The following is a 55,340-nucleotide window of genomic DNA, read 5'->3' on the forward strand; positions in this document are numbered from 1 at the left end:
CGCGCCGGCTGCGACCGAGGGCAGGGTGGCGGCGATCAGCGTTTCCGGCAGACCAATGTGTTCCGGCCGCGCCAGCCAGCGTGCCGCTTGGCGGCGGTGTTCGCTGTGCTCCAGCCAGCGGCAGGCTTCCAGCAGCGTCATGATCAGCGCAACGGAGGCGGCCGGCTCTTTTTGCGCGAAATCGCGGCGGCAGAGCAGGGCTTTCTCCGGGTGGCCTGGCCAGATCTCGCCGCTGACGACGACGATGCGGCCGGCCTGACGCGCCGCCGCCTGCTGGTGCCAGGGCTCGCCCGCGCAAAAGCCGTCCAACTGGCCGGCTTCCAGCGCCGCGCCCATCTGCGGCGGAGGAATTACCACCAGGCGCGCGTCGCTCCGTGGGTCCAGGCCTTGCGCGGCCAGCCAGTAATTGAGCCACAAGGCATGGGTGCCGGCGGGGAAGGTGTGAGCCAGCGTCAACGGCGGGCCGTCTTGACGGACGCGGCGGCGCAGTGCCTGTTCCGGCGACGCGGTCAGCGCGTCGGCCAGCGGGTGGCTGAGGGTGATGGCCTGGCCGTTTTGGTTCAGCGTCATCAGCAGCGCCATGTCGGCTTGCGGGCCGGCGAGGCCCAGTTTCATGCCGTAGGCCAGGCCGTACAGCGCCGCGGCGGCGTGCAGGCGGCCGTCCAGCAGCTTGTCGCGCACCGCGCTCCACGAAGGCTGGCGCAGCAGTTCCAATTCCAGGCCGTGGCGGCGGTCCAACCCCAGCTGGCGCGCGACGATCAGCGGCGCGCTGTCGGTTAGCGGCAGATAGCCCAGGCGCAGGCGGTACGGGGCGGTCATGGGAGTGTCCTTATGGTTCAGCCCAGCAACTCGGCTGCTTTGATCAGTTGCCGGGCAAGCTCGGCGATGCGTAGGCCCTCGCGCATTGCCTGCTGGCGCAGCGCCTGGTAGGCGTCGTTTTCGCTGAGCCGGCGTTTGTCCATCAGAATGCCCTTGGCGCGCTCGATCAGCTTGCGTTCGGCCAGCTGTTGTTCCGCCGCCGCCAGCCGTCGCCGCAGCCTGCCATCCTCGGCGAAGCGAGCGCGGGCCAGGTCGATGATGGGCGCCAGCCGCGCGGCGTCGGCCTGGTCCACCACGTAGGCGGCCACGCCGGCGTGGACCGCGGCTTCTATCGTGGGCAGGTCGCCCTGATCGGCGAACATCACCACCGGGTGCGGGGCGATTTCGCCTAGCAGCGCCAGCTGCTCCAGGGTGTCGCGTGATGGCGATTCGGTGTCCACGATCACCACGTCGGGCCGCAGCCCTTCCACCGCCTGCAGCAAGGCCGCGGCTCCGTCCACTTCGGCGGCGACGGCGTAGCCGGCGCGCGCCAGCGCCTGGCGCAGCGAAGCGATGGTTTTGGCGTGGTCGTTGACCAGCAGCAGGCGCAGCGGCGGAGGGGCGGACATTGCGGCACCGGGGAGAACGGGACGGCTTGGTTGAAGCAAGCGCCGTGCCCGCGACCCTGTCCAAAGTCCGCTGGGCTTTAGAACCTGTTTACGATCAGCTGCGCGTCGGCGATACGGCGTTGAAATCGCTTTCGAGATGCTTATGTACCACGTGCACACTCCGCTCTCTCAGTGGTTTTCGCCTTGTCTCGCCCTCGCTCGCGGGACTTTGAACAGGCTCGTAAGAGCAGGGCTCAGGAAGTACAGCGGACTTTGCGCAGGGGCTGAGGTTCTTGATGCGATTTTTAGAGTGGTCGCCGCCGGATTGACGCGGCGTTTAGCCGTGATGACCTATCGTGGAGCCGAGACATGGCCAATGGACAGGGAGGTGACGCACGGGTGAACAAGAGTCGTTGGCGAGGCCGGCCCCGCGTGAGCGGAGCCGGCCGATTTCATTTCAGCTTGACGTTCCAGTTGTCCTCGACGCAGCGCTGGTAGTTGCCGGCTTGCAGCGCGCTGTACGGTGTCTGGTAATTCACCAACTGGCATTTGTAGTCATTGCCCCATTTCCAGTCCTTTTCCCAATAGATGTTGTAGGCGGCGGAGCTGGCGGCGCTGAAGCGCTGCATATTGGCGCAGGACAGTTGTTCGTTGCCGTAGTCCCAGCCTAGATCTTTGGCGAATTGGCGGTAGTAGTCGATGCGATTCTGCGCCGCTTGACGTTCGGTGCCGCCGCCGCACTCGGCGTTGACGATCTGGATGGTGGTGGCGAAGTTGTTGCCGGCCCCGGCGGCCTTGTCCGCGGCGTTGGGCACCCAAGTGCCGTCCAGCACGTGCAGCATCGATGGTTTCGGCGGCTGCGGGAAGACGAAGAAGAAAGTGGCCGAGGTCAGATTGAGCCAGGTGGAGGCCACCAGGTCCGGGTTCTTCAGCAGCACCGACTGGTCGCCGTTGTACATGGCCTGGGAGAAGGGGCCGTAGTTGTAGTTGTAGGACAGCTGTTTGGCGCCGCGGCCGAAGTATTTCTTCCAGCTGCCATCGGCGTTCTTGCCGCAGGTCCACACCTTGTTGAACACCGGGTCGGCGCATTCGGTGTTGTAGCCGCAGCCGGGGCCGGTTTCGTCGCAACCCATCTCGCGTAGATATTTCAGGCCCTGGCGCCATTCCGGCACCGTGTCGCTGCGGTTGTGGTCGCCGGTTTCCTGGGCGAAGTGGGCGAACATGGTGGCCAGGCTGTGGCGGCAAATGGCGTCACCGTCGCGGCCGTCGCTGTAGTCGTCGCAAATGGCGGGAAACTTGGCGATGGCCTGCAGGAAGCGCTGGTAGCTGTAGCTGGCGTCGCGGCGCGAGAAGTAATACTCCCACTTGGCCGCCGGCAGCAGCCGTTCCACCCGGCGCACGTTCAGCGGATTGGCTGCGCTGCCGGGCGCAACTTGCTCCACCTGAGCGTTGGGCAAGGTGCGGATCGAGGCTTTGACGTTGCGGAAGAAAGCGGTATCGGTCAGGGCTGCCTCGTATTGCAGCGCTTGCTGCAGAGTGGGCGGCTGAGGCTGGCCCGGTTCGGCCTGCGCCGCGGCTTTGGCCGCCGCCACCGGCGTCCAACTGCCTCTAGGATTGGCGGCCGGCGTTTCGGCGCGGGTGCGCCATTTCGCCTGCCAGTCCTGGCCTTGCCATCGGACTTGTTGTCCGGCTTGGTAGGCAGCGCCGGCGTTCCAGGGCGCGGCGAATACGGCCTGGCAGGCCAGGCCGAGCAGCAGGGCGGAGAAGGGTTTGCGCATGTTGGCTCCTTTGTCGAGCTGCCGACGCGGTGGGTGCCGCGTGGAATCGGGGCAGCCGTTTATGGGGGCCTGGACAAACCCAGTGCGCGGTCCGGCAGCGTCGTCGCGCCGTACTTAACAAACCGCTCGCGATGGTTTTTTCGAGGCCCCTTAGGTGGTTTTCTGCCGTGCGCGACGCACGGCATAGATACCACTATGGAACCAATTTTTGATATGTCAAATGACTTTTTTAGGGAGAATCAGATTGACGCGGCAATGCGGCCGACCCGAGGCTAAGCCGGGTTCGGACAAACAAGGCGGAAGCGGCCGCGGCTGGCGCCGGGGTGAGATCCCGGGCAGGGTGCGGCTTTAGGCGTCAATCGTAACTGTGCGGCCGTCTCAGGGGCGAGAGGCGTTGATCCAGGCGTCGTGCGGGTAACTGGCGGAATCCAGCCCCAATTCTGACGAAAAGGTGATGTGACAGTGACGTCCTGCTGCATGGACCGCAATCACGGTAAAAGTGATCGCGGCGCTATCGTGTTGTTCGGCGATGTAATCGCCTGGTTTGAGTTCATTGACTCGCAAATGTTGCTCCAGGGCATGACCGCGATAGCGGATCATGCCGGCAGATCAACGGCGTCGGTTGTGATGCGGGCGAGGAGTGCCGCCGCCGGCCGGCGCCGTCGGATGACGGAAATTGATGCGGCCCTTGGTCAAGTCGTAGGGCGACATCTCTACAGTGACGCGGTCGCCTACCAGAACGCGAATACGGTGCATCTTCATCTTGCCCGAGCCATAGGCAAGGATTTCGACGTTGTTGTCCAGGCGCACGCGGAAGCGGGACTCGGGCAACATTTCAATGACAACACCTTCCAGTTCGATCATGTCTTCTTTGGACATTACGATTCCTTTCTAATACGGTAGGCCAACAGCCACAGCGGCAGTCACGTGGACTGCCGCGAGCGGGTGCTATTGGCGCGTCTATTCGGTAACCAAGCTAGGGAGGGGCTGGCTTCACAGGCAGCCCTCAGGCAAGGCGGAGCGTCCAGCAGGCAGCTGCCGGAACGATCAGAAAATCTGAGGCGAACGGTATTATATATCTAACGCACTGATTTGTCAGAAAAATACAAGGATTTTTCCGGCAATGGCCGAATCAGGCGCGGCGAAGAGGAGGTTTTCACAAAAAAATCAGGGAGATGGATTTATCCGCCGCCGCCGTCGCTGTGTTGAAAATCTGATCGGCAAGTCGGTTTCTTCGCCTTGGCGGCATGGGGTCTGTTCAGCGTCACACCCTGGCGCGCGAGACTTTGAACAGGTTCTCAGGGGCGGAGCGGGGCCAAGCCGCCGTTTTTGACCAGTTCTGCGAACTCGTCTTCCGGCAGCGGCCGGGCGTAGAGAAAGCCTTGTCCGTGCTCGCAGCCGGCGTCCAGCAGGAAGCGACGCTGAGCCTCGTTCTCCACGCCTTCGGCCACCAAGCCGAGACGCAGGGTTTTGGCTAGCGAGATGATGGCCAAGCTGATGCTGGCCTCGTGTTCGTGGTCCGGCAGGCCGCGCACCAGGGATTGGTCGATTTTCAGCGTTTGCACCGGCAGTTGGCGCAGATAGCTGAGCGAGGAGTAGCCGGTGCCGAAATCGTCGATGGACAGGCCTACTCCCAGCTGGCGCAGTTCGCGCAGCACTTTCAGATGCGCGTCCGGATTGCTCATCACGAAGCGTTCCGTGATTTCCAGTTCGATCTGCCTCGGCGGAATCCGGCAGTCGCGCAGCGCCTGTTTCAGCGTTTGCAGGATGGGGGCGCGCTGGATTTGCGCCCCGGCGATATTGAGGCTGAGCACGCCCGGAGAGATGCCGGCATCCTGCCAGCGGCGCAAGATGCCGCAGGCGTGGCGGATCAGCCAGCTGCCGATTGGAATGATCAGGCCGGTTTCCTCCGCAAGCGGAATGAAAGTGTCCGGCCCAATCAGACCCAGGCTTGGATGTTGCCAGCGCAGCAAGGCCTCGGCGCCGACTAGGGCGCCGCTTTGCAGGTGGTATTTGGGCTGGAACACCAGAAACAGCTCTCGCCTCTCCAACGCCAGGCGGAGTTCTCGCTCCTGTTCCACCCGTAGCCGCGCGCGCTGGGTCAACTCCTCGGTGTAAAAGCGGAAGGCGCCCTTGCCGTCGTTTTTGGCCTGGTACATGGCGGCGTCGGCGTTGCGCATCAGGGTGTCCGCGTCTTGGCCGTCGCGCGGGTAGATGCTGATGCCCACGCTGCAGCCCACTTCCACCTCTTGTTCTTCCAGCCGGAACGACCGGGCGCAGGCTTTGACGATTTTGTTGGCGATGTCGATGACCGGGTTGTCTGCTTTCTGGTTCTCCAGCAGGATCAGAAACTCGTCGCCGCCGATGCGGGCCACTGTGTCGTTGGCGCGCAGGCAGTCCTTGAGCCGGGCGGCCACTTCCACCAGCAGGCGGTCGCCGGCGCCGTGGCCGCGGGTGTCGTTGATCTGCTTGAAGTTGTCCAGATCGATGAACAGCACCGCCACACGGCGGTGCTCGCGCTTGGCGGTCTGAATGGCGTGCTCCAGCCGCGACAGAAACAGCAGCCGATTAGGTAGAGTGGTCAAGGAGTCGTAATGCGCCAGATGCGCCATTTCGGCGGCGGATTTCTTGATCTGGGCGATATCGGAGAACACGCCGACATAGTTGCGCACCGCGCCGTAGCCGTCGCGCACCGCGGTGACGGTGAGCCAGGCCGGCTCCACGCTGCCGTCCTTGTGCCGATTCCATATCTCGCCTTGCCAGCGGCCGTGTTCCGCCACCGCCTGCCATAGCCGGCGGTAGAAGCCGGCGTCGTGGCGTCCGGAGTGCAATAAGCGCGGGCTTTGCCCCAGAAGATCGGCGCGGGCGTAGCCGGTGAGCGCGCTGAAGGCGGAGTTGACGTCGAGGATGCGCAGGTCGGCGTCGGCGATCATCACGCTTTCCAGCGTGTGCTCGTAGACCGCCGCGGCTTGTTGCAGGGTCTGCTCGCGGAGCTTGAATTCGCTGATGTCCTGCAAGGTGCCGCTCAGGCGGAGGACGCGGCCGCGGTCATCCTGTTCTAGCGCGATGTGATGGCGCACGTAGCGGTTGCCGCCGTCCGGCAGCAGGATGCGATGGTCCAGTTGAGCGGTTTCGCGCCGGCGCAACACTTGGCGCAGGCAGCGGCGCAGCGGATGCCAGTCGCCGGGCGGCAGCAGCGCGGGCAATTGCGTCAGCGGCGGGGGAGGCCGCGCAGGGTCCAGCCGCCACAGTTGATACAGCTCGTCGGACCAATGCGGCGCGGAGTCGCCGCGTCGCCATTCCCAATGACCGATGCGCGCCTGGGCCAGCGCCTCGCTCTGGCGGCGTTGGGCATCGCTGTGGTACTGGCTGCGATCCAGGAAGTTGGACAGCATGTCCGCCACCGATTGCAGCATGTGCTGTTCTATCCACAGCCAGCTGTGGGGGGCCGGCGCGCTGACCGCCAGCACGCCGCGCCAGCATTGGCGAGGCCGCAGCGTGGCCAGCAGCGCGCTCTGTCCGTTGTCGCCCAGCAATTGCCGCAGGACGGCGGCGGCTTCCGGCGCGTCGGCGCTGTCGTTCAGCTGCAACGTGCGCTGCTGGCCCAGTTGTTGTTCCAGCCAGTAGAGCTTGGAACGAGGAATGACCGGCGTTTCGGCCGGAGGGCCGGCTCCTCGCGCCTCGCGCCGCCACTCGCGGGCGATGCGCACTTGCTTGCCGTCGATATCAAGCAGGGCCAACAGGCAGTGATCCGCGCCGAGGAAGCGGCCCACGCGCTCCAGCAGGCCGCTCATGCGCGCCCACAGCGTTTCGGCCGGCTGGCTGGCCAGTTCCGCGGACAGGCCGGCCAGTTGGGCGAGAATGTCCAGATGGCGTGTCAGCAATTGTTCAGAGGTGAGCCGGTCGGTGGCGTCGTGAAAGGTCAGCAACAGGCAGTCATGATCATCCGCCCGCAACGGCCGCGCGCGGATGTCGGCATGGCCGACTTCGCCTCCCGGCCGACGCAGCGGGGTAGCGGCGATTTGGCTGGGCTTGCCCTTGGGCAAGGCCAGCAACGGACGCAACGCTTCGGTCAGCCCGCTGCCGGGCGCCAGCGCGGAGAGTGCGACAGGATAGGCGGGGGCGTTGGCGAGGCCCAGCCACTCCATCAGCGCGGCGTTGGCGTACAGCACTTGTTGGCCTGCAGGCTCTAGCAGCAGCACGCCGTCTTCCAATTGTTCCAGCATGGCCTGAGCCGGCGACAGCGGCTTGGCGGAGGAGGGCTGCGCCGGCTGCAGCAGTTGCCGTCCCAGATTGTGAGTCATGTCCGTCAGCATCTGCCGCGCCTGCCGTCCGGCGGCGCTGTCCTGAGGCAGGAAGGGTTGGGCGGCCAGCGCGGACAAGATTTGCGCTTCGCCGATGGCGTGGCGCAGCGCGTAATCGCGCAGTTGTTCCAGTTGGCGTAACAAGCTGTCCAGCGACGCGCCAGCGGAGAAGGCGGCGTCGTAGCGATTCAGCAGATCGCGCAGACGGCGCTGGTGTTTGCCGGCGGCGGACCTGCTGTCGGCGGCTGGTTTCTTGGTCGTCGGCATGAAGTCTCTTTCTGCGCTCGCGCCCGTTGCGGGCGCGGTCAGGTCTTGCTTCATTGTTAGGCATGGATTGCAAAAAGGCCAACTACTTAATAGCAATATGAGCGGTTCATAAAAACCCTCGCGCGGCTTGAAAATGTCTTCGCGCGCGGCTCGGCGCGGGCTCGCCCGACGCCCACCGCGTGGAGGCGCCGCCGGCGGGTCGTCAGGAGCGCCGGAGCTGGCCGGCCAGAACACCGACGCGCGCCAGCGCCGCCAGATAGCGTTCGTCCAGCGGATAGCAGCAGGACAGCCGCAGGGCGTTGGGATAGCGGCCGCTGGGGGAGTACAGCGGGCCGGGCATGATGCTGATTTTCTCCGCGATGGCGGCGTGGAACAGCGCCACCGCGTCGATGTCCTCGGGCAGCTCCACCCAGATCAGAAAGCCGCCGGAAGGCGCCGTGGCGTGAGTGCCGGCCGGGAAGTGGCGCGCGATCATGCCGCGCACCTTCTCCACGTGGGCGGCGTAGCGCCGCTTCAGCGCGCGCAGATGATGGTCGTAGCCGCCGGACTCCAGGAAGGCGCCCAGGGTTTCCGCCAGCACCGCCGGCTCCGCCACGGAGGAGGCGAACTTGAGCTGGCGCAGCGTGTGACCGAAACGGCCCCCTTCCATCCAGCCGATGCGGAAGTCCGGCGCCAGCGTCTTGGTGTAGCTGGAGCAGACGATGACCCAGCCTTCGTCGTCGAAGGCCTTGACCGCCGGCGCCAGGGTGTCGCCGAACTGCAGCTCGGCGTACAAGGCGTCCTCGATCAGCGGCACCTGGTGGCGGGTGATCATCCGCGCCAGCCGCTTCTTGGCTTCCAGCGGCATGGTCGAGCCCAGCGGGTTGTGCACATTGGGCATCGCCACCAGCGCGTTGATGCGCTTTTCCGCCAGCAAGAGTTCCACCGCGTCGATGGACAGGCCGGTTTGCGGATCGGTGGGAATTTCCACCGTTTTCAGACCCAGGCTGGCGATGAGCGGCAGCAGGTTGAAATAGGTGGGCGATTCCAGCCCCACGGTGTCGCCGGGCCGGGTGACCGCGCGCAGCGCCAATTGCAGCGCTTCCATGCAGCCGTGGGTGAGCACGATGTCCTGAGCCTGCAGGGTCATGCCCAGTTCCAGGCCGCGGCGCGCGATCTGGGTGCGCAGCCGCAAGGAGCCCGGCGGTAGTGCGTAACGGCTGACCATGCCGGGCTGGCGGCGCAGTATCTGCCCCATCAGCCGGCCCAGCTTGCTGCCGGGATAGAAGTCTCCTCCATGCGGACAGGCCAGCGCCAGGTCGATGTAGTCCTCATTCTGCTGCGCCTCCAGCACGGTGTCGATCAGGCCCAGGACCTGTGGGCGGGTGGGCGCGGCGGGGCTGCTTAGGGTGGCCGCCGGCCGAGCCGGCGACGGCAGCCGCGCCCGCACGTAGTAGCCGGATTGCGGCCGGGCCTCGATCAAGCCGCGGTCCTCCAGCACCCGGTAGGCGGCCACCACGGTGTTCAGGCTGAGCTGGCGGCTTTGCGAGGTGCGCCGCACCGACGGTAATTTGGCGCCGGGCGGCAGCGTGCCGCGCTTGATGGCCAGCGACAGATCGTCGGCCAGTTGCTGATACAGCGTGGGGGCTTGGGGAGCGACAATGGGTTCCATGAGGACAGCTTGCCGCGCTTGGGCGACGGGAGACAGACACAGTACCCATGATAGGTGATGGTGACAGTTTGAGGAAATGCCGCGCTGTCACCACTGCGAAAGGTGACAGCTGCGGCTGTTGGCGTTGCGAGCCGCTGCGTAGCATGGATGGGGAAAACGGGGCCGCGTCGGCCCCTTGCATCGCCATGCCGCGTCGATGGACGGCGCGGAGCAAGTGAAAGAGAAGCCCGCCATGCCTGAATTCGCCCTATTGTCCTACGTTGCGGTGATGTCCATCACCCCCGGCCCCAATAACCTGATGTTGACCGCGTCCGGGGTCAATTTCGGTTTTCGCCGCACCATTCCTCACATGCTGGGCATCAGCCTGGGTTGCGCCTTCCAAGTGTTCCTGGTGGGCAGCCTGTTGTCGCTGTTGCTGGACGGCATCCAGACCGCGCGCTTGCCGCTGGCCTTGATGGGGTGCGCCTATCTATTGTGGCTGTCCTGGAAGATTGCCCGCGCCGGCCAACCTGAGGCGGGTGCGGCGGCGCGGCCGCTGGGTTTTGTCGGCGCGGCACTGTTTCAATGGTTGAACCCCAAGGCCTGGGTGATGGTGATCAACGCCGCCATCCTGTTCATGCCGGCTGCGGACGGTCAGCGCTGGCTGGGCGCGGTCATGCTGGCGGCGGTGTTCGCCGTGGTCAACCTGCCGTGCATCGGCGTCTGGGCTTGGGCCGGCGAACGTTTGCGCGCTTGGCTCGCCAGCCCGCGCGCCTTGTTGGGTTTTAATCTGAGCATGGGGGTATTGATGGCCGCCACCGCGCTGTGGTTGCTGTACGACGAGTTCCAGCCGCACGGTCCGGCCAGGGCCGCCGAGATCGCGGCCGCGCCGGCGGCGCCGCAAGCGGTGGGCACGATGTCCGTTTTTGACAGTGGCTTGTCCGTAATCAGCGTTAAATAAAGGCGCGCGAGTCCGTAGCATTCGGGCTGTGTTCAACAGCGTCCAGCCTGGACGCGAGGGAGAAACCGCCATGAAGAAAACCGCCTTGCTGGTGATTGACGCACAAGAATCATTCCGCCACCGCCCGTATTGGAAGGAAGACGAGATCCCGGCTTTTCAGGACAAACTGCAGCAATTGATCGCCGGTGCGGAAGCGCTTGGCGCGCCGGTGATCAACATCCTGCACGAAGACGGCGACGAGGCCTTTTCCGCCGCCTCCGGCCTGGTGCGGCCGCTGGAATGGCTGCGCCACCGGCCGGCCGCCACCTTCGTCAAGCACGTGCACAACGCGCTGACCGATTCCGGCCTGCAGCCCTGGCTGATCCGCCACGGCGTCCAGCGCTTGATCGTGTCCGGCATCCGCACCGAGCAATGCTGCGAAACCACCACCCGGGTGGCGTCCGACCTGGGTTACGAGGTGGACTTCGTCACCGAGGCCACGTTGACCTTCGCGATGACTCATCCGCATAGCGGCCAGGTGTTCAGCCCGGCGGAAATCCGGGCCAAGACCGAGCTGGTGCTGGCCGGCCGCTTCGCCGATATCGTCAGCGTGGAGCAGGCGCTGGCCAAGCTGGCGCGCTGAGCGAGCGGGTATTTGACCGTCGCCATCGCGACTGTCTGATGGTACTGTGAAGCGCTATCTAAAATGAATGCGGCGGGCAGGGCCCGCCGCGCAGCCATGGGAGAATTGCATGCGGCCCACCCTTCCCCCTGACGGCATGCCGGCCTATCGTCTGCTGAGCGGCCCGGACGACGCCGGCTTCTGCCGCCGCGTCAGCGAGGCGCTGGCCTTGGGTTACCGGCTGCACGGCTCGCCGGCGGCAACCTTCGACGGCGAGCGCGTCATCGTCGCCCAGGCGGTGTTGTGGCCGGGGGCGTCGGCGCAAGGAGACGGCGATGTCGTGGAGTGATTTGCTGCAGGCGCTGGCCATCGTGCTGGTGTGGGGCGTCAACTTCGTGGTGATCAAATGGGGCGTGTCCGATGTGCCGCCTCTGCTGCTGGGCGGCTTGCGCTTCTGTCTGGCCGCGGTGCCGGCCTTGTTCTTCATCCGTCGGCCGGCGTTGCCCTGGCGCTATCTGCTGGCCTACGGCCTCAGCGTGGGCGTCGGCCAGTTCGCCTGTCTGTTCACCGCCATCAAGCTGGGCATGCCCGCAGGCTTGGCCTCGGTGGTGCTGCAATCACAGGCTTTCTTCACCTTGATCCTGGCCGGTTTGTGGCTGCGCGAGCGCTGGCAGGCCAGCCAGATGGCCGGGCTGCTGCTGGCCCTGGGCGGCCTGGTTTTGATCGGCCTGAGCAAGGGCGGCAGCATGACGGCGGTGGGTCTGGGGCTGACCATCGCCGCCGCCTTCAGCTGGGCGCTGTCCAATGTGGTGGTGAGGCAGATGGGCCGCGCCGGCTACCGCGTGCAGCCGTTGGGACTGGTGGTGTGGTCCAGCCTGGTGCCGCCGATTCCGTTCTTCCTGCTGTCCTGGTGGCTGGAGGGGGGCGAACGCATCGCCGCCGCTCTGGGGCATTTCACGCCGCAGGCCTGGTTCGCGGTGGCCTATCTGGCCTTTGTCGCCACTTTGTTCGGTTACGGCTTGTGGAGCCGATTGCTGTCGCGCCACCCGGCCGGCAAGGTGGCGCCGTTTTCGCTGCTGGTGCCGGTGGTGGGCGTGTTGGCGTCCGGTGTGTTGCTGGACGAGCGCTTGAGCGCGCTGCAAGCCGCCGGCAGCCTGCTGCTGCTGGCCGGCTTGGCGGTCAACGTGTTCGGCGCGCGCTGGCTGGCGCGCTTGCGCGGGGGGGAGGCGACGCGTGGCGCTTGATGTCTTTTTCGTGTTGCCGCCCAATCTGCTGCTGGTGGATCTGGCCGGCCCGGCCGACGCTTTTCGCATCGCCGCGCAACTGGGGGCGTCGTTTCGATCACACTTCATCGCGCCGGTATCCGGCGTGCCCACCTCGCTGGGCCTGAGCCTTGAGGGCGCCTCGCCATTGCCTGAGGTTCTGCCGGACGAGGCGCTGGTGGTGATCAGCGGCGCCGCCCATTCGATCGAGGCTTACGCGCGGCCAGAGGCGCGCGAGATCGTGCGTTGGCTGCGTCGCAAGGTGGACCCCAGCCGCCAGCGCGTGGCCAGCATTTGCTCCGGCAGCCTGCTGACGGCGGAAGCCGGTTTGCTGGACGGCCGCCAGTGCACCACTCACCACACCTTGCTGGAGCGCCTGCAGCAACTCGCGCCGCAGGCCAGGGTGCAGCAGAACCGCGTATTCGTGCAGGACGGGCCGATCAGCAGCAGCGCCGGCATCACCGCCGGCGTGGACCTGGCCTTGCAGTTGATCGCAGAGCTGGCCGGGCCGGGGCTGGCGCGCGATGTGGCGCGCCACATGGTGGTGTATTTCCGCCGTTCCGCCGGCGACCCGGAGTTGTCGCCGTGGCTGACGCACCGCAACCATTTGCACCCGGCGGTGCACAAGGCGCAGGACCTGATCGCCGCTGATCCGGCCCGCGCCTGGAGGGTGGAGGACTTGGCCGGCCAGGTGCACGTCAGCGCCAGGCATTTGTCGCGCTTGTTCCGCGAGCACGCCGGCGTATCGGTGCACGACTATCACACCGGGCTGCGGCTGGCGCTGGCCAGTCAATGGCGCGGCGCCGGGCTGTCCAAGGAGAAGGCCGCGCTGGCTGCCGGGTTTTCCTCGGCGCGGCAGTTGAACCGGGCCGGCGTAGGCGCTTGCTGACGCGATCTGGATTTTGTTTTTATTCAAGTTTTGCATAGGAATGCCGATGTTGCGGTTGACGTTCGCTTAGATCGCTTCATAATTCCAGCAACATCCAACGGTATTTGCCATGAAAACGATTCCCAGTATTGCCTGCTTTCTGTCCGTCTTGCTGGGCTTGTCCGCCTGCGCCACCGCCGAGCGTCCTCCGCAGGCCGCCGAAGCGCCGCGAGCCGCCGCGGGAATGACGCCGAGCGGCGTCGGTTTCGTCGGCCCGGGCATTGAAACCGAGGCCCCCAAGGTGGTGGTCAAGGAGGTGAACCCCTATCAGCCCATCGTGGTGCGGGTGGTGGGCAGCGGCGCGGCGCCGTACACCTCCAGCCTGACGCCGTCGCAGCGCAAGCTGCTGGCGCTGCGCGCCGCCCGGCTGGACGCTTTCCGCGCCATCGCCGAACAGGTGCAGGGCATGAAGCTGGTGGGCAACAGCTCGGTGTCCAATATGATCGCCAACAGCGACAGCTTCCGCACTTACGTGGACGCCTATCTGCGCGGGGTCAACATCGTTTCCAACAGCATGAAGCCGGATGGCACCAGCGAGGCCGTGGCCGAGATCACGCTGGATCAGGATTTCTACAAACAATTCCGCCAGGCGCTGGACAAGACCGGCGGCAGCGTGATGAAGGCTTCGCAGGAGAACGCCACTTCCGGCCTGCAGTGCGCGGAAGGCAATTGCGGCGCGGCGCGCTACAACAGCAACTACTACATGGCTCAATGATGCGGTTTCGTTTCCGTACCCTGTTGGCCGCCGCGTTTGCGGCGGCTTTTGTTTGTCCGGTCGGCGCCGAGGTCATGCGCGCCGAAGGCGTGGCCTCGCTGGACAACGGCGTGGCCGCCGCGCGCGAGCAGGCGTTGCAGGACGCGCTCAAGATGGTGGCGCTGCGCCAGGGCGCGCGAGTAGAGGCTTCGCAGGGGCTGGATTACGGCAAAAGCAGCGAGTCCGGCTCGCTGACGCCGTTGGCGCCGGCGCAGGGCGCGGTCAAGGTGACGCAGGAATTCCAGCAGGGCAAGCTCTACCATGTATTGGTGGAGGTGGACACCGGCAAGCCCTCCGGCGCCGCGCGCGGCAAGGAGCCCGCCTGCGCGATGCCGCCGGGCCGCAGCCTGCGTCGCAAGATCGTCACCACTTATTTCCAGGTGGACCGGCCGGCGGAGGCGTCCGACATGCCGGAGCTGGCCACCGGGCTGCCCACCGAGCTGTCGCGGCGTCTGGGCGCCAACCGCATGTACAGCCTGCTGGACGCCAACACGGTGTCAGTGCTGCCGGATTCGCGCGTGGCCGAACCGGCCGCCGGCGCGGAGATCGCCCGACGCATCGGCCAATCCGAAGACGCTCAGTTCGTGGTGGCCGGGCGGGTGCTCGCCACCGGCGCCACCGCCAAGGGGCTGCGCAAATCCCTCTACGAGTCCAATAACACCAGTCAGCAGGGAACCTTCTACAACGGGCCGTTCGCCGGCCTGTTTGGCGGCGGGGTCAAGTACGTGCCCACTGAGCGCCAGTTCGACGCCGAAGTCTGGGTTTACGACGCGCTGACCGGCGCGCTGCTGGCCAGAGACCGGGTGTCGGAACTGGCCAAGGGCGACGTGACGCCCAATCCGCCGCGGCCATTTGCCTCGGCGGCGTTCTGGCAGAGCGATTACGGCCAGGCGGTGAACCGGGCGCTGGATCAGGCGGTGAGCCGGATTGGAAACGTGATCTCTTGCATTCCGTTCTCCGCCCGCATCGTCAAACTGGTCGACGCGCGTCAGGTGTATATCAACGCCGGCTCGCTGGACGGCGTTGCGGTCGGCGACAAATTCCTGGTCTACCAGCGCAAGAGCGCGCAACCGGTGCGGGATCTGATCTCCGGGCGCGAACTGGGCGTGCTGGAGACCTTGGCCGGCGATGTCATCATCAGCCAGGTGCAGCCTAATTTCGCCGTCGGCGCGGTGCAGTCGCAGGGCAAGGTGAGCGAAGGGGACTACGTGCGCTTCATGCCGCGGCGTTGACGCGGACCCGGCGCGTGCCGCGCCGGCTTGTCATGACATCGGGCTGTCCGTAGACTGCTGCGTATGCCGAAGCCTCCCTTTACCCCCCGTCCCGTCCCTCCCTCCACTGTCGATCCGCTGCGCCGCGCCCTGCTCAAAGCCGGGCTGTTGAGTGCGGCGGCGCCGCTATGCCAGCCGCTGCTGGCCTGGGGGGCGACAGTCACCGGTGGAGTGGTCAACGACATCACCGGTATGAATCCGGTGACTGTGACGCAAGTGGCGACGCCGCGCAGCAATGCTGACATTCAGCAAGCGCTGCGGCAGTGGCCCGGCCCGGTGTCGATAGGCGGTGGCCGCTTCAGCATGGGCGGGCAGATAGCCAGTCCCGGTAGTTTGCATCTGGACATGCGACGCTTCAATCGCCTACTCAGCCTGGAGCCGCGCTTGCGCTTGGCGCGGGTTCAGGCCGGCATGAGCTGGCGTGAGCTGCAGCAATGGATAGACCCGCATGGGTTGGCTGTGAAAATCATGCAGAGCTATGCCAACTTCAGCATTGGCGGTTCATTGTCGGTAAACGCCCACGGCCGTTACGTCGGCCTGGGGCCGCTGGTGAACGCCGTGCGCTCCATCGTGATCGCGTTGGCCGACGGCAGTTTGCTATCGGCCAGCCGCCAACAGCGGCCGGAGGTGTTTTTTGCGGCGATAGGCGCTTATGGCGCGCTAGGCGTGATCTGCGAAGTAGAGCTGGAACTGACGGACAACCAGCGGTTGGAGCGGCAGGTCAATCGCATGAGTCTGAATGACTACCGCGATTTCTTCTTCAAGCATGTCCGCGCTGACAGCCGTGCGTTGATGCACAACGCCGATCTGGCGCCGCCTTATTTCCAGATGGCGACCGCAGTGACTTGGCGCGTGAGTGATAAATCGCTGACGGATAGCCGCCGGCTAACGCCTCAAGGGCAGCGCTATTGGCTGCAAGAGGGCGCGATCCGTGCCTGGGCAGAATTGCCTGGCGGGCCAGTCTTGCGCAAGAAGATCGCGGATCCGTTGCGCTTCGCCCGCGCCGCCGTGCTCTGGCGCAACAGGGAGGCCAGCCTGGATGTGGCCTCGCTGGGCCGCATCGCGGATGCTGAGCACAGCTTCGTGTTGCAGGAGTACTTTGTCCCGGTGGCTAAGCTGGAGCATTTTGTCACCGCGATGGCGACGATTCTGGAAACGCACAAGGTGGCCGCACTCAATGTGTCGATTCGGCATTCACCGGCGGACGCTGGCACCGTATTGGCCTGGGCGCGGCAGGAGGTGTTCTCGCTGGTGCTGTATTACCGGCAAGGAAAGGACGAAGCCGCGCGGCGCCAAGTGGGGCAATGGACCCGCCAATTGATAGACGCCGCGCTGGCTCAGGGCGGCAGCTATTACCTGCCTTATCAGCTGCATGCCAGCCGCGAGCAATTCCACCAGGCCTATCCCGACGCCGGAAAGCTGTTGGCACTGAAGCGGGTATTGGATCCTGCCAGCCGTTTCCGCAATCAGCTGTGGAATAAATATCTGATGGTCTAATAGTCTGTTTAAAGCCTGCTGCGCTTGAACAAGTTCATGGCGGGTTGGCTCCGCCTCAAGCGGGCAGGAAGGCGGTGGCCTCGATCTCGAACAGCATGCCGTCCAAGGCCAGCCGCGGCACCGGGATCAGCGTGCAGGTCGGCGTTGGCAGCGCGCCCCAGGCGGCGCTCAACAGCGCGCCGAAGGCCTGCAGCCGCGCCTCGCTGTGATCGACGATCAATACCGTCAGCTTGGCGACGTGGACGAGATCGGCGCCGCCGGCGGCCAACGTTGTGCGCAGATTGGCCAAGGCTTGGCGCACTTGCGCCTCGAAGCCGTCTGCCAGCTCGCCGGCGGCGTTTTCGCCGCCCTGGCCGGCCACCAGCAACATGCGGCTGCCGGGGTTGACGATGGCCAGATGGGAATAGCCGTTGGGCGCCGGGTCGTAGAGGCCGGCGGGATTGCTTAGGCTGAAGGGGATTGCGTTGCTCATCTGCTTTCTCCTGCTGGTTTGCCGGGCGGCGTAGCGCCGCCCTGGGGTTAGCGGGTTTGCGCGGCGACGGCGGCGGGGGTTTGCATCGCCTCGGCGTAGCCCTGCGGTGCAAAGCGACGGGTCAGCACCAGCAGGCCGGCGATCAACAGCGCCAGGCACAGCCAGGCCAGGTTGAAGCTGGAGGTGGCATCGCGGATCCAACCTGCGGCGAACGGCGCCACCGCGGCGATCAGATAGCCGATCCCCTGCACGAAAGCCGACAGCTGGCCGGCGTTGCGCGCGTCTTCATAGTGGTGCAGCGTCAGAATCATGGTCAGCGGGAACAGGCCGCCCACGCCCAGGCCCAGCAGCGCCACCCACAGCAACAGCAGGCCACCGTGCGGCGCCAGCACCATGCCCAGCAAGCCGGCCAGCACCGCCAGCAATACCAGGGTAAGCCAGCCGCGCATGTCATGGCTGCGCGCAGACAGCAGCGGAATGGTCAGGCCGGACACCACTTCCATGCCGGTCATGAAGCTGAGCATCAGGCCGCCTTGCTGCTGGCTCCATCCCAATTGCACGAACAAGGCCGGCAACCAGGCTAGCGAGCTGGCGTACACGGCGGTGCCGATGCCGAAATAGAAGGCCAGCAACCAGGCGCGCGGAATCTGGCTGAATTGCGGCGCGCGGGCGGCGGAGCCGCCGCCGGGGGCGCCGCGCGGCGCGCTCAGCAGCCAGCAGGGCAGCGCCAATATGGCCAGCGCGGCCCAGGCGGCCAGCCCGTTCTGCCAGTGCGCGCTATGCGAGGCCAGCCACGGCGCGCCGGCGGCGGCCAGGGAGGCGCCGCCCATGATGGCGGTGATGTAGAAGCCCATCAACGCGGAGACCTTATGCGGGAAATGCTGCTTGATGAAGCCGGGAATCAAAGCTTGGGCCAGCGCGATGCCGACGCCGGCCATCAAGGCGGTGGCCAACAACGCGCCGAAGCTGGCGGGCAGCCAGCGCAGCGCACTGGACAGCAGAATCAGCAGCAGGGCGATGACCACCCCCTGGCGCGCGCCTGCGCGGCGTTCCAGCCAGCTGCCCAAAAAGGCGCCGGCGCCCATGGTGGCCACCGGCAACGTGGTCAGCAGGGAGGCGTCGCTGAAGCTCATGCCGGTGGCGTGGCGCAACTGATCCAGCAGCGGACCAATGGCGGCGAGGGTGGGGCGCAGGTTGAGGCCCACCAGGATGATGGACAGCGCCAGCCACAGCGGGCGCTGAACGGGAGTGTCTTGCTTCATGAGGTTTTTCTTTCGGTGGGGGCGGTGCTGGGCATGACGTCCGGCTCGGCTTGCGCTTCTCCGGGGAAACTTTGCAGCCATTGGCTCAGCAGCGCGGCCAGTTGCTCGCGTTGCGGCTCGGCCAGCGCGGACAACGCGGCTTCTTGGGTGGCGATGTGGGCGCTCATCGCCCGTTCTATCAGCTCCAGCCCGGCCGGACTCAAACGGATCAGCATGCCGCGGCGGTCGTTGGGGTCGGGCAGGCGCTCCACCCAGCCGGCGTTTTCCAGCCGGTCCAGCCGCTTGCTGACCGCGCCTGAGGTCAGCAACAGCGTGGTGTACAGCATGGTGGGGGAGAGCTGATAGGGCGCGCCGGCGCGGCGTAGCGTGGCCAGCACGTCGAATTCGCCGTCCTTGAGCCCGAAGCGGGCGAAGTTGTCGGCCAGCGCGCGCTCGACATGAGTGACCAGCCGCGCCAGCCGGCCGATGACGCCTATGCTGGCGCTATCGAGGTCGGGACGCTCGCGTCGCCACTGGGAAATGATGGTGTCGATCTTGTCCATGGCGGCGATTATGTCATGGATATGTGTTCCTGGGAAGATATTTCATATCAAGTATCTTTATATGAAATTATACAGATGCATGAAGCTTCGTTGTCATCCTCCGTTTCAGCTGTCCGGGTGCAGCCAAGCGGATTTGAAATCGAACCAGCCCAGGCTGTTGAGGCGCACGCCCTGCATCTGGGCCGGGCCCTGCAAGCGCAGCCAGTTGTGAAACAGCGGCAGCATCCAGCGTTGTTGGACCACGGCGGCGGACAGGTCCTGGGCGTGGAACAGGCCCTGGCGCCAGCCTTGGCGCCATTGCGCCAGCGGCAGCGCCGGCTCCAGGCAGCGGCGCAGCAGCGGAGTACCCAGCACCCAGGCGGCCACAGAGTATTCCGGCCGGGTGGCGAAGTTGACCGAACCCAGCCATAAGTCGGCCTCGGCCTGTCCCTGTTCCCAGTCGGCGTAAGGCAGCGCGCGGCACTCCAGCGCCACGCCGCGGCTCAGAAGACAGCGAGTCATCGCGGCAGCGATCAATTGGTACTCCGGATGCTGTTCGTAATAGGCCAGCCGCAGCATGCTCAGCCCCGCCGGCGGCTGCAGGTTCAGGGGGGGCTGGGCGTGGTGCCAGTTGGGAAGCAAGCCCGCGGCCGGGGCCCAGTACTGGCGCACCGCCGGCGCGGTTTCGTGCATGACGGCCAACGGGGTCAGCGTTTGGGCCAGCCAGTCGCGCAGCGCTGTATCGCGCATGAGGGGCGAGCGGCTGTCGGCAAGCAAGAAATACACGCCGGACTCCAGCGCCATCTCGGTTTGCACGCTGGGCTCTCGCGGGTTGATACGCACTTCCAGGCCGCAGACTTGGCCGTCGCCGTGCTCCAACTGCTCGCCCAGCTCCGGCACCATCCAGATATCCACTTGGTCCAGCAGCGCGCGGTAGCCGAAGTAATCATCGAAGGCTTGCAGGCATAGCTGATGGCGGGTATTGGCGGCCACGCGATAGGGACCGGTGCCCACCGGGCGGGAGGCGAAGTCGGCGCGCGAGGCGTGGTCGGCGGGCAAGATCAGAGCGGCGCTGTCGGCCAGCAGCCAGGGCAGCCACTGGTCGGGCTCGCTCAATTCCAGCGCCAGGCTGCGCGGCGACAGCGGCCGCACCGCGGCCAGGTGGGAAAACAGCGGCTGCGCGCGCAGCCGCAGCAGCGAGGCCTGGACATCGGCGACGCTGAGTTCGACGCCGTCATGCCAACGTACCGCCGGGCGCAGGTGAAAATGCCATTCCAGCGGACTGTGCTGGTTCCAGTGATGGGCGAGATCGCCTTCTACTTCCCCTTTTTCCTCGTTTATCCGGGTTAGGCCGTTGAAAATCTGCCCAACCAGATGGCGTTCCGAGCGGCGCAGCGGCGTGCCGGGGTAGAGATTGGGCAACGGCCGGTAGTAGGGCACGCCCAGTACCTGGCGGTCCTGGCTCCAGCGTTTACCCAGCCGCGCCAGCAGCAAGGGCGCCAGTTCGCCGCGGTCGTCGCCCAGCAGGTCCACCGCCTGTTCCACCTTGCCTTGCTCCAGCAGTTGCGCGGCGCGTTCCCGTTGCAGCTGCTCCGGAGCTTGCAGAAAGCTCAGCCGCGAGCGCATGCCTCGGCCGGCCCGCGCTTGCCATGCTATCCAGCCTTGAGCCTGCATCTGTTGCAGCAGGCTGCGCATGTGTCGGCGGGTGCAGAACAGCAGGTCCGCCAGCTGCTGCAGCGAGACGGCTTCGGCCTGGCCGGCGAAATGGCGGTGGAGTTTTTGGTATTGCTGGGTGAGCCGCGCGGACATAAGGGGAAATTTCCTGATTAAAAGTCAGCAATTTTTATTGCCTCATATTGCGCCGACAATACTCGCATCCACAGCGGGAGTCCACAGCGATGAAAACCGAACAGATCTTATTGTTTTACCGACGCTTTCTCGACGGCAAAAAGCCGGTGCTCGGCCTGACGCCGCAAGCGGCGCTGGCCAGCTTGAACGAGCTGATGCAATGGCAACTGCCGTCGGAAGACGGCGCAGAAAAAAAGCCGGGCGAACCCGGCTTGGAAGGTACTGAGGAGAACGAGGGAGTTCAGCGTAAGTAAGGCAGGTAGGGCGCCTCATCGCGGATGGCATAGGTCTTGCCGGCCAGGGTCACGCTGAAGTTGCGCGGACCGGAGATCGGCAGATAGTAGACCACGGCCAGGCTGACGCTCTGACCCGGGGCCAGCGTTTGCCACGACGGCAGCTTGACCGAGACACGATGAGCGTCGCCCTTCAGGCCGCCGATATTGTTGCCGCTGTGTCCGACGCTGATCACCTTGAGCCCAAAGCCGGACTGGTCAGCGAAATTGGACGGCGCCGAGGTGGGCACGTCGAACTGGAACTCAGTGCCGCCAGGCAGGCTGCTGCCGGAGCGGTTGGTGATGGTCAGCTTGGGGTTGATCGGATAATTGCTGTCGCCCAGCGCGAAACCGTCAAGCGAGAAGCCCACGTCGATCGCCGCGGTGGCTGCCGGCGCGGCGGCGGCGGGCTTGACGCTGACGGCGGCCGGTTTGCTGAAGGCGTTGTACAGCAGGCTGGTCAGCGTGGTGCCAATGAAGTACTCGCCCTTGCCGCCGTTGCGGTCCTGTTTCCAGTCGTAGTCGCCGGCCAGTTCCCAGAACATCACGCCGCCGACGTTGTTGGCGTCGACCCAGGCGGCTTTCTTGGCGATGGATTGTTCATCCTCGGTGGACAGGAATACCTTCTTGCCGGCGTTCCATAGCCACGGCGCGCTCAGAGTGTCGTTGTAAAAGCGCTGGTAGCTGCCGTTGAGCTGGTTTTCCGGCTTGCTCGGGTCCAGATACGCGGACAGATAGCTGCCGGCCTGGTTTTTCTCCAGGTTTTTGGCGTGCCACATCGGGTTGGAGCCAGCGCCCACTTCACGGCCTTGTTCGTCCAGGTCGTGCCACAGATTGTCTATGCCCACTGCGCCGTCGCCGCAGGTTTTCAGCCCGGTCGGGCAGTTGCCGCCCACTGAAGTGCCCCACAGTCCATTGCTGCCGCCGTTGACGTTTTTCCAGCCGCGGGTGTAGTAGGGCACGCCGATATTGACGCGCGCCGCCGGCAGGCCGCCGCGGTAGTAGTGGTAGGACCAGTCGGTGTTCAGATAGCCGATGCCGCCGTATTGCGCGGTGGTGTACACGCTCCAGCGCGCCAGTTCGGCATCCTTGCCGTCATCGTAGAGCGCGGCGTTGGGGCCGACGAACTCGTTCCAGGCGCCGTGCAGGTCATAGGACATCACGTTGACGAAGTCGAAGTTGCGCAGGCTTTGGAAGGCCTCCATGCCGCGCAGCAGATAGCCGGATGCCGGCACCGCGGCCGTGAGCTGGTAGTAGCGGCCGTCTTGGGCGGCGGCGCGGTCCAGCCGTTCGCGCAGCGTTCGCGTCAGCGCGTTGAAGCCCTTGTTCAGCGAGCCGCGGCGGGCGTTGGCCACGCTCCAGTCCAGCGGGTTGCCCGCGTCGTTCATCGAGGTTGGGTATTCGAAGTCGATGTCCACGCCGTCGAAGCCGTATTTGCGCAGGAAGGCGACGGCGGAGTCGGCGAAGGCGTCGATGCCGGATTGGTTGACGCTGCCGTCGGCGTTGATGGTCATGCTGTAGAAGCCGCCGCTGTTGACCCGTTTGCCGTCCGCGCCGAAGTAGCCGCCGGTTTCGGCCCAGCCGCCCACCGAAACCAGGGTTTTGACGCCCGGATATTTGCGCTTGTACTGGGTCAGCAGGTTGAAGTGGCCCTTATAGGGCAGGCTGGCGTCCATCTCAGCGCCGGGCACGCCCGGCCAACTCATGTCGGTTGCCGGGTTGCCGGGATTGTTCTCGCCGACCGACAGGCGGTTGTTGCCGTCCACGTGGGCGAAGGCGTAGTTGATGTGGGTGAGCTTGCCCCAGGGGATGTCGCTGGCGAGATAGGCGGGCTGGCCGTTCTTGCCGGTGCGCCAGCTGGTGAAGTAGCCGATCAGACGCTTGCGGCTGCCGTTGGCCAGTTGTTCGGCGCCCCCTTTTTGGTAGACCGCGCAATACGGCACGTCCACGCCGTCGGTGCGCGCCAGACCTTCCGGCCGGCACAGCGCGTTGCCGGTGGGCGGCGGCACTTGCACCAGCGGCGGTTCGGTCGGGTTTCCGCCTCCGCCGTCGCACTGGCCTATCAGCTTCCACGGGCTGGCATCGCCGGCTGCGGGCGTGTTGCCCTGAGTCCACCATTTGGCCTCCCAGGTCTGGCCCTGGTAGCTGACGCGCTGGCCGCCGGTGTAGATCGATCCGGAGCTCCAGGCCGGGTCGGCGCAGCTGGCGGCCGCGGTTCTGATCAGGCTGTCACGCGCGGCGGGGGCCGGCGCTTTGGCGGCGGTGGGGGCGTGCTGGGCGGCCAGCAGCGCGGCGCCGGCCACGGCGGTGCCGGCCAGGCCGGTTTTCAGCAGCAGTAAGGCTTTGCTCACAGTCCATCTCCTTCTTGGAAAAAGGCGGGGGCGAAAGGCCGGCGGGAAGCGCCGACTTGTATTTAAGTTGTATTAAAGTTGTATGTAAGTGGTATTGGGTCTAAGCATGTGCATGGAGGGACTAAGCACACACCTGTTCTTTTTTTCAGGTGTATTTACGCGGCTGTTTGCTAGTGCCAGAGCGGGAGCGATTTTCCCAACCGGTCAAAGCCCGGCTGGGCGGCGCTTACGCTGTTTGGAGGCTTGGGATAGGGGAGGCGCGGCGGGCGGAATGCTGCAATGCGGCACGTCGGCCGTGAATAATGGCGAAGCGAGGGAACTGTCGTTTTTTCGCGGCAGGAACTGTCGAAACCGGTTTAGTCGAAGCTCAGTTGACTGCCGGCGGCGATGGAGTGCTGGCGCGCCAGCGCGTGGCGGGCGTAGCCGGTGCAGTGGCAGGCGTGCAGGCGCTCCGGCGCCAGCTGCTGGAAGTAGCGGCGGGTCCGCCAGACGCGCCACGGCGCCGCGCTGCGCAGATGAAAGCCGCCTATCACCGCGTGGACGCGCGGCTCGGCGCAGACTTCGCGCGCGTAGTCGACGATGTGGCGGATGCCGGAATGAGCGCAGCCGCTGAAGATGATCAGGCCTTGCTCGCCGCGGCGGACCAGCGCCGAGTCGTCGGCCACCGGGTCCGGCCGGCTGCCGCGCGCGTCGACGAGGCGGCCCAGCGCGCCGCGCCCTTCGGCGTGGCGCAGCCGCGGAATCTGACCGAGGAAGACATAGCGGTCGGCGAAGGCGTGAGGCTGGGCGTGCAGTTGCAGCTCGAAGCTGGTTTCCAGTTCGGAGGCGGCAAGCGGCGCGCCCAGCTTGCGCAGCGTGATTGGCCCCAGCCGCGCTTCGCGCGCTCGGAAGGCCTCGGGGTGGGCCAGCAGCGGGAGCGGCGGCGCCGCGCGTTCGCGCAGCAGCCGGCTTAGCGCCGGCAGGCCGCCGCTATGGTCGTAATGGCCGTGGGAGAGCACTACCCGGCTCAGCGTGGCGAGATCGACGCCCAGCTGGCTGGCGTTGTACAGCAGCGCGTCGCTGCGGCCGGTATCGAACAGGATGCGCTCTTCGCCGTCCTCGATCAGCAGCGCCAGGCCGGGTTCGGCGATCAGGTCCGGCCGCAGGCTGTGGTTTTCCGCCAGAACGGTGACGCGCATCGTTTATTGGCCGCGCATGAACAGTTTGTCCAGCTCGCGCATGGACAGCCGGGTCCAGGTGGGGCGGCCGTGGTTGCACTGGCCGGAGCGTTCAGTGGCTTCCATGTCGCGCAGCAGCGCGTTCATCTCCGGCAGCGTCAGCTGTCGGTTGGCGCGCACCGCGCCGTGGCAGGCCATGGTGGCCAAGAGTTCGTTGCGGCGCTCGGTCAGCACCTGGCTGAGGCCGAATTCGCGCACGTCCTTCAGCACTGCGCGCGCCAGATCCACCGGGTTGCCGTCCTTCAGCCACACCGGCACGCCGCGCACGGCGATCTGGGTGGGGGACAGCGGCGCCAGTTCTATGCCCAGCCGCTTCATTTCCTCGCCGTGTTCGTGGGCGGTCGCCACTTCCATGCGATCGGCGGCGAAGGATACCGGCAGCAGCAAGGGCTGCATTGGAATGGTGTCGGCTTCCAGCGCGGTTTTTAGTTGTTCGTAGACGATGCGCTCGTGGGCGGCGTGCATATCCACCAGAATCAGCCCGTCTTCGCACTGGCTGAGGATATAGACGCCGTGTAGCTGCGCCAGCGCGAAGCCCAACGGCGGAATGCCGTCCGTGCTTTGCGGCAGCGCGGCCACGCGCTGCGGCGGCAGGCTGTATTCCACGGGCGCCGGCGCGGCGGCCTGGGCGCGCTCTTCCTCGCGAAGACCGCCGAACAGCTTGTCGTAGATGCCGGTGGCTTCCCTGGCCACGTGCAGCGGCATCGCCTGCTGCTGGTAGCGGAAGCCGGTTTGCGGCGAGGAGCCGCCGGGAGGAGGAGCGGCGGGGCGGCTGAATGATTTGTCGAACAGCGGCGCGGATTCGCCCTGGGTCAGCGCGGGAGCGGCCGCCACTTCGCTATCCGCATTGGCGATCTGAACGGTAGGCGCGGCGCCGGCGGTGGTGCTGGCCAAGGCCTTGTGCACGCTGTGGAACAGGAATTGGTGGATGGCCTGCGATTCGCGGAAGCGCACCTCGATTTTGGTCGGGTGCACGTTGACGTCGACGCCGGACGGCTCCATGGTCAGGAATAGCGCGTAAGCGGGGTGGCGCTCGTGGTGCAGCACGTCGCGATAGGCCTGACGCAGCGCGTGCAGTGCGGTCTTGTCGCGGACGAAACGGCCGTTGACGTAGAAGTACTGGGCGTCGCGGCTGGCCTTGGAATAAGTGGGAGAGGCGACGAAGCCGCTGAGCGTCAACGGACCGGCGGCGGTGTCGATTTCGATGGCGGCGGCGACGAAGTCCTTGCCCAGCATCGCGGCCACGCGTTCGGCCAGGCTTTGCGCCGGCAGGCGCCAGATGACCTTGCCGTTGTGACGCAGCATGAATTCAACGTGCGGATGCGCCAGTGCGATGCGTTCGAAAACGGCTTCGCAATGCGCGTATTCGGTATTCTCGCTTTTCAGGAATTTGCGCCGGGCCGGAGTGTTGAAATAGATATCCACCACTTCCACGCTGGTGCCGGGCGAGTGGGCCGCAGGCTCCACCGGGTGCAGCGCGCCGTCGATGGCGATGACTTGATGAGCGTGTTCCGCGTTCGGCGGCCGGCTGACCAGGGTCAGCCGCGACACCGAGGCGATGCTGGCGAGACCCTCTCCGCGGAAGCCCAGCGTGGAGACGTTTTCCAGATCGTCCAGCGAGGCGATCTTGCTGGTGGCGTGGCGGTCCAGCGCCAGCGCCAAGTCTTCCGCCGCGATGCCGCTACCGTTGTCTGTGACGCGCAGCAGCTTGATGCCGCCCTGGGCCAGGTCCACTGTGATCTTGGAGGCGCCCGCGTCCAGGCTGTTTTCCAGTATTTCCTTGAGCGCGGAAGCGGGGCGTTCCACCACTTCGCCGGCGGCGATCTGGTTGACGAGGTGGTCGGGCAGGCGTTGGATGCGTTTCATGGGCGGCATTGGGGCTTGATGTCAAAGCAAAAGGCCGCGCGAAGAGCTTGTTCAATGTCTGCTGCGCGTCGGCGATACGGCGTTGAAATCGTCTTCAGAATGCTCATGTACCGTCTGTACACTCCGCTTCTTCAGTCGTTTTCGCCTTGCCTCGCCTTGGCTCGCGAGACTTTAGAACAGGTCTTGGGCGGCCTTGTCGATTCTACTACGGATCAGCCGCGGGCGGCCGCGCGCTTGTGGCGCCAGATTTCAATCAACCCCGGCAGGAAGGAAACCAGGATGATGCCGAAGATCAGCAATTCCAGGTTTTTTCGCACAAAGGGCAGGTTGCCGAAGAAGTAGCCGGCGTAAGTGAAGCCGACCACCCAGGCGATGGCGCCGACCACGTTGTAGCGCAGGAACTGCGGGTAGTGCATTTTGCCGATGCCGGCGACGAAGGGCGCGAAGGTGCGCACGATGGGCACGAAGCGGGCGAAGATGATGGTCTTGCCGCCGTGGCGTTCGTAGAAGGCGTGGGTCCGGTCCAGGTATTGCGGTTTCAGGATGCGAGGGAATTTCTCGAACAGCTTCATGCCGACATTGCGGCCGATGGCGTAATTGGTCGCGTCGCCGAGAATGGCGGCGACGATCAGGAGCAGCACCAGCAAGTGCGGGTTCATCTGGCCCATGGCCGCCAGCGCGCCGGCGACGAACAGCAGCGAGTCGCCGGGCAGGAAGGGGGTGACCACCAGCCCGGTTTCGCAGAACACGATCAGGAACAGGATGGCGTAGATCCAGGGGCCGTAGGCGGCCACCAGCTGGGACAGATGAGTGTCGATGTGCAGGATGAAGTCGATCAGAAAAGTGATGGCTTCCATGATGTCGTTGCGCTCGGTCTGGGGGTACTTGGGTTGGAAGTAACGCTGGCCGGACAAGCCGGCCAGCGTTTGGAGAAATGATCAGACGACCGCTTCTTCTTTTGGTTTCACCGGCTTGATCATGTGCTCGCGTTTCACGCCCAGCCACAGGGCGATCGGGCTGGCCACCAGCACCGACGAGTAAATGCCGAACACGATGCCGATGGTCAGCGCCATGGCGAAGCCGTGCAGCGCCGGGCCGCCGAACAGCAGCATGGACACCACCATCATCTCGGTGGAGAAGTGGGTGATGATGGTGCGGCTCATCGTGGCGGTGATGGCGTTGTCGATGACCTCGGCCACGCTATGGCCCTTCATGCCCGGTTTGCGGAAGTTCTCGCGAATCCGGTCGAACACCACCACCGATTCGTTGACCGAGTAACCCAGCACCGCCAGGATGCCGGCCAGCACGGTCAGCGAAAACTCCCAGCGGAAGAAGGCGAAGCAACCCAGGATGATCACCACGTCGTGCATGTTGGCGATGATGGCCGCGATGGCGAAACGCCATTCAAAGCGAATGGCCAGGTAGATCATGATGCCCACGCACACCAGGATAGTAGCGGTCAGGCCATGAGTCACCAGTTCCTCGCCCACGCTGGGACCTACGAAGTCCACTTTGCGCAGCTGTACGCCGCTGTCGGCGGCCTTGAGCATGCCCATCACTTTTTCAGACAGCTGGGCGGAAGTGACGCCCGGCTTGTTGGGCAGGCGTATCATCACGTCGCGGCTGCTGCCCAAGCTCTGCACTGTGGATTCGCCCAGCTTCAGCTCATCCACTTTGTCGCGGATGGCGCCCAGATCGGCGGACTGCTGGTACTGCACTTCCAGCACGGTGCCGCCGGTGAACTCCACGCTGTAGTTCAGGCCGCGGGTGGCCAGAAAGAACACGGCCAGGATGAAGGTCACCAGCGAGATGGTCGTGGTGAGCCGGCCGTAGCTCATGAACGGGATGTCCCGTTTGATGCGGAAAAGCTCCATGTCCGGTCCTTATCCTTTGTTTTCCGGTTTCCACACTTGGCCAATGGCCAGCGTGGTGAGTTTGCGGCGGCGGCCGTACCACAGGTTGACCAAGCCGCGGGAAACGACTACCGCGGAGAACATCGAGGTCAGGATGCCCAGGCTGTGCACCACGGCGAAGCCGCGAACCGCGCCGGAGCCGAAGATCAGCAGGGCAAGGCCGGCGATCAAGGTGGTGACGTTGGAGTCCAGAATGGTGTGCCAAGCGTGGGTGTAGCCGGCCTGGATCGCCGAGTGCGGCGGCACGCCGTTGCGCAGTTCCTCGCGGATGCGCTCGTTGATCAACACGTTGGCGTCGATGGCCATGCCCAGCGCCAGCGCGATGGCGGCGATGCCGGGCAGGGTCAGCGTGGCCTGAATCATCGACAACAGCGCCAGCAGCAGGAACACGTTGATCGCCAGCGACAGCGCGGAGAACACGCCGAACATGCCGTAGTACAGGATCATGAAGGTGGCGATGGCGGCGAAGCCCCACAGCGTGGCGTGGAAGCCCTTCTCGATGTTTTCCTGACCCAGGCTAGGGCCTACGGTGCGCTCTTCGACGATATTCATCGGCGCGGCCAGCGAACCGGCGCGCAAGAGCAGCGCGGTGTCGTTGGCTTCGGCCGGGTTCATGCTGCCGGAGATCTGTACGCGGCCGCCGCCGATTTCGGAGCGGATCACCGGCGCGGTGACCACTTCGGCGCGGCCTTTTTCCACCAGCACCATCGCCATGCGCTTGCCGATGTTCTCAGCGGTTACCTGACGGAAGATGGAGGCGCCGGCGGAGTCCAGATTGATGTGGACGGCGGGCGCGCCGTTTTCGTCGAAGCCGGCCTGGGCGTCGTTGATATTGTCGCCGGTCAGCTCAACGTCCTTGCGCACCAGGATTTTCTGCACGCCGCGCGAAGAGGCTTCGTCCAGCAGCTCGTAGCCCGCAGGCACGTTGCCGGCCATGGCGTCGGCCATCTTGCTCGGGTCATCCTCCACCATGCGCACTTCCAGGGTGGCGGTGCGGCCGATGATGTCCTTGGCGCGAGCGGTGTCCTGAATGCCGGGCAACTGCACGACGATGCGGTTCGGGCCGTTTTGCTGAATGATGGGCTCGGAAGTGCCCAGTTCGTTGACGCGGTTATGCAGCGTGGTGATGTTCTGTTTGACCGCGTCGCCTTGGATCTTGGTGATCTCCTCCGGCTTCAGGGTCAGCGTCAGCCGGTAGTTGCTGTCGTCGCTCTTGACGGTGAGCGAGGGCAGGCTGCGGTAGACCACGTCCTGCGTGGACTTCAGCGTGTCGGCGTCGCGCAGTTGCACTTCCAGCGTATTGCCGTTGCGTTTGATCGCGCCGTAGCGGACTTTCTTGTTCTTCAGCTCGCGGCGCAGGTCGCCGGCGTAGCGTTCCATCGTCTTGTCGATGGCGGCCTTCATGTCCACTTCCAGCAGGAAGTGCACGCCGCCGCGCAGGTCGAGGCCGAGGAACATCGGATGCGCCTTCAGGCTGGTCAGCCAGGCGGGGGAGGCGGACAGGAGGTTCAGCGCGATGATGTAATTGTCACCCAGCGCGTGCTGGATGGCGTCACGCGCCTTCAACTGGGTGTCGGCGTCCTTGAAGCGGACTCGCAGGCTGGCGCCGTCAAGGAACAGGCCGTCGGGAGAGATGTTCTGCGCCTTCAGCGCCTCTTCCACGCGCGTCATCACGGCGGTGTCCACCGGAATGGATTGGCGCGAGCTGGAGACCTGGACCGCGGGAGTCTCGCCGTAGAAATTGGGCAGCGTGTAGATCGCGGAAAGGATCAGGGCCACCGCAATGACGAGGTATTTCCAAAGAGGGTAGCGGTTCATGTTTTAGTTCGGGAAAAGAAAATGAACCGGCCACCGGCAGCGCGCTGCGGTGGCCGTCGGCTGAATCCTTAAAGCGACTTCAGCGTGCCTTTTTCCAGCTTGGCGGAAACCGAGCCGCGCTGAACGGTAATTTCCACGCCGTTGGCGATTTCCAGGGTCAGGAACTGCTCACCGATCTTGGCTACGCGGCCAACGATGCCGCCTTGGGTGGCGACTTCATCGCCCTTCTGAATTTCCGACAGCATCTTCTGATGCTCTTTCATGCGCTTCTGCTGAGGGCGAACCATCAGGAACCAGAACAGCACGAAGATGGCGATCATCGGCAGGAAACCCATCAGATCGAAACCTCCTGCTGCGGCGCCGGTGTTGGCGAAGGCGGGGCTGATAAAGGACATCAAACTACTCCCTTAGATTATGTATTGTTATGGCTGGTCAAAATAAACGGACCATTGTAGCCATGCTGGTCCGCTTTTTCCAATGCTTGCAACGGTCAGGCCTGTGACAGGCCGACCGCGCAGGTGGTTCCTCAGTTGACGCCGCGGGCGCGCTTGGCGGCGAACTCCAGGCGGAAGTCTTCGAAACGATCCTCCTCGATGGCGCGGCGCATCTGGCGCATCAATTCCTGGTAATAGTGCAGGTTGTGGATGGTGTTGAGGCGGGCGCCCAGAATTTCGCCGACGCGGTGCAGGTGGTGCAGGTAGGCGCGGCTGAAGTTGCGGCAGGCGTAGCATTCGCACTCTTCATCCAGCGGGCGCTTGTCGTCCTTGTAGCGCGCGTTCTTGATTTTGACGTCGCCCCACTGGGTAAAGATCCAGCCGTTTCGCGCGTTGCGGGTTGGCATTACGCAATCGAACATGTCCACGCCGTTGGCCACGCCGTGCACCAGATCCTCCGGCGTGCCCACTCCCATCAGGTAATGGGGTTTTTCCGCGGGTAGCATGTCCTTCAGCTCGGTCAGCATCCGGTACATTTCCGGTTTGGGCTCGCCCACCGACAGGCCGCCGATGGCGATGCCGTCGAAGCCCACCTGCATCAGGCCTTCCAGCGACTCCTGGCGCAAATCGGTATATAGGTTGCCCTGAACGATGCCGAACAGCGCGTTGGGGTTTTTCAGATCGTCGAAGGCGCGGCGGGAGCGCTCGGCCCAGCGCAAGCTCATCTGCAGAGACTTCTGCGCGGTGGCGTGGTCCACCTGGCCCGGCGTGCATTCGTCCAGCTGCATTACGATGTCTGAGTTGAGCACGGTTTGAATCTTCATCGAGATTTCCGGGCTCAGAAACAGCTTGTCGCCATTGATCGGGCTTTGGAAAGTGCAGCCTTCCTCGGTCAGCTTGCGCATATCGGACAGGCTGAATACCTGAAAGCCGCCGGAGTCGGTGAGGATGGGCTTGTCCCAGCCGATGAATTCGTGCAGGCCGCCGAACTGTTCGACGATCTCCAGTCCCGGGCGCAGCCACAAGTGGAAGGTGTTGCCCAGGATGATCTGGGCGCCGATGTCGTTCAACTCGACCGGGCTCATCGCCTTGACCGAGCCGTAAGTGCCCACCGGCTGGAACACCGGCGTCTCCACGGTGCCGTGGTTCAGCTCCAGCGTGCCGCGCCGCGCGCCGCCGGAGGTTTTATGTACGGTAAACTTCAGCATGATTCGGGGATTGCTCTGGTATGTTTGTTTAGCAAAATCAGCCGGCTAGTATACCGTAAGCCGCGTCCGCTGGGGCTTTGTTCCCATTTCTCCCTTGAGGCCGATGAAAAAAAACGCTTGCCAAGACGGGTGGGCTTGTTTAGTATTCGCAACTCGACGACAGGCACGTAGCTCAGCTGGTTAGAGCACCACCTTGACATGGTGGGGGTCGTTGGTTCGAGTCCAATCGTGCCTACCAAATTCAAACGCATGGAGCGTTACAAGTGTACAACTTGCGAACTACCACAACCCGACATACTCACGCTAGCTGAGCCTTGCGGGTTGTTCCATGCAAAAAAAGTGCGGCTCAGGCCGCACTTTTTTTTTATCCTTCGCTTTCTAAAAATTTCTCTCTCGCCTTGTTGGAGTTGACATGCCAGACATTCGCTTGCCGGACGGCTCGATCCGTTCGTTCGATAAACCGGTGACGGTTCATGAAGTGGCTGCGTCCATCGGCGCCGGGTTGGCGCGCGCGGCGCTGGCCGGCCGCGTCGACGGCGTGCTGGTGGACACTTCCCACACCATCGCTCGCAACGCCGATCTGGCCATCATCACCGATAAGGATGCGGACGGTCTGTCCATTATTCGTCACTCCACCGCTCACTTGCTGGCCTATGCCGTCAAGGAACTGTTCCCGGAGGCTCAGGTCACCATCGGGCCGGAGATCGAGAACGGCTTCTACTACGACTTCGCCTACAAGCGCCCGTTTACGCCGGAAGACTTGGCCGCCATCGAAAAGAAAATGGCCGAGCTGGCGAAAAAGGACATTCCGGTGGAGCGCTACGAGCTGCCGCGCGATGAGGCCATTGCCTACTTCAAGAGCATAGGCGAGGCCTATAAGGCCGAGATCATTGAGTCCATCCCGCAAGGCGAGGTGTTGAGCCTGTATCGCGAGGGCGAATTCACCGATCTGTGCCGCGGCCCGCACGTACCGTCCACCGGCAAGCTCAAAGTGTTCAAGCTGATGAAGGTGGCCGGCGCTTACTGGCGCGGCGACAGCAAGAATGAAATGCTGCAGCGGGTTTACGGCACCGCCTGGGCCAAGAAGGAAGACCTGGACGCCTATCTCTATATGCTGGAAGAGGCGGAAAAGCGCGATCATCGCAAACTGGGCGTGCAGTTGGACCTGTTCCACCTGCAGGACGAGGCGCCGGGCATGGTGTTCTGGCACCCCAAGGGCTGGCAGTTGTGGCAGAGCGTCGAGCAATACATGCGCGACAAGCTGAACCGCGAAGGCTATAAGGAAATCCGTACCCCTATGATGATGGACGCCCATCTGTGGGAGCGTTCCGGTCACGCCGCCAACTACCGCGAAAACATGTTCATCACGGAGTCGGAAAAGCGCGACTACGCGGTCAAGCCGATGAATTGCCCCGGCCATGTGCAAGTATTCAACAGCGGCCTGCGTTCCTATCGCGACCTGCCGCTGCGTTATGCGGAGTTCGGCTCCTGCCACCGCAACGAGCCCTCCGGCGCGCTGCACGGCATCATGCGCGTGCGCGGCTTTGTGCAGGACGACGGTCACATTTTCTGTACCGAGGATCAGATCAACCAAGAGGCCAAGGATTTCCATCGTCTGGTGATGGAAGTGTACGAGCGCTTCGGCTTTGACAAGGTGGCGATCAAGCTGGCGCTGCGTCCGGAAAAGCGCATCGGCGCCGAAGAAACCTGGGACAAGGCTGAAGAAGGCATGCGCGAAGCGCTGCGCGCATGCGGCGTGGAGTGGGAAGAGTTGCCGGGCGAGGGGGCGTTCTACGGCCCCAAGATCGAATATCATATCAAGGATGCGCTGGGCCGCTCCTGGCAGTGCGGCACCCTGCAGTTGGACTTCATGCTGCCGGAGCGTCTGGATGCCGAGTACGTGGCCGACGACAATAGTCGCAAGCGCCCGGTGATGCTGCATCGCGCGGCGTTGGGTTCGCTGGAACGTTTCCTCGGCATCCTGATCGAAAACCATGCCGGCGCCTTCCCCTTGTGGCTGGCTCCGGTGCAAATGGTGGTGATGAATATCACCGAAGCGCAGGCCGAATACGCGGCCGATGTGGCCGCGAAACTGCGCGAACAAGGCTTCCGCGTTGATCTTGACTTGAGAAACGAGAAGATCGGCTATAAAATTCGCGAGCACAGCCTGCAAAAGTTGCCGTACCAGATTATCGTCGGCGACAAGGAGAAGGCTGGCGAGTTGGTTGCCGTACGCTCCCGCGGGGAAGACCTGGGGCAGCTTACGCTGGATGCGCTCATTGCGCGCCTCAAGGCTGAGATGCCTGAGGCCTGATTCCGGCGGCGGCAGGCATTGAGTTTAGATTAATAGGAGATTTGGCTATAGCTCAGGAACGCGAAGCACGGATCAACGGCGAGATTACCGCCCGTGAAATTCGTCTGGTAGGTAAAGAAGGTGAGCAGATTGGTGTTGTCAGTCTGCGTGAGGCAATGGCGCTGGCGGAGGAAGGTGACGTGGATTTGGTGGAAATCTCCCCAACCGCGCAGCCTCCGGTATGCAAGCTGATGGACTACGGCAAGTACAAGTACGAGCAGTCCAAGAAGCGTCACGAAGCCAAGCAGAAGCAGAAACAGGTTCAGATCAAGGAAATCAAGTTCCGTCCGGGTACCGACGACGGCGACTACAACGTCAAGTTGCGCAACTTGACCCGATTCCTGGCTGACGGCGACAAGGCCAAGGTCACCCTGCGCTTCCGCGGTCGTGAGATGGCCCACCAGAACATCGGTTTGGAATTGCTTAAGCGAGTCGAAGCCGACTTGTCCGAAATTGCGGTTGTTGAGCAGTTTCCCAAGCTCGAAGGCCGCCAGATGGTCATGATGATTGCGCCGAAGAAGAAATAATCGGTATAATCATCAAATCGACACGGCAGGGTTCGCTCTGCCGTGTTGATTTTGTAGGTCGGCAACGATCTGCCCAAAAGCGTGACACGATGGTTTTTCAAGCGTTTCCAGATCCGTCTGGCAACCACCTCGCGTCTAATCTAATCAAAATTCAGCAGGAGCAGTCCATGCCGAAAATGAAAACCAAGTCGAGCGCGAAAAAGCGTCTCAAAGTACTGGGCAATGGTGGTGTAAAGCGCTCTTACGCGTTCAAGCGTCACATCCTGACCAAGAAAACCACCAAGAACAAGCGCCAACTGCGTGGCACTACCATGGTAGATAGCACCAACATGGCCTCTGTTCGCGCAATGATGCCCTACGCTTAAGGAGACTAAAATATGCCACGCGTAAAACGCGGTGTAACCGCTCGTGCTCGTCACAAGAAAATCCTCGCACTGGCGAAAGGCTATCGCGGCCGCCGGAAGAACGTCTATCGCATCGCCAAACAGGCGGTGATGAAAGCCGGTCAGTACGCTTACCGCGACCGTCGTCAGAAAAAGCGTCAGTTCCGTCAACTGTGGATTGCTCGTATCAACGCAGCTGCTCGTGAAAACGGCCTGCCGTACAGCAAATTCATGAACGGCCTGAAAAAAGCCTCTATCGAAATCGACCGCAAGGTCCTGGCCGACCTGGCCGTGTTCGACAAGCCGGCTTTTGCACAGATCGTCGAAAAGGCGAAAGCAAGCCTCGCTGCTTAATCGCCCGGACGGATCAAAAGGGAGGCACATGCCTCCCTTTTTTTAATGCGGCCAAGCCGCGAGCATGATTCAAGATCAAGACGGTTGGCCAGACTCGCTCGGGTTCTGGGGCGCGTGTGGCCAGCTTTCTTTCGCATACGGTGTGGAACACGATGAACAACGTTGACGCGATTCTCCAATCCGGCCTGACCGCGCTAGCCGCGGCGGCCGATCTCGTTGAATTGGAGCAGGTCAAGGCCCGCTATCTGGGCAAGAGCGGCGAGTTGACCGAACTCCTGAAGCAGCTGGGCAAACTGCCCGCTGAAGAGCGCAAGGCCGCCGGCGCCACCATCAACGTGGCCAAGCAGGCTTTTGAGGCCGCGCACAAACAGCGCCTTGATCAAATGAACGCCGCCAAGCTGGAGGCGCAACTGGCTGCCGAGGCGCTGGACGTGACCCTCCCTGGGCGCGGCAGCAACGGCGGCGGCTTGCATCCGGTGGCGCTGACTTTGGAGCGCATCGCCGGCCTGTTCCGCACCATGGGTTTCGAAGTGGCGGACGGTCCAGAGATCGAAACCGATTTCTATAATTTCCAAGCGCTGAACATCCCGGAAAACCATCCCGCGCGCGCGATGGCCGACACCTTCTACGTGGAAGGCGGCGACGTGTTGCGCACGCATACCAGCCCGATCCAGGCGCGCTTCATGATGAGCAATCAGCCGCCCATCAAGATCGTGGCTCCGGGCCGCGTATATCGCGTCGACTCCGACGCCACCCATTCGCCGATGTTCCACCAGATGGAAGGCTTGTGGGTGGAAGAGGGCGTGTCCTTTGCCGATCTCAAGGCGGTGGTGACCGATTTTCTACGTCGTTTCTTTGAACGCGACGACCTGCAAGTGCGCTTCCGTCCATCCTTCTTCCCCTTTACTGAACCGTCGGCGGAAATCGATGTGCTGGGCGAGCGTGGTTGGTTGGAAGTGGGCGGTTGCGGCATGGTGCACCCCAATGTGTTGCGCAATGTCAACATCGACCCGGAGAAGTACACCGGCTTCGCCTTCGGCATCGGTCTCGACCGCTTCGCCATGTTGCGCTACGGCGTCAACGACCTGCGGCTGTTCTTCGAGAACGACCTCAACTTCCTGAGACAGTTCAACTGATCGCGTACGGAGCCGAATACTATGCAATTTTCCGAACAATGGCTGAGAAGCTGGGTTAATCCGTCGCTGAGCACCGACGAACTGTCCTACCTGCTGACCATGGCGGGTTTGGAGGTGGAGGAAGTCAACGCCGCCGCGCCGGCCTTCAGCGGGGTGGTGGTGGCTGAAGTCAAGGAAGTGGCCAAGCATGAAAACGCCGACCGCCTGCGTGTGACCAAGGTGGACGTGGGAACTGGCGAACTGGTGCAGATCGTCTGCGGTGCGCCCAATGTCGCCGTGGGCCTGAAGGTGCCTTGCGCCTTGCCCGGCGCCGCGCTGCCCGGTGATTTCAAGATCAAGCCGACCAAAATGCGCGGCGTCGAATCCAACGGCATGCTGTGTTCCGGCAAGGAGCTTGGTGTGCCGGACGAGGCCGACGGCCTGCTGGTGCTGCCGGCCGATGCGCCGACGGGACAGAGCATTCGCGACTACCTCGGCCTGGACGACCAGCTGTTCACGCTGAAAATCACCCCCAACCGAGCCGATTGTCTGTCCATTCGCGGCATCGCCCGCGAAGTGGCGGCGCTGACCGGGGCGGAACTCGCGGCGGTGGTCATTCCCGCCGTGGCGCCGGTCATCGACGACGCGCTGTCGGTGAGCATAGACGCTAAATCGGGTTGCGGCCGTTACCTGGGGCGCGTGCTCAAGGGCGTCAACGCCGCCGCCGCCACGCCGGAATGGATGCGTCGCCGTCTGGAACGCGCGGGCCTGCGTTCGATTTCCGCCGTGGTCGACATCACCAACTATGTATTGCTGGAGCAAGGTCAGCCCATGCACGCCTTCGACCTGGCCAAGCTGGACGGCGGCATCGTCGTGCGCATGGCCAAGGACGGCGAAGAACTGCTGTGCCTGAACGAGAAAACCGTCAAGCTCAAGCCGGACTACATGGTGATCGCGGACCAGAGCAAAGCACTGGCCATCGCCGGCATCATGGGCGGCGAGCACAGCGGCGTGACCACCGGCAGCACAGACATTTTCCTGGAAAGCGCTTTCTTTGCTCCGGAAGCGATTGCCGGCAAAGCGCGCGAGCTGGGTTTCGGTTCGGATTCCTCTTTCCGTTACGAGCGCGGCGTGGACTTCCAGCTACAGCGCGATGCGATGGAGCGCGCCACCCGCCTGGTGTTGGACATCTGCGGGGGGCAACCGGGCCCGGTGGTGGAAGCCGCGGCCGAGTTGCCGCGCCGCGGCGAGGTCAAGCTGCGCGTGTCGCGTTGCGCCAAGCTGTTGGGCGTGACGCTGAGCAGCGAACAGATCGGTGAAATTCTAAGCAGGCTGGGTTTGACTCACCGCCTGGATGGCGAGGTTTTCACCGTGGAGGCGCCGTCTTTCCGCTTCGACATCGCGATTGAGGAAGATTTGATCGAGGAGGTGGCGCGGGTTTACGGCTACGACGCGATTCCTGCAGACGCCCCGCGTTCCGGCATGCGCATGCTGGCGCAGCGGGAAGAGCTGCGGCCCCGCGATCAAATCCGCCATCTGCTGGCGGCCCGCGACTATCAGGAAATCGTCAGCTACGCCTTCGTCGACGAAGCCTGGGAGCGTGATTTCGCCGCCAACGAGCAGCCGGTGCGTCTGATCAATCCGATCGCCTCGCAGATGAGCGTGATGCGCTCCACCTTGATCGGCGGCTTGGTGGATGTGTTGGTCGGCAACATCAACCGCAAGCAGCCGCGCGTGCGCGTGTTCGAAGTGGCGCGCGTATTCAATAAATCCGCCGACTGGTTCGACCAGCCGGAAAGAGTGGCCGGTCTCGCTTGGGGGCCGCGCTTGCCCGAGCAGTGGGGGGTCAAGGCGGAGCGAGTCGACTTCTTCGATGTCAAAGCCGATGTCGAAGCCCTGCTGCATCCGCAGCAAGCCAGCTTCCGCAAGGCAGAGCACCCGGCCTTCCATCCGGGCCGCTGCGCCGAGGTGCTGGTGAATGGCCTGGCGGTGGGCGTGATTGGCGAACTGCATCCCAAGTGGGCGCAGCAATATGATTTGTCCAGCGCTCCGGTGTTGTTTGAATTGGATCTGGCCGCTGTGGAAGCTCGGCAGCCTATCAAGGCGCAACCGGTGAGCAAGTTCCAGGCGGTGCGCCGCGATCTGGCGCTGGTGGTGGACGAGGCGGTGGAAACGGAGCAATTGCTGGCCTGCTTCGCCAAGCACGGCGTCGCCATTGTCAGCGAAGTGGCTTTGTTTGACGTTTATCGCGGCAAAGGCGTGGAAGAAGGCAAGAAGAGTCTGGCCTTCCGCGTGATGTTGCAGGACAATAGCCGCACGCTGACCGACGAAGATGTGGAGCCGGCGCTTAAAGCCCTGCTGGACGGCGTTGCCGCCGAGCTGGGCGCTCAGCTGCGCTGAGCCCAAGGCGTGGAGCCCGCCGGCTTGTCGGCGGGCTTTTGAATGATTAGAAATATTGATGTGTGAGAGGGTGACATGACTTTGACCAAGGCTGAGCTGGCCGACATGCTGTTTGATCAAGTGGGTCTGAACAAGCGTGAAGCCAAGGACATGGTTGAATCGTTTTTTGAAGAAATTCGCCAGGCCTTGGAGTCCGGAGATTCCGTCAAATTATCCGGTTTCGGTAATTTCCAGTTGCGCGACAAGCCGCAGCGTCCGGGTCGCAACCCCAAGACCGGGGAAGAGATTCCCATCACCGCGCGACGTGTGGTAACGTTCCACGCTAGTCAGAAACTCAAGGGAATGGTCGAGCAATTCCATGCCAACAAGCAAGGCTGATCTGCCGTCGATACCGTCCAAGCGTTACTTCACCATCAGCGAAGTGAGCGAGCTCACCGGCGTCAAGCCGCATGTGCTGCGCTATTGGGAGCAGGAGTTCTCCCAGCTGCGTCAGGTGAAGCGCCGCGGCAACCGCCGCTACTACCAACATCACGAAGTGTTATTGGTCAGACGCATTCGCGGCTTGTTATATGACGATGGTTTTACCATTCACGGAGCCCGCCAGCGATTGGGCGCGGACGGCCAGGAAGTGCGCCCGGCAACGGCCCAGGAGGTGAGGACCGAGTTGGAGGCGATTTTAGAATGGCTCGATTCAGGGCTTGGCAAAAATTAAAAAGCAGTTTAGAATACGTTTCTCTCGAGTCGGGGCGTAGCGCAGCCTGGTAGCGCACCTGCATGGGGTGCAGGGGGTCGGAAGTTCGAATCTTCTCGCCCCGACCAAAGAATTCCAAAAGTATCAAATATTTAAAGCTCTGCATTTGCAGAGCTTTTTTTATTTTCCCCTCCGAAATTTAGAAATTCCTCCAGTAACATCAAACTCGGCAGGTTAGGCGCAATGAATCGGTCTAACTCAGCCGGTCATTCCGTCTATATGTTTTTATCGCTTGAGGCGGAGCCGAACCATTTGTCTTGGCGCTTGCCGTATTTCAGTGGCTGCCGCGAATGCGCGCGGCGGCGTGTCGTTGACTTTATGTAAGGATTGCCACGTTGCATGTAGTTGCCGTGATTACCGCCAAACCAGGGCAGCGCGCCGTAATCTTGCAAGAGCTGAATGCGATCGTGCCCCTGATGCGCGAGGAAGAGGGTTGCATTGAATACGGCCCGGCTCTGGACCATGCGGATTCTCCGCAGCCGTTTGGGGCGGACAGTTTGGTGGTAATGGAAAAATGGGCAAGCAAGGCCGCGCTGGATCGGCATCTGGACGCGCCGGCGCTGCGGGGCTTTATCGCCGCGACCGAGGGCGCGGTGGCCGGACTGTCCGTGCATGTGTTGAGCCCGGTCTAGACCGGCCTACCCGTGTTCAGCCGGCCTTGCCGGCTATTTTTTTGGGCAGGGCTCGGCTAACGGCGCTTCTATGGGCAGCCGTTGCAACTCTCCGTTGAAAAAGCTGCGCTCGCTGCGGCGCAAGGAGGGAAGCAAGGCTTGGAGGCGGGAGAGCGTGTCGGCAGCTTTCTGTCCGGCGCCCTGCTCATGCAACAGGAACCATGCGGCTTCCAGCAATAGATTGGCTTGTTGCAAGGGAGGGAAGGCGGCCTTGCCGGCTAGCTGCTCGTCCAGCGCCAGGACCGCCGCCGAGGACCAGCGGCTAAAGCCCTTGGCCGGGGACAAGGAGGCGTGCAAGGGATGCAGGGCGGCGATGGCGGTTTCCAGCGCCAGCGGCTGTTGTGCGCGGAAAGCGGCCAAGCTGCGCGAGCGCGGTGGCGGACAGTTGCCGCGTGCGATACGCAGGATGAAAATCAGGTTCCAGGCGGAGCCGCTGCCGTAGCCGAAACGGTCGCAAATCCATTCGGATAGGCCAAGCCAGCGCATTGCTTGCAGTTGCACCGCGCTCACCTGCTGTTTTCGTTCCGGGTCGATCAAACCTTGCTGCCAGAACAGCCACAAGCACCAACCGATATTGGCGGCCACATGTTGGGCGGCGTCGATCGAATCCGCCTCGTAAGCTGCCTCCAGTGCGCCGCTCAGCGCTTGCAGAGCCGCGCCGGCCTGGTCTTGCTGGCGCGCTATGCCCGCGCCGCTGGTGGCGGCGTGCTTGTGCAACAGCGCCATCAGATTCAGACATTCGAAGCGTACCCGCGGGTTGTAGCGGAATACCGGTTGCAGCTCCGGCGAGGTTTGCAGATGCTCCAGCATGGTCTGAGCCGCTTCGGCATCGCCATGCGTGTAGCGTTCCCAGGCTCTGACGATGCAGGCCATGGCGGCGAAAGTAGGGTGGGCGTGATGCACGCTGCCGGCGTCCAGCACTCGGTCCAGCCGTTTCAGCGCGCTGCGGCTGCCGTCCAACTGGGCGCTGCGGCGCCAGGCCAGGCTTTCCTTCATCAAAGCCAGAGCCTGTTGAAAATCGTCATCGGCGAACTGGCGCGCAACGTGGAAGGATTCAGCTATCTGACGGCTGGGACGGCGTCCGAAACCGTCGTATTCATCGCGGATCGCTTGCGCCATCTGCTGCCAGAAGCGCATGTCGCGCATCAGGTAGGACAGATCGCCGGCCGGGTTTTCCGCCCGCTCCCTGCGCAGGCCCAGAAAGTGTTCCAGCCAATCTCGCTCCACCTCTACACCGCCGGCGCTGAAACGCAGTCGCGAGGCCATGTCGGCCGTCAGCCAGAATGGACCGCGGCTGCGCCCGTTCAACGGCAGGGTGGCGATGGGCTGGCCGTGAGCGGCTCCCCAGCCCGCTTGCACGCCCCAACGCGCGAAATCGGCGAAAGCGCGCGAGATCAGCATGCGGATATTGTTTTGGCCAGGGAAGCCGAGCCGCAAGGCTGCTGCGGGCACCGAGCCGTCGCCAAAATGGTGGGCATGCCAGAGACGGGCCAACAGCCAAACGGACTGACCGCGGGCGGCTTCGCCCTGGACTCGGTAGGGCGCGGATAACTCGATTTCGATGATGTCGGGCGTTTCGATCATGGTGGTTGGGTCGCTTGCGGATTGGCGGAACAGAGCGCCGGTAGGGACTGAGGCTGGCGTTTGTCGCGGAAGGAATGATTCTACCGCTCCGCATTGGTGTTTTGATCGCGCCGGACCGTCGTTTGCTTCGGCCCGACGGCGTCTCGCGGTTTACCAAAGCTTGTCGATATCCCCCGGGTAGAGCGCAATCTCGCAATGCTCGAAGCGCGCGGCCATTTGCTTGGCCTTGCCGCTGAAAAAGCTGGCCATCGTCGCTTTATCGAATTGGCTGCTGGGAAACGGAGAGGCCGGCGTGCCGCCGATCAAGACGGCGCCAGGCAGTTCGCTCCAGCCGCAACTTTGATAAAAGCGCCGCAGGGGACGGTCGCAAGTGAAGATGCCGAGATCTGCGCCATTGGCTTGCATGGTTTCGCGAGCGGAGGCGGCCAGCAGTCGCCCCAAGCCGCGGCTGCGATCCTCGGGCTGAGTGACCATGCAGCTGATGCCGCTGGCCTGGAAGTTCTCGTCCGCGTGGCTTAGCTGCTTGCTGAGGATGTCCAGCGCCGACAGCACCCGACGGTTCTCCACCAGCAACAGCGACAGCGGCCCCAGCGCGGGATCGTGAATGGGGTCGGGGCGGGTTGGCGGTTCGCCAGGCCAGGCCAGGTTTTGCAGTTCGAGAACTTGCATGCGCAGTTCTGCGGGCACTTCCGCTTCGGGAAAAATCAGAATTTCCATAAGCTGGTTCTCGCAATGGACGGGTATGGTCGACCTTCATGATAACAGCGTTGGCGACACGGCCGAGCCTAAGAACCTGTTTACGATCTCGCCCTTGCTCGCGATATCGTAAACAGGTTCTTAGCCGGTTGGCCGCAACAAGGAGAGCGCATGTCCTCACTGACTCAAGCCTGTCTATGGCTGGATCAAAGCCCCGCCGAGCCGCATTGGCCGCCGTTGACGCAATCGGCGCGCTGCGATGTGGCGGTAATCGGCGGCGGCTATACCGGCCTTTGGACGGCTTACTACCTCAAGCGCATGGCGCCGGAGCTGGATGTGGCGGTGCTGGAAGCCGAAACTTGCGGCTATGGCGCGTCTGGGCGCAACGGAGGCTGGCTGATCGGAGGACTGGCCAATCAGGATGCCCATTTGCTCAGGCTGGACGGCGAGCGGCGTGAACAAGCGCGGCGGCGGTTGTTCGGCATTGTCGACGAGGTGGCCGAGATCTTGGCGCGGGAGCGCATCGATTGCGACTTTGCCCATGGCGGGGTGTTGTACGCGGCGGCGCGCTATCCGGAGCAGGAGGCAATGGGACGGAACTGGCTGCGGGAGTTGCGACGGGCGGGGCACGGCGAAGCCGACTTTCGATGGCTGGACCGCAAAGAGGCACAAGAGCAGTTGGGTGCGCGCGATGTGCGCGGCGGGGTGTTCTCGCCGCATTGCGCGGTGATTCAGCCGGCCTGGCTGGCGCAAGGCCTTGCGCGGGCCGCGGCGCGGCTGGGGGTGCGGATTCATGAGCGCAGCCCGGTGCGCCGGCTCGCTCCCGGCGTGGCGGGGTTGGACGGCTGCGAGTTGCGCGCCGACGTCATCGTGCCGGCGCTGGAAGGCGCGGCCGGGCAGTTTTCCCGCTTGGCGCGTTGTCTGCTGCCGGTGCAGAGCCTGCTGTTGGCCACTGAGCCGTTGTCGTCTGCTCAATGGGATGAGATTGGCCTGGCTGATCGTCAGGCTTTCGGCGATTTGAGCCGGATGGTGACTTACGGGCAACGCAGCGCGGACGGCCGCCTGGTGTTTGGCGCGCGCGGGGGCTACCGGCTGGGCGGCCGTGAACGATGGAACTTTGATCCGGGCAGCGATGAGTTCGCTTGGCGCGAGCGTCTGCTGCGTCAATTGTTGCCGGCGCTGGGCGCTACGGAGGTTGAGTACCGCTGGGGCGGCACCTTGGGCGTGGCGCGCGCTTTCACGCCCTATGCGCTGTATGACCGGCGGGCCGGCATCGCCATGGCCGGCGGTTACGGCGGCGAGGGCGTGGGGGCGTCTAACTTGATGGGGCGCACGCTGGCGGAATTGATCCTGGAGCGAGACGGCGATTTGACCTCCATGCCCTGGGTCATGTCTGAAGGGCGTTTGGAGCAGGTGCGCCGTTGGGCTCCGGAACCGGTTCCATGGCTTGGCTATCATCTGGTGCGCAGCGCCTACGCGCTGGAGGAGAGGCTGTGCGCCGGAGGCTCCGCGCCCGCATGGGCTCGGCGGAGCGCGGGCAAGTTGGCCGCGGCGCTGGAGTCGCTGCTGGCTTGAAGGCGGGCATGCGATATGGCCGCCGCTCATGTCGCGACGCACTTCTTGTGGTCTCGCCTTTGCTCGCGAGATCGTGGAACAGGCTCTCAGGGTGGGTTGTTGATCGAGGCGTTGGCTGGGCTGTTCAGTGGGTTCAAGAGCCTGAGTTTTCGCTGAAGGCGTCCGCGGACCAGCCCAATAACTGGGTTGGCGTGTGGCCGAAGGCCTGGCGGAAGGCGGCGATGAAGGCGCTGGGGCTGTCGTAGCCGCAGCGCCAGGCCGCGACGCCGACGGCTTGGCCGGCCGATAAATATTCCAGGGACTTCAATAGCCGCAACCGGCGGCGCCAGGCCTGGAAGCTGAGCCCGGTTTGTTCTGGAAACAGGCGGCTCAGGCTGCGCCCGCTGAGGCCGGCCCATTGCGCCCAGTCGTCGCGCGAGCGGGGGTCATCGGGCGCTTCCGTCAAGGCGTCGGCGACGCGGCGCGCGCGCCGGTCTTGCGGCAGCGGCAGGCTCAGGCTCAAGGATGGACATTGCTCCAATTCGTCCAGCAAGACCTCCAGCAGCCGCTGTTCTCTGGGAAGAGGCGGAACGGCGAAGTCCAGCGCGCGCCGCATGATGGCGGGGAGCAGCGCATCGCAGGCGATGGCTTGCGCGTAGGCGGGAAGCCGGTCGCAGGCCGCTGCGGCAAGGCGGAGGCTGATGCCGTCTATCAGGCCGTGACGATGCGAGGCGTGGCGCACGCCGGGAGGAATCCAGACCAAGTGGCCGGGCGGCAGCCAGAGCCGGCCGTCGTCGGTGGCGATGCTTAGCACGCCGTGGCGCAGCAAGCTCAGCTGGCCGCTGTCATGGCTGTGCCAGGCGTCGGGGTCGGCGGCGTGGTGATGGATGCGGTTGGCGGCGATCAGCATGGTCTTGGCCTGTTTGAGCTATCCGTTGGCATTATAGCGATAACGCGCCGCCGCCGCGGGGCGTGATACTGGCCACGGTGGCGGCGAGGCATGGGCCGCGTCGCCCTTTATCGACATCTGTCCCTACTAACTAAGAGCGGCTAACAAAACCCCTGATGCTGCGTTGTCCGGATTTGCCGTACTCAATGTACTGTCTGCGTCGGCGCGCCTTGCCTCAGCCGTGAAACTGAGTTTTGTTAGCCACTCTAAGAATGTGTTTACGACCCAGCGAGACAAGGCGAAAACGGTTGAGAAAGCCGAATGTACAGGTGGTGCATGAGCATTTTGAATGCTGGTTTCAATGCCGCATCGTCTACGCGAGGCAGATCGTAAACCGGTACTAAGGAGCAAAACCATGCAAGACACCGCTATCACTGTGGTGAGGGAACTATTCGAATGCGCATTGCTGAGCCCGGAACTAGACGAAAGCCGCTTGGCCCGACTGGTGCATCCGGACTACCGGCAGCAGGCGGACGGCCGCAATCTGGATTACCCCGCTTTCGTCAGGCATTTGCGCCATTTGAAGCGGGAGTGCAGCCGGGTCGGCCTTGAAATCCTGAGCTGGGCGGAGCAGGGAGAGCGGCTGTTCACCCGCCATTTGGTTACCGCGGACAAGCGGGACGGCGGTCAGGTGCGGATGCTGGTCATCGCCGAGTTTTGTGTGCGCGACGGCATGGTGCGCGCCTGCGATGAACTAACCCATATGCTGGGCGGGGTGGCTGAGGATAGAGATCTGGGTTCTCGTTACTGACGACTGCTTGGGCCGGGTTTATGACGGCCTGGCCCATTACGGAGCGGATCATCGATATTCAATGTGATTTGGCCGCATGACTTTATAATCAGGCGTTGGCGTCCCTTGAATATCAGCCACATTGTTTTTAATGCAATAGCGCTCCGCTTATCTATTTTCAATGAGATTAATCTTGGAGCAAATGACGGTGTGGCGGTTTATCGGCAAGGATAAAAAAATGGACCCGGCGGGTCCATTTCGATATGGCGGCGATTGAATCAGGCTTCCGGAACGTTCAGCGAGTTGATGCTGAAGCCAGCGTCGACATAAGTGATTTCACCGGTAATGCCGGAGGACAGATTGGACAACAGGAAAGCGGCGGTATTGCCCACTTCCTCGGTGGTGACGTTGCGGCGCAGACAGGACTGTCCGGCGGCCATGGCCAGCAGTTTGGAGAAGCCGGAAATGCCGGCGGCGGCCAGGGTCTTGATCGGGCCCGCGGAAATGCCGTTGACGCGGATACCGTCCTTGCCCAGGCTGGCGGCCATGAAGCGCACCGAGGCTTCCAGGCTGGCTTTGGCCAGGCCCATCACGTTGTAATTCGGGATGGCTCGCACCGCGCCCAAGTAGGACAGGGTCAGCAGGGCGGCGTTGCGGCCTTGCATCATCGGGCGCGCGGCCTTGGCCAGCGCCGGGAAACTATAGGCGGACACATCGTGCGCGGTCTGGAAAGCTTCGCGGCTCAGCGCATCCAAAAAGTCGCCTTCCAGCGATTCGCGCGGGGCGAAGGCGATGGCGTGCACCAGGCCGTCCAGGCCGTCCCATTCCTTGCCGAGGTCGGCGAACAATTTATTGATTTCTTCGTCGTTCTGCACGTCGCAGCGGAAAACCAGCTTGGAACCGAAGTCCGCGGCCATTTCGCGCACGCGGTCTTCCAGTTTGTCCACCACATAGGTGAACGCCAGTTCCGCGCCTTCGCGATGACAGGCCTGGGCAATGCCGTAAGCGATGGAGCGGTTGGAGATCATGCCGGTAATCAGAATCTTTTTGCCTTGCAGAAAGCCCATTTGGAGTCCTTCTCGGAATAAACAGCTGCGCATTATACCGAAGCCTGGGCGTTTCAGCAGCGGCATTGTCGGCCAGGTCAAGTGGTTCCAGGTGGTATATAAGGGAAGAACGAAGAGCGAACCCGGCGGCGCGCTCCGGATTTCCGGTTGCTCCGGCACTCCGCGCTTGCTACCATCACACATCAATTGCAGTAGATGCACCACCAAAATATTTAGCGAGGAAACCATGAGCGATCTCATCCACCACGTAAGCGATGACAGTTTCGATACCGATGTTCTGAAAGCCGACCTGCCGGTGCTGGTCGATTATTGGGCCGAGTGGTGTGGTCCGTGCAAGATGATCGCTCCCATCCTGGACGAAGTGGCCAAGGAATACGAAGGCCGCCTGAAAGTGGTGAAGCTGAACATCGACCAAAACGAACTGACGCCGCCGAAATTCGGCATTCGCGGCATCCCGACGCTGATGATTTTCAAAGACGGCCAGGTTGCCGCCACCAAGGTGGGCGCGCTGGCCAAGAGCCAGTTGACCGCCTTCATTGACAGCCAACTGTAAAGCGTCTATTCTCCAGCAAAATCTCAAAACGGGTAGCGATAGACGCGTTGCCCGTTCCATTTTTACGCCACCCTCCGAATTCAGCGTTCCGCTAAATCGTTACCGAGTCGACCTACGGCTGCTATGCACTTATCTGATCTAAAACATCTTCATGTTTCCGAACTCGTTGAAATGGCCATTTCCAACGAGATCGACGGGGCCAATCGACTGCGCAAGCAGGATTTGATCTTCGCCTTGCTGAAAAACCAGGCCAAAAAAGGCGAGAGCATTTTCGGCGAAGGTACCCTGGAAGTGCTGCCGGACGGTTTCGGTTTCCTGCGCAGCCCAGACACCTCCTATCTGGCCGGCCCGGACGACATCTATGTCAGCCCGTCGCAGATTCGTCGCTTCAACCTGCATACCGGCGATTCGATCGAAGGCGAGATCCGCACTCCGAAGGACGGCGAGCGCTATTTCGCGCTGGTCAAGGTGGACAAGGTCAACGGCGAAGCGCCGGAAAACTCCAAGCATAAGATTCTGTTCGAGAATCTGACGCCGCTGTTTCCCACCGAGCAGTTCAAGCTGGAACGCGACATCCGCGCCGAAGAGAACATCACCGGCCGCATCATTGATCTGATCTCGCCGATCGGCAAGGGTCAACGCGGTCTGCTGGTGGCGCCGCCGAAGTCCGGCAAGACCGTGATGCTGCAACACATCGCCCACGCCATCACCGCCAACCATCCGGAAGCGGTGCTGATCGTCCTGTTGATCGACGAGCGTCCGGAAGAAGTGACCGAGATGCAACGTTCGGTCAAGGGCGAAGTGGTGTCTTCCACCTTCGACGAGCCCGCCACCCGCCACGTGCAAGTGGCCGAGATGGTGATCGAGAAGGCCAAGCGCCTGGTGGAGCACAAGAAGGACGTGGTGATTCTGCTGGATTCCATTACCCGCCTGGCTCGCGCCTACAACACCGTGGTGCCGGCTTCCGGCAAGGTGCTGACCGGCGGCGTGGACGCCAACGCACTGCAGCGCCCCAAGCGTTTCTTCGGCGCTGCGCGCAATGTGGAAGAGGGCGGCAGCCTGACCATCATCGCCACCGCGCTGATTGATACCGGCAGCCGCATGGACGATGTGATCTACGAAGAATTCAAGGGCACCGGCAACAGCGAAATCCATCTGGAGCGCCGCATGGCGGAGAAGCGCATTTTCCCGGCGCTGAACATCAACCGCTCGGGCACTCGCCGCGAAGAACTACTGATTCCGCAGGATCAGTTGCAGCGGATCTGGGTGCTGCGCAAGTTGCTCTACCCGATGGACGATCTGGAAGCGATGGAATTCCTGCAGGACAAGATCAAGGCCACCAAGTCGAACCAGCAGTTCTTCGACTCGATGCGCCGTTAAGAGTGTTTCAAGCAGAAATGCTCAGCCATGTGCCAGGCTCGCCGCCTGGCATTTTTTTTGCCCGCATCCGCCGGCGCCGTTCAGGTGTTTGGCGCGCGGGTTTTTTGTTAATAGCCATGGCGGCGCCGACAGAGAGGTCGTGATTTGGCCTAAGATGGAGCAAGGATGCCGCTGGCGTGTTGGCCCGGCGAGTGGATGACGGCAGGGGACAATAATATGTGGTCGATGGAGGCGGGAGAAGCGGCCGACTGGATCGCCGGTCGGCTTTCGGCTTATGACTTTACCGGCAGGGTGGGCGATTTCAGTTTCCGGCAGGCTGATGGTGGGCTGCGGCCGGCGGCGGTGCTGGTGCCGCTGGTGTGGCATAGCGAGGGGCCGACGGTGTTGTTGACCCGGCGCGCTGAAAATCTGCCGGCGCATGCCGGCCAGGTCAGCTTTCCGGGCGGCAAGCTGGAGCGGGACGATGGTTCCGCCGAGCGCGCCGCGCTGCGCGAAACGCGGGAAGAGACTGGGCTGGCGGAGAGCCATGTCCGGCTGCTGGGACGTTTGCCGGACTATGTGACGATTACCGGCTTTGTGGTGACGCCGGTGGTGGGATTGGTGCTGCCGCCGTTCGAACTCAGCCCGGAACCGGGAGAGGTGGCGGAGGTGTTCGAGGCGCCGCTGCCGCTTTTGATGGATACCGGGGCTTATCAGCGCCACAGCCATCAGGGGGACGACGGCCAGCTGCGAGCTTATCTGTCGCTGAACTGGCAGCGCCACCGCATCTGGGGCGCCACCGCGGCGATGCTATGGCTGCTGTCCGACGCCTTGGGCGTGGCGGGGCAGGATGGGCCGCCGTTCAGGTCATGTCCAGATCATTGAACAGAATGTTGCGGCCCGCGACCTTGGCTTCGTAAAGCAGGCGGTCGGCGCGCGCCAGCATCAGTTCCGGCGTGTCGTGAGGCCTCCAGTCGGTTAGGCCGCCGCTGAAGGTCACGCTCTGATCCACCAGCGGGAAGCGTGTCTGACTCAACACCACTTGCACTCGTTCCATCACTTTTTGCGCGTCGCGCAGCCGGGTGCAGGGGAAAATCACCAGGAATTCCTCACCGCCCACCCGGGCGCTGATGTCGGTGTTGCGCGTGGTGTCGGTCAGCGCGTTGGCCACGGCCACCAGCACATTGTCGCCAGCCTGATGGCCGTGCCGGTCGTTGAATTGCTTGAAGTGGTCAATGTCGAATACCGCGATGGTCAATGACTGTCCATAGCGTTCGCAGCGGCTGATTTCGTCTTTCAGCATCATGTCGGCGTAGCGCCGATTGTATAGATGGGTCAGTGGGTCGGTGGCCGCCATTTCGCTCAGTTGCTGGTTGCTTTCCTGTAATTGCTCTTCCAGCTGTTTGCGGCTGGAGATGTCGTAGAGCGCCACTAAGGTGGACGGCGGGGTGCGCTCGCCCAAGGGACGCAGGGAGACAATGACCCAGAGCCGGCTGTGGTCCTCCAGTTCCAGCTCCATTTCCTGACTCTCGATTTCCTGGCCGGCTTCCAGCCACTGCTCCAGCGGCTGCAGCCGAAAAGGCAGGTTGAGAATGTCCGAATCTTCCTTGGTCCCTGGCGCGCGCGGCGGCAACTGAAGCATGGCTCGCGCCAGCGCGTTGGCACGTTGGATGCGGCGTGTTTTGGGATTGACCAACAGCAGCGCCAGCGGCGCGGTGTCCAGGATCAGCTTGGCTTCTTCCTCGCTTTGCCGGATCAGGTCCGTGCTACGGCTCAGCAGCGTGTGCTGACGCAGATTGGACAGATAATTGCGCAAGGCCAGCAGCGTCATGCCGGCGATGAACAGCCAGCCCAGCAGCGCCAGCGTCGCCTTTTCCTGCACGGAACGGGTGAAATCCTTGCGGGCGATGCCCACCGCCACTTGAAACGGGTAGCGTCCCGTCTGGCTTTGGCTGTACAGGCGGGTGACGCCGTCGATATTGGACGGCGCGCTGAATTGCGCCTGATTGCCGTCGCGGCTGAGTAGTTTGGCCGGCTGGAGCGGCCGGAACTGCCGTTCCAGCCCCTTGGGCGGTTTGGGCCAGCGCGCCACCATCAGCTGGCGTTGATCCAGCACCAGGATTTCCCCGTGTTCACCCACGGTGACGCGAGAGACTTCGTCCTGGAAAAAATTGTTGGCGATGACGCCGGCGGCCATGCCTATGACATTTCCGCTGTCGTCGCGCAGCTTGCTGGCCAGAACGATGCCGTGTTGCTCGGGGTTGTGTTGGGCGGCGGTGTAACTGTTTTCCGGGTCTTCGTTTCTATGCAGCCAGCGGCAGAATTCATTGTGCGGCTGCCGCACGATGGCGGCCTGGCGGCTAGTGAAGATGGCCTGACAGGCGCTGTCTATGATTTCGATTCGGCTTAGATAGGGCGCCAGCTGCAGTTGCTGTTGCAGCTGTTGATACAGTTTTTGTTGTCCGTCTTCACTGCTTTTTCCGGTGTGCAGCAGGGTTTGGACTTGCGGCAGTTGACTCGTGTTTTGCAGGATCAGCCCGGCTTCGCTGACGCCGGCGGCCAGCCGCTCGGCCAGCAATTGACTGAGGCCGTTAGCCTGTCGCAGCGCGTTTTCCTCTTCCTGTTGGTAGGTGTTGAGCAGTTCCAGAGCCACCAACGCCAGAGTCGCTAGCAGGAAGAAAATGGAGCCCCAGATCGCATAGCGTGCCGGGCGTTTGTTCCGTTTGCGGAGGTTGAAGTCCATGACGCTCGTTATTGGGGGTTATGAACCAGTTATAGCGCTAGGCGGCGAAGTATGACAGGAACCCGCCGCCAGCAGGCGGGTCCGGGGGCGTCAGGCTGCGGTGAATCGCATCGAGAGATCGACGGCTAGGATATCCTTGGTCAGCTTGCCCACGGAAATGCGGTCGACCCCGGTTTCCGCAATCGCGCGCACGGTGTCGAAGTCCACGCCGCCAGAGGCCTCCAACAGAGCGCGGCCGGCGGTCAAGCGCACCGCCTCGCGCATTTGCTCCAGCGACATATTGTCCAGCAGCGCCAGCTTGGCGCCATGGCGCAGCGCTTCCTCCAGTTGTTCCAGCGTTTCCACCTCGATCTGCAGGCTGACGTCGGTGGGAGCCAGTTGTTGCGCGGCCCGCAGCGCGGCGGCGATGCCGCCGGCGGCCATGATGTGGTTTTCCTTGATCAGGATGCCGTCGAACAGGCCAATGCGCTGATTGTCGCCGCCACCCACCGTCACCGCGTATTTCTGCGCCAGTCGCAGTCCGGGCATGGTCTTGCGCGTGTCCAGAATCCGGGCGCGGGTGCCTGCCACGGCGTCGACGTAGCGGCGGGTTTCGCTGGCGACCGCGGACAGGGTTTGCAGGAAGTTGAGCGCGGAGCGCTCCGCGCTCAGCAGCGCGCGCGCCGGGCCGGAGATATTGCACAGCACCGCGCCGGCGGCCACTTGCTCGCCTTCGGCGGCCAGCCATTCCACCTGGCAATCAGGGTCAACCAGCCGGAAGCATTCGTCGAACCAGGCCTGACCGCACAAGGTAGCCGGCTCGCGCGCGACCACCCGCGCCGCGCCGGCGCTGTGTTCGGGAATCAGCAGGGCGGTCCAGTCGCAACGGCCGATGTCTTCGGTCAGGGCGGCGGCGACGTGCTGGGCGATCAGGTGAGGGGCGGGCAAAGCGGGCATGCGGAACTCTCCAATAAAACGTCATTGTACCCAATGGAGGCGGGTTGGTGCGCACGCTCTGGTATCATCCGAAATGGATAATAAAGCCGGTAGGTAGGTCATGGATTTGCCCGCATCATTTTTTCCCGACGTCGCGTTTTGGCTGAGTAATGGCGCGGCTTTGTCTTTGTTGGCGCTGGCGGCGCGACGGGTGGCCTGGCGCGGCTTGCCCTTGCCGGCTTGCAACGCCTGGATGGGCGCCTGCGTGCTGGCGCTGGCCTTGTGGCTGCTGCGCGGCGGCGTGGCGCCGGGCCTGTCCTTCCATTTGCTGGGCGCCGGCCTGTTCACCCTGATGATGGGGCCGTGGCTGGCCTTGCTGGCCTTGGCGCTACCCTTGCTGGCGCTGGCCTTGAGCGGGCAGGCCGATTTGCCGGCGCTGGGCCTGAATTATCTGACCATGATCTTGCCGCCGGTGGCTCTGTCCGCCGCGGCGCTGCGCTTGAGTCAGCGCGTTTTGCCCAGTAATCTGTTTGTCTATGTCTTCGTCAACGGCTTCCTCGCCGGCGGCGCCGGCATGTTCGCCGCCGGCCTGTCCGGCTTGTTGGTCTTGGGGCTGGCCGGCGCCTATCCCTGGGACCAGTTGCTTGAAGAGACGCTTCCGTTCTATTTTTTATTGTCATGGTCGGAGGCTTTTACCACAGGTTTGCTGGCCGCGGTGCTGGTGGTTTACCGGCCGGAATGGGTGGCCACCTTTGACGACGGGCGCTATCTGGGGCATAGGCGCCGCGCGCCGTGAGAAGCTGTTTATCATCCGTTTCGTCTTGAGGGCGGCGAGCATGCTTCATGATGCCGATGAGCCAACCGCGTATTCCGTGTCCTTGGGCGCAAGGCCTTGTCTCGCTTAACTCGCAATATCTTAAGCAGCATTTGTTCGAGGCTGGATCAACATAGGAGAATGATATGCCGTTCGCGTTATGGAGCCTTTTGCTGGCCGCTCTGCTGCCATTGATCTGGGCCGGGGTGGCCAAAGCCGGTTCGCGGGTGGACAACCACAAGCCGCGTGAGGCGATGGCCCTGGCCAGCGGTTATCGGCAGCGGGCTAATTGGGCGCAGCAGAACGCCTGGGAGGCGTTCCCAACCTTCGCCGCCGCGGTGCTGGTGGGGTGGGGAATGCATGTGCCGCCGGCATTTCTGGATGCCGCCGCCGCGGTCTTCATCGCGGCTCGGGTTGCGCACGGCTTGTTGTACTTGGCTGACCAGGCCAGCTTGCGCTCATTGTCTTGGCTGATTGGGCTGCTGACGGTGGTGGCGATCTTCTGCAAGGCCGGCGGCCTGTTCTAGCGCTAGACGGCGTCCAGCCAGCCGTTGGCGCGCAGAGCGGCCTGCACCTGGTCCAAGCCCTTGGTGTGAAACGCTTGCCAGCCGGCGCGGCGGGCGGCGTCCACGCATTCTATGTTGTCGTCGAAAAAGGCGATGCGGTGAGGGGGCACGTCCAACTCTTGCTGTACATGACGGTATACCTCGTCGTCCGGCTTGCGAAGGCCGATCAGATGGGAGGCGAATAGCCGGTCGAAACGGTGCAGCAGATCGAATTCACGTTCGATTTTGTCCCAGTGCAGCGCGTTGTTGTTGCTGAGCACGGCCAGGCGATGGCGCGCGCCAAGCTGGGCCAGCATCTCCGCCGCGCCGGGGAAGGCGCCGCGCAGCCAGCTGTCCAGTTGCGCGGTCATTTCCGTCGCGTCGATGTCCAGCCCCAGGTGTTCCGCCATCGCGGCGCTGAACGCTTCCGGCGTGCAGGCACCGGTGTCGAGTTCGGCGATCCACGGCGTTTCCATCCAGAAGCGCCGGGCCTGTTCCGGGTTCAGCTTGCCCTGAGAAAGCCGCACCAGCGGATCGATGCCGTTCCAGTCCACCAATACTCCGCCCAGATCGAATACCAGCACATCTACGCTTGAATTCATCGTTTCGCCTTTTGTCGAGAGCGCGAGGGTTTCGCGCCAGCTGTTTAGAGAATGATGGGCTCCGGCTCCAGCTCCACGCCAAAGCGTTGACGGACCTCGGCGCGCACCTTGTCGGCCAGCGCGCGCATCTGGTCGCCGCTGGCTGCGCCGTGATTGACCAGTACCAGAGCCTGGCGCGCGTGCACGCCGGCGTCGCCGTCGCGATAGCCTTTCAGTCCGCACTGGTCGATCAGCCAGCCGGCGGCCAGCTTGACCTTGCCGTCGGCTGCCGGGTAGTGCGGCAACGCGGGATGGAGCGCCAGCAGCGCTTGCGCCTGCTCCGCCGGCAGAACCGGGTTTTTGAAGAAGCTGCCGGCGTTGCCCAGTTCGGCGGGGTTGGGCAGTTTGCTGGAACGGATGCGAATCACCGCGTCGCTGACGTCTTGTGGCGTGGGCGCGGCGATGCCGGCGGCGTTCAGTTCTTGCTGGATATCGCCGTAGCCGGTGCGCAGCCGAGCCGTGCGCGATAAGCGGAAACGCACCGCGGTGACCAGTAGTCGGCCGGCGGCATCGTGTTTGAACACGCTGTCACGGTAGCCGAAGCGGCAGTCGGCCTTGTCCAGCGTCAGTGCGGCGCCGCCGTGATCGAGGTCGGCGCAGACCACCTGATGGATGTGGTCCTTGGCCTCGACGCCGTAGGCGCCGATGTTTTGGATTGGGCTGGCGCCGACGGTGCCGGGGATCAGGCTCAGATTTTCCAGTCCGTACCAGCCCTGGCTCAGGGTGTGGAGCACGAAGCCATGCCAGTTTTCGCCGGCGGCCGCTTCGACAATCACATCGTCGCCGCTTTCTTCC

Annotated in this window: 52 protein-coding genes and 2 tRNA genes (2 of these 54 only partly in view); 27 read left to right on the plus strand and 27 right to left on the minus strand. The window is 63.5% G+C overall.

Annotated features, from left to right (window positions below; all coding sequences use genetic code 11):
• The 7 genes from GYH29_RS07095 to GYH29_RS07125 form a co-directional block, all read right to left on the minus strand.
• A protein-coding gene (locus GYH29_RS07095; protein ID WP_052052058.1) for a CmpA/NrtA family ABC transporter substrate-binding protein crosses the window boundary here: on the minus strand, positions 1-819 show its 5' portion. The gene continues 279 nt to the left of window position 1, outside the view; the window shows 819 of its 1,098 coding nt (coding positions 1-819); its start codon is at positions 817-819; its stop codon lies off the left edge, out of view.
• A gap of 17 nt (positions 820-836) precedes the next feature.
• Positions 837-1,427: an ANTAR domain-containing response regulator gene (locus tag GYH29_RS07100; RefSeq protein ID WP_019104471.1), complete on the minus strand. Its 591-nt coding sequence runs from the start codon at positions 1,425-1,427 to the stop codon at positions 837-839.
• 431 nt (positions 1,428-1,858) lie between these two features.
• The gene (locus GYH29_RS07105) at positions 1,859-3,184 is read right to left on the minus strand and encodes a glycoside hydrolase family 19 protein (RefSeq protein ID WP_198001648.1); all 1,326 of its coding nucleotides are present in this window, start codon (positions 3,182-3,184) and stop codon (positions 1,859-1,861) included.
• A 378-nt stretch (positions 3,185-3,562) separates the two neighbouring features.
• The gene (locus GYH29_RS07110; protein WP_019104364.1) at positions 3,563-3,784 is read right to left on the minus strand and encodes a hypothetical protein; all 222 of its coding nucleotides are present in this window, start codon (positions 3,782-3,784) and stop codon (positions 3,563-3,565) included.
• Positions 3,785-3,793: 9 nt separating this feature from the next.
• A complete protein-coding gene (gene infA, locus GYH29_RS07115; protein ID WP_019104365.1) occupies positions 3,794-4,063 on the minus strand; it encodes a translation initiation factor IF-1 in 270 nt (89 codons plus the stop codon).
• A gap of 419 nt (positions 4,064-4,482) precedes the next feature.
• Positions 4,483-7,755 (minus strand): EAL domain-containing protein, encoded by a 3,273-nt coding sequence (locus GYH29_RS07120; RefSeq protein WP_161523433.1) that lies wholly within the window; start codon positions 7,753-7,755, stop codon positions 4,483-4,485.
• A gap of 202 nt (positions 7,756-7,957) precedes the next feature.
• Positions 7,958-9,406 (minus strand): aminotransferase-like domain-containing protein, encoded by a 1,449-nt coding sequence (locus GYH29_RS07125; protein ID WP_043591639.1) that lies wholly within the window; start codon positions 9,404-9,406, stop codon positions 7,958-7,960.
• Between the two features lie 232 nt (positions 9,407-9,638).
• Here GYH29_RS07125 and GYH29_RS07130 point away from each other — a divergent pair, with 232 nt between their 5' ends.
• From GYH29_RS07130 to GYH29_RS07165, 8 genes are all read left to right on the plus strand, one after another.
• Positions 9,639-10,346: a LysE family translocator gene (locus tag GYH29_RS07130; RefSeq protein ID WP_081950335.1), complete on the plus strand. Its 708-nt coding sequence runs from the start codon at positions 9,639-9,641 to the stop codon at positions 10,344-10,346.
• 70 nt (positions 10,347-10,416) lie between these two features.
• Positions 10,417-10,968 (plus strand): isochorismatase family protein, encoded by a 552-nt coding sequence (locus GYH29_RS07135; RefSeq protein ID WP_043591637.1) that lies wholly within the window; start codon positions 10,417-10,419, stop codon positions 10,966-10,968.
• A gap of 109 nt (positions 10,969-11,077) precedes the next feature.
• Positions 11,078-11,296, plus strand: a complete 219-nt coding sequence (locus tag GYH29_RS07140) for a DUF1737 domain-containing protein (RefSeq protein WP_039756772.1) — start codon at positions 11,078-11,080, stop codon at positions 11,294-11,296.
• Complete coding sequence (locus GYH29_RS07145) at positions 11,283-12,191, plus strand: EamA family transporter (RefSeq protein WP_019104371.1); 909 nt, start codon at positions 11,283-11,285, stop codon at positions 12,189-12,191. The genes GYH29_RS07140 and GYH29_RS07145 overlap by 14 nt, the downstream gene beginning before the upstream one ends.
• The gene (locus GYH29_RS07150; protein WP_043591635.1) at positions 12,181-13,098 is read left to right on the plus strand and encodes a GlxA family transcriptional regulator; all 918 of its coding nucleotides are present in this window, start codon (positions 12,181-12,183) and stop codon (positions 13,096-13,098) included. The genes GYH29_RS07145 and GYH29_RS07150 overlap by 11 nt, the downstream gene beginning before the upstream one ends.
• A 109-nt stretch (positions 13,099-13,207) precedes the next feature.
• Positions 13,208-13,852, plus strand: a complete 645-nt coding sequence (locus tag GYH29_RS07155; RefSeq protein WP_039756774.1) for an LPP20 family lipoprotein — start codon at positions 13,208-13,210, stop codon at positions 13,850-13,852.
• Between the two features lie 74 nt (positions 13,853-13,926).
• The gene (locus tag GYH29_RS07160) at positions 13,927-15,123 is read left to right on the plus strand and encodes a flagella assembly protein FlgT middle domain-containing protein (protein ID WP_232060534.1); all 1,197 of its coding nucleotides are present in this window, start codon (positions 13,927-13,929) and stop codon (positions 15,121-15,123) included.
• Between the two features lie 63 nt (positions 15,124-15,186).
• Complete coding sequence (locus tag GYH29_RS07165) at positions 15,187-16,659, plus strand: FAD-binding oxidoreductase (RefSeq protein WP_161523434.1); 1,473 nt, start codon at positions 15,187-15,189, stop codon at positions 16,657-16,659.
• 55 nt (positions 16,660-16,714) lie between these two features.
• Here the strand turns inward: GYH29_RS07165 and GYH29_RS07170 are convergent, their stop codons facing one another.
• The 4 genes from GYH29_RS07170 to sgrR form a co-directional block, all read right to left on the minus strand.
• Positions 16,715-17,131 (minus strand): RidA family protein, encoded by a 417-nt coding sequence (locus GYH29_RS07170; RefSeq protein WP_019104375.1) that lies wholly within the window; start codon positions 17,129-17,131, stop codon positions 16,715-16,717.
• Positions 17,132-17,178: 47 nt separating this feature from the next.
• A complete protein-coding gene (locus tag GYH29_RS07175; RefSeq protein WP_081575785.1) occupies positions 17,179-18,393 on the minus strand; it encodes a cyanate transporter in 1,215 nt (404 codons plus the stop codon).
• Entirely contained in the window at positions 18,390-18,935 is a 546-nt protein-coding gene (locus tag GYH29_RS07180; RefSeq protein WP_019103226.1) for a MarR family winged helix-turn-helix transcriptional regulator, read from the minus strand. The genes GYH29_RS07175 and GYH29_RS07180 overlap by 4 nt, the downstream gene beginning before the upstream one ends.
• 105 nt (positions 18,936-19,040) lie before the next feature.
• Entirely contained in the window at positions 19,041-20,723 is a 1,683-nt protein-coding gene (gene sgrR / locus GYH29_RS07185) for an HTH-type transcriptional regulator SgrR (protein ID WP_161523435.1), read from the minus strand.
• A gap of 89 nt (positions 20,724-20,812) precedes the next feature.
• Between sgrR and GYH29_RS07190 the strand changes: the two genes are divergently transcribed.
• Positions 20,813-21,016, plus strand: coding sequence for a hypothetical protein (locus tag GYH29_RS07190; protein ID WP_019103228.1), 204 nt, complete (start codon positions 20,813-20,815; stop codon positions 21,014-21,016).
• Here GYH29_RS07190 and GYH29_RS07195 read toward each other — a convergent pair.
• From GYH29_RS07195 to tgt, 8 genes are all read right to left on the minus strand, one after another.
• Positions 21,004-23,385 carry a glycosyl hydrolase family 18 protein gene (locus tag GYH29_RS07195; protein WP_081575783.1) on the minus strand — a complete coding sequence of 794 codons (2,382 nt, stop codon included), beginning with the start codon at positions 23,383-23,385 and terminating at the stop codon, positions 21,004-21,006. The two genes, GYH29_RS07190 and GYH29_RS07195, sit on opposite strands and share 13 nt — an antisense overlap.
• 356 nt (positions 23,386-23,741) lie before the next feature.
• Positions 23,742-24,563, minus strand: coding sequence for an MBL fold metallo-hydrolase (locus tag GYH29_RS07200; protein WP_107731782.1), 822 nt, complete (start codon positions 24,561-24,563; stop codon positions 23,742-23,744).
• Positions 24,564-24,566: 3 nt separating this feature from the next.
• Positions 24,567-26,468 carry a DNA mismatch repair endonuclease MutL gene (gene mutL, locus GYH29_RS07205; RefSeq protein WP_043591774.1) on the minus strand — a complete coding sequence of 634 codons (1,902 nt, stop codon included), beginning with the start codon at positions 26,466-26,468 and terminating at the stop codon, positions 24,567-24,569.
• 212 nt (positions 26,469-26,680) lie between these two features.
• Complete coding sequence (locus GYH29_RS07210) at positions 26,681-27,325, minus strand: DedA family protein (protein ID WP_039756039.1); 645 nt, start codon at positions 27,323-27,325, stop codon at positions 26,681-26,683.
• A gap of 81 nt (positions 27,326-27,406) precedes the next feature.
• Positions 27,407-28,342: a protein translocase subunit SecF gene (gene secF, locus GYH29_RS07215; RefSeq protein ID WP_019103233.1), complete on the minus strand. Its 936-nt coding sequence runs from the start codon at positions 28,340-28,342 to the stop codon at positions 27,407-27,409.
• 9 nt (positions 28,343-28,351) lie between these two features.
• Positions 28,352-30,199: a protein translocase subunit SecD gene (secD, locus tag GYH29_RS07220; RefSeq protein ID WP_043591625.1), complete on the minus strand. Its 1,848-nt coding sequence runs from the start codon at positions 30,197-30,199 to the stop codon at positions 28,352-28,354.
• Positions 30,200-30,267: 68 nt separating this feature from the next.
• On the minus strand, positions 30,268-30,594 hold the full coding sequence (yajC, locus tag GYH29_RS07225; protein WP_019103235.1) for a preprotein translocase subunit YajC: 327 nt from the start codon (positions 30,592-30,594) through the stop codon (positions 30,268-30,270).
• A gap of 131 nt (positions 30,595-30,725) precedes the next feature.
• Positions 30,726-31,841 (minus strand): tRNA guanosine(34) transglycosylase Tgt, encoded by a 1,116-nt coding sequence (gene tgt, locus GYH29_RS07230; protein WP_019103236.1) that lies wholly within the window; start codon positions 31,839-31,841, stop codon positions 30,726-30,728.
• A 161-nt stretch (positions 31,842-32,002) separates the two neighbouring features.
• Between tgt and GYH29_RS07235 the strand changes: the two genes are divergently transcribed.
• From GYH29_RS07235 to GYH29_RS07285, 11 genes are all read left to right on the plus strand, one after another.
• Positions 32,003-32,079, plus strand: a tRNA-Val gene (locus tag GYH29_RS07235).
• 174 nt (positions 32,080-32,253) lie between these two features.
• Positions 32,254-34,155, plus strand: a complete 1,902-nt coding sequence (thrS, locus tag GYH29_RS07240; RefSeq protein WP_019103237.1) for a threonine--tRNA ligase — start codon at positions 32,254-32,256, stop codon at positions 34,153-34,155.
• A gap of 41 nt (positions 34,156-34,196) precedes the next feature.
• Positions 34,197-34,721, plus strand: coding sequence for a translation initiation factor IF-3 (infC, locus tag GYH29_RS07245; protein WP_081556240.1), 525 nt, complete (start codon positions 34,197-34,199; stop codon positions 34,719-34,721).
• Between the two features lie 167 nt (positions 34,722-34,888).
• Positions 34,889-35,086, plus strand: coding sequence for a 50S ribosomal protein L35 (gene rpmI / locus GYH29_RS07250; protein ID WP_019103239.1), 198 nt, complete (start codon positions 34,889-34,891; stop codon positions 35,084-35,086).
• Positions 35,087-35,098: 12 nt separating this feature from the next.
• Positions 35,099-35,458 carry a 50S ribosomal protein L20 gene (gene rplT / locus GYH29_RS07255; RefSeq protein ID WP_019103240.1) on the plus strand — a complete coding sequence of 120 codons (360 nt, stop codon included), beginning with the start codon at positions 35,099-35,101 and terminating at the stop codon, positions 35,456-35,458.
• A 152-nt stretch (positions 35,459-35,610) separates the two neighbouring features.
• Positions 35,611-36,594 carry a phenylalanine--tRNA ligase subunit alpha gene (pheS, locus tag GYH29_RS07260; RefSeq protein ID WP_019103241.1) on the plus strand — a complete coding sequence of 328 codons (984 nt, stop codon included), beginning with the start codon at positions 35,611-35,613 and terminating at the stop codon, positions 36,592-36,594.
• A gap of 21 nt (positions 36,595-36,615) precedes the next feature.
• Positions 36,616-38,973 carry a phenylalanine--tRNA ligase subunit beta gene (gene pheT, locus GYH29_RS07265; RefSeq protein ID WP_161523436.1) on the plus strand — a complete coding sequence of 786 codons (2,358 nt, stop codon included), beginning with the start codon at positions 36,616-36,618 and terminating at the stop codon, positions 38,971-38,973.
• Positions 38,974-39,048: 75 nt separating this feature from the next.
• Complete coding sequence (locus GYH29_RS07270; RefSeq protein WP_019103243.1) at positions 39,049-39,351, plus strand: integration host factor subunit alpha; 303 nt, start codon at positions 39,049-39,051, stop codon at positions 39,349-39,351.
• Entirely contained in the window at positions 39,332-39,685 is a 354-nt protein-coding gene (locus GYH29_RS07275) for a MerR family transcriptional regulator (RefSeq protein ID WP_019103244.1), read from the plus strand. The genes GYH29_RS07270 and GYH29_RS07275 overlap by 20 nt, the downstream gene beginning before the upstream one ends.
• Before the next feature lie 30 nt (positions 39,686-39,715).
• Positions 39,716-39,792 (plus strand) — tRNA-Pro (locus GYH29_RS07280).
• A gap of 267 nt (positions 39,793-40,059) precedes the next feature.
• A complete protein-coding gene (locus GYH29_RS07285) occupies positions 40,060-40,356 on the plus strand; it encodes a putative quinol monooxygenase (protein ID WP_161523437.1) in 297 nt (98 codons plus the stop codon).
• Between the two features lie 33 nt (positions 40,357-40,389).
• On the opposite strand, the gene GYH29_RS07290 is transcribed toward GYH29_RS07285, so the two are convergent.
• Positions 40,390-41,979 (minus strand): hypothetical protein, encoded by a 1,590-nt coding sequence (locus GYH29_RS07290; protein ID WP_107731784.1) that lies wholly within the window; start codon positions 41,977-41,979, stop codon positions 40,390-40,392.
• Between the two features lie 150 nt (positions 41,980-42,129).
• Positions 42,130-42,696, minus strand: a complete 567-nt coding sequence (locus tag GYH29_RS07295) for a GNAT family N-acetyltransferase (RefSeq protein ID WP_019103247.1) — start codon at positions 42,694-42,696, stop codon at positions 42,130-42,132.
• 150 nt (positions 42,697-42,846) lie between these two features.
• On the opposite strand from GYH29_RS07295, the gene GYH29_RS07300 reads away from it, so the two are divergent.
• Positions 42,847-44,250 carry an NAD(P)/FAD-dependent oxidoreductase gene (locus GYH29_RS07300; RefSeq protein ID WP_161523438.1) on the plus strand — a complete coding sequence of 468 codons (1,404 nt, stop codon included), beginning with the start codon at positions 42,847-42,849 and terminating at the stop codon, positions 44,248-44,250.
• A 133-nt stretch (positions 44,251-44,383) separates the two neighbouring features.
• Here GYH29_RS07300 and GYH29_RS07305 read toward each other — a convergent pair whose 3' ends face one another.
• Positions 44,384-45,139, minus strand: coding sequence for an AraC family transcriptional regulator (locus tag GYH29_RS07305; protein WP_161523439.1), 756 nt, complete (start codon positions 45,137-45,139; stop codon positions 44,384-44,386).
• 394 nt (positions 45,140-45,533) lie between these two features.
• Here GYH29_RS07305 and GYH29_RS07310 point away from each other — a divergent pair, with 394 nt between their 5' ends.
• Positions 45,534-45,929: a nuclear transport factor 2 family protein gene (locus GYH29_RS07310; RefSeq protein ID WP_081576252.1), complete on the plus strand. Its 396-nt coding sequence runs from the start codon at positions 45,534-45,536 to the stop codon at positions 45,927-45,929.
• 257 nt (positions 45,930-46,186) lie between these two features.
• Here GYH29_RS07310 and fabI read toward each other — a convergent pair whose 3' ends face one another.
• Positions 46,187-46,975 carry an enoyl-ACP reductase FabI gene (gene fabI / locus GYH29_RS07315; protein ID WP_043591772.1) on the minus strand — a complete coding sequence of 263 codons (789 nt, stop codon included), beginning with the start codon at positions 46,973-46,975 and terminating at the stop codon, positions 46,187-46,189.
• Between the two features lie 226 nt (positions 46,976-47,201).
• On the opposite strand from fabI, the gene trxA reads away from it, so the two are divergent.
• The 3 genes from trxA (at position 47,202) to GYH29_RS07330 (ending at position 49,772) form a co-directional block, all read left to right on the plus strand.
• Positions 47,202-47,528 carry a thioredoxin TrxA gene (gene trxA / locus GYH29_RS07320; RefSeq protein ID WP_039755088.1) on the plus strand — a complete coding sequence of 109 codons (327 nt, stop codon included), beginning with the start codon at positions 47,202-47,204 and terminating at the stop codon, positions 47,526-47,528.
• A 123-nt stretch (positions 47,529-47,651) separates the two neighbouring features.
• Positions 47,652-48,908, plus strand: a complete 1,257-nt coding sequence (gene rho / locus GYH29_RS07325; protein ID WP_043591613.1) for a transcription termination factor Rho — start codon at positions 47,652-47,654, stop codon at positions 48,906-48,908.
• A gap of 165 nt (positions 48,909-49,073) precedes the next feature.
• Positions 49,074-49,772, plus strand: coding sequence for a CoA pyrophosphatase (locus tag GYH29_RS07330; RefSeq protein ID WP_019104549.1), 699 nt, complete (start codon positions 49,074-49,076; stop codon positions 49,770-49,772).
• On the opposite strand, the gene GYH29_RS07335 is transcribed toward GYH29_RS07330, so the two are convergent.
• Complete coding sequence (locus GYH29_RS07335; RefSeq protein WP_019104548.1) at positions 49,750-51,630, minus strand: sensor domain-containing diguanylate cyclase; 1,881 nt, start codon at positions 51,628-51,630, stop codon at positions 49,750-49,752. The genes GYH29_RS07330 and GYH29_RS07335 overlap by 23 nt on opposite strands.
• Before the next feature lie 90 nt (positions 51,631-51,720).
• On the minus strand, positions 51,721-52,566 hold the full coding sequence (nadC, locus tag GYH29_RS07340) for a carboxylating nicotinate-nucleotide diphosphorylase (RefSeq protein ID WP_081576254.1): 846 nt from the start codon (positions 52,564-52,566) through the stop codon (positions 51,721-51,723).
• 100 nt (positions 52,567-52,666) lie between these two features.
• Here nadC and GYH29_RS07345 point away from each other — a divergent pair, with 100 nt between their 5' ends.
• Together GYH29_RS07345 and GYH29_RS07350 are read left to right on the plus strand one after the other, a co-directional pair.
• Positions 52,667-53,341 (plus strand): energy-coupling factor ABC transporter permease, encoded by a 675-nt coding sequence (locus GYH29_RS07345; RefSeq protein ID WP_081576255.1) that lies wholly within the window; start codon positions 52,667-52,669, stop codon positions 53,339-53,341.
• Positions 53,342-53,505: 164 nt separating this feature from the next.
• Entirely contained in the window at positions 53,506-53,886 is a 381-nt protein-coding gene (locus GYH29_RS07350; protein WP_019104545.1) for an MAPEG family protein, read from the plus strand.
• Between the two features lie 2 nt (positions 53,887-53,888).
• Here the strand turns inward: GYH29_RS07350 and GYH29_RS07355 are convergent, their stop codons facing one another.
• On the minus strand, positions 53,889-54,506 hold the full coding sequence (locus GYH29_RS07355) for an HAD family hydrolase (RefSeq protein ID WP_019104544.1): 618 nt from the start codon (positions 54,504-54,506) through the stop codon (positions 53,889-53,891).
• A gap of 44 nt (positions 54,507-54,550) precedes the next feature.
• A protein-coding gene (gene murB / locus GYH29_RS07360) for a UDP-N-acetylmuramate dehydrogenase (protein WP_043633778.1) crosses the window boundary here: on the minus strand, positions 54,551-55,340 show its 3' portion. 236 nt of this gene lie beyond the right edge of the window; the window shows 790 of its 1,026 coding nt (coding positions 237-1,026); its start codon lies off the right edge, out of view — the gene reads right to left on this strand; its stop codon occupies positions 54,551-54,553.

This window comes from Chromobacterium haemolyticum (genome assembly GCF_009936155.1).
GTDB lineage: Bacteria > Pseudomonadota > Gammaproteobacteria > Burkholderiales > Chromobacteriaceae > Chromobacterium > Chromobacterium haemolyticum.

What these genes read in the sequence shown, in the direction of transcription:
- GYH29_RS07270 (WP_019103243.1), top strand. Translation starts at nt 39,049, where the DNA reads ATGACTTTGACCAAGGCTGAGCTGGCCGACATGCTGTTTGATCAAGTG.
- GYH29_RS07305 (WP_161523439.1), bottom strand. Translation starts at nt 45,139, where the DNA reads ATGCTGATCGCCGCCAACCGCATCCATCACCACGCCGCCGACCCCGAC.
- GYH29_RS07290 (WP_107731784.1), bottom strand. Translation starts at nt 41,979, where the DNA reads ATGATCGAAACGCCCGACATCATCGAAATCGAGTTATCCGCGCCCTAC.
- GYH29_RS07335 (WP_019104548.1), bottom strand. Translation starts at nt 51,630, where the DNA reads ATGGACTTCAACCTCCGCAAACGGAACAAACGCCCGGCACGCTATGCG.
- GYH29_RS07310 (WP_081576252.1), top strand. Translation starts at nt 45,534, where the DNA reads ATGCAAGACACCGCTATCACTGTGGTGAGGGAACTATTCGAATGCGCA.
- GYH29_RS07160 (WP_232060534.1), top strand. Translation starts at nt 13,927, where the DNA reads ATGCGCGCCGAAGGCGTGGCCTCGCTGGACAACGGCGTGGCCGCCGCG.
- GYH29_RS07140 (WP_039756772.1), top strand. Translation starts at nt 11,078, where the DNA reads ATGCGGCCCACCCTTCCCCCTGACGGCATGCCGGCCTATCGTCTGCTG.
- GYH29_RS07345 (WP_081576255.1), top strand. Translation starts at nt 52,667, where the DNA reads ATGGATTTGCCCGCATCATTTTTTCCCGACGTCGCGTTTTGGCTGAGT.
- pheT (WP_161523436.1), top strand. Translation starts at nt 36,616, where the DNA reads ATGCAATTTTCCGAACAATGGCTGAGAAGCTGGGTTAATCCGTCGCTG.
- GYH29_RS07105 (WP_198001648.1), bottom strand. Translation starts at nt 3,184, where the DNA reads ATGCGCAAACCCTTCTCCGCCCTGCTGCTCGGCCTGGCCTGCCAGGCC.
- pheS (WP_019103241.1), top strand. Translation starts at nt 35,611, where the DNA reads ATGAACAACGTTGACGCGATTCTCCAATCCGGCCTGACCGCGCTAGCC.
- GYH29_RS07155 (WP_039756774.1), top strand. Translation starts at nt 13,208, where the DNA reads ATGAAAACGATTCCCAGTATTGCCTGCTTTCTGTCCGTCTTGCTGGGC.
- GYH29_RS07175 (WP_081575785.1), bottom strand. Translation starts at nt 18,393, where the DNA reads ATGAAGCAAGACACTCCCGTTCAGCGCCCGCTGTGGCTGGCGCTGTCC.
- GYH29_RS07170 (WP_019104375.1), bottom strand. Translation starts at nt 17,131, where the DNA reads ATGAGCAACGCAATCCCCTTCAGCCTAAGCAATCCCGCCGGCCTCTAC.
- GYH29_RS07165 (WP_161523434.1), top strand. Translation starts at nt 15,187, where the DNA reads ATGCCGAAGCCTCCCTTTACCCCCCGTCCCGTCCCTCCCTCCACTGTC.
- GYH29_RS07275 (WP_019103244.1), top strand. Translation starts at nt 39,332, where the DNA reads ATGCCAACAAGCAAGGCTGATCTGCCGTCGATACCGTCCAAGCGTTAC.
- rho (WP_043591613.1), top strand. Translation starts at nt 47,652, where the DNA reads ATGCACTTATCTGATCTAAAACATCTTCATGTTTCCGAACTCGTTGAA.
- GYH29_RS07330 (WP_019104549.1), top strand. Translation starts at nt 49,074, where the DNA reads ATGCCGCTGGCGTGTTGGCCCGGCGAGTGGATGACGGCAGGGGACAAT.
- GYH29_RS07210 (WP_039756039.1), bottom strand. Translation starts at nt 27,325, where the DNA reads ATGGAAGCCATCACTTTTCTGATCGACTTCATCCTGCACATCGACACT.
- GYH29_RS07135 (WP_043591637.1), top strand. Translation starts at nt 10,417, where the DNA reads ATGAAGAAAACCGCCTTGCTGGTGATTGACGCACAAGAATCATTCCGC.
- GYH29_RS07295 (WP_019103247.1), bottom strand. Translation starts at nt 42,696, where the DNA reads ATGGAAATTCTGATTTTTCCCGAAGCGGAAGTGCCCGCAGAACTGCGC.
- GYH29_RS07190 (WP_019103228.1), top strand. Translation starts at nt 20,813, where the DNA reads ATGAAAACCGAACAGATCTTATTGTTTTACCGACGCTTTCTCGACGGC.
- GYH29_RS07300 (WP_161523438.1), top strand. Translation starts at nt 42,847, where the DNA reads ATGTCCTCACTGACTCAAGCCTGTCTATGGCTGGATCAAAGCCCCGCC.
- GYH29_RS07145 (WP_019104371.1), top strand. Translation starts at nt 11,283, where the DNA reads ATGTCGTGGAGTGATTTGCTGCAGGCGCTGGCCATCGTGCTGGTGTGG.
- mutL (WP_043591774.1), bottom strand. Translation starts at nt 26,468, where the DNA reads ATGAAACGCATCCAACGCCTGCCCGACCACCTCGTCAACCAGATCGCC.
- sgrR (WP_161523435.1), bottom strand. Translation starts at nt 20,723, where the DNA reads ATGTCCGCGCGGCTCACCCAGCAATACCAAAAACTCCACCGCCATTTC.
- yajC (WP_019103235.1), bottom strand. Translation starts at nt 30,594, where the DNA reads ATGTCCTTTATCAGCCCCGCCTTCGCCAACACCGGCGCCGCAGCAGGA.
- GYH29_RS07355 (WP_019104544.1), bottom strand. Translation starts at nt 54,506, where the DNA reads ATGAATTCAAGCGTAGATGTGCTGGTATTCGATCTGGGCGGAGTATTG.
- GYH29_RS07125 (WP_043591639.1), bottom strand. Translation starts at nt 9,406, where the DNA reads ATGGAACCCATTGTCGCTCCCCAAGCCCCCACGCTGTATCAGCAACTG.
- GYH29_RS07100 (WP_019104471.1), bottom strand. Translation starts at nt 1,427, where the DNA reads ATGTCCGCCCCTCCGCCGCTGCGCCTGCTGCTGGTCAACGACCACGCC.
- trxA (WP_039755088.1), top strand. Translation starts at nt 47,202, where the DNA reads ATGAGCGATCTCATCCACCACGTAAGCGATGACAGTTTCGATACCGAT.
- infA (WP_019104365.1), bottom strand. Translation starts at nt 4,063, where the DNA reads ATGTCCAAAGAAGACATGATCGAACTGGAAGGTGTTGTCATTGAAATG.
- GYH29_RS07120 (WP_161523433.1), bottom strand. Translation starts at nt 7,755, where the DNA reads ATGCCGACGACCAAGAAACCAGCCGCCGACAGCAGGTCCGCCGCCGGC.
- GYH29_RS07130 (WP_081950335.1), top strand. Translation starts at nt 9,639, where the DNA reads ATGCCTGAATTCGCCCTATTGTCCTACGTTGCGGTGATGTCCATCACC.
- secD (WP_043591625.1), bottom strand. Translation starts at nt 30,199, where the DNA reads ATGAACCGCTACCCTCTTTGGAAATACCTCGTCATTGCGGTGGCCCTG.
- nadC (WP_081576254.1), bottom strand. Translation starts at nt 52,566, where the DNA reads ATGCCCGCTTTGCCCGCCCCTCACCTGATCGCCCAGCACGTCGCCGCC.
- rplT (WP_019103240.1), top strand. Translation starts at nt 35,099, where the DNA reads ATGCCACGCGTAAAACGCGGTGTAACCGCTCGTGCTCGTCACAAGAAA.
- rpmI (WP_019103239.1), top strand. Translation starts at nt 34,889, where the DNA reads ATGCCGAAAATGAAAACCAAGTCGAGCGCGAAAAAGCGTCTCAAAGTA.
- GYH29_RS07180 (WP_019103226.1), bottom strand. Translation starts at nt 18,935, where the DNA reads ATGGACAAGATCGACACCATCATTTCCCAGTGGCGACGCGAGCGTCCC.
- tgt (WP_019103236.1), bottom strand. Translation starts at nt 31,841, where the DNA reads ATGCTGAAGTTTACCGTACATAAAACCTCCGGCGGCGCGCGGCGCGGC.
- GYH29_RS07200 (WP_107731782.1), bottom strand. Translation starts at nt 24,563, where the DNA reads ATGCGCGTCACCGTTCTGGCGGAAAACCACAGCCTGCGGCCGGACCTG.
- thrS (WP_019103237.1), top strand. Translation starts at nt 32,254, where the DNA reads ATGCCAGACATTCGCTTGCCGGACGGCTCGATCCGTTCGTTCGATAAA.
- secF (WP_019103233.1), bottom strand. Translation starts at nt 28,342, where the DNA reads ATGGAGCTTTTCCGCATCAAACGGGACATCCCGTTCATGAGCTACGGC.
- fabI (WP_043591772.1), bottom strand. Translation starts at nt 46,975, where the DNA reads ATGGGCTTTCTGCAAGGCAAAAAGATTCTGATTACCGGCATGATCTCC.
- GYH29_RS07110 (WP_019104364.1), bottom strand. Translation starts at nt 3,784, where the DNA reads ATGATCCGCTATCGCGGTCATGCCCTGGAGCAACATTTGCGAGTCAAT.
- GYH29_RS07350 (WP_019104545.1), top strand. Translation starts at nt 53,506, where the DNA reads ATGCCGTTCGCGTTATGGAGCCTTTTGCTGGCCGCTCTGCTGCCATTG.